Source organism: Azohydromonas caseinilytica (assembly GCF_012927045.1).
Lineage (GTDB): Bacteria > Pseudomonadota > Gammaproteobacteria > Burkholderiales > Burkholderiaceae_C > Azohydromonas > Azohydromonas caseinilytica.
In genome coordinates this window covers 57,213-114,022 of sequence record NZ_JABBFW010000012.1, presented here as the reverse complement: position 1 = coordinate 114,022, position 56,810 = coordinate 57,213, and the positions used below count along the sequence as shown (strand labels likewise).

49 protein-coding genes and 1 pseudogene (1 of these 50 only partly in view) are annotated in these 56,810 nt (G+C 69.2%); 36 read left to right on the top strand and 14 right to left on the bottom strand.

The features are described from left to right. Positions 1–41: 41 nt before the first annotated feature. Positions 42–530 (bottom strand): bacteriohemerythrin, encoded by a 489-nt coding sequence (locus tag HHL10_RS17390; RefSeq protein WP_169161656.1) that lies wholly within the window; start codon positions 528–530, stop codon positions 42–44. Between the two features lie 267 nt (positions 531–797). Between HHL10_RS17390 and HHL10_RS17385 the strand changes: the two genes are divergently transcribed. The 11 genes from HHL10_RS17385 (at position 798) to HHL10_RS17335 (ending at position 12,429) form a co-directional block, all read left to right on the top strand. Beyond that, a complete protein-coding gene (locus HHL10_RS17385; protein ID WP_169161655.1) occupies positions 798–2,117 on the top strand; it encodes a Rieske 2Fe-2S domain-containing protein in 1,320 nt (439 codons plus the stop codon). A gap of 80 nt (positions 2,118–2,197) precedes the next feature. Then, positions 2,198–3,190, top strand: coding sequence for a substrate-binding domain-containing protein (locus HHL10_RS17380; RefSeq protein ID WP_169161654.1), 993 nt, complete (start codon positions 2,198–2,200; stop codon positions 3,188–3,190). A gap of 85 nt (positions 3,191–3,275) precedes the next feature. Further along, entirely contained in the window at positions 3,276–4,256 is a 981-nt protein-coding gene (locus HHL10_RS17375) for a Bug family tripartite tricarboxylate transporter substrate binding protein (RefSeq protein ID WP_169161653.1), read from the top strand. Positions 4,257–4,269: 13 nt separating this feature from the next. Then, positions 4,270–4,998 (top strand): sulfite exporter TauE/SafE family protein, encoded by a 729-nt coding sequence (locus HHL10_RS17370; protein WP_169161652.1) that lies wholly within the window; start codon positions 4,270–4,272, stop codon positions 4,996–4,998. Positions 4,999–5,008: 10 nt separating this feature from the next. Next, positions 5,009–5,872: a carboxylating nicotinate-nucleotide diphosphorylase gene (nadC, locus tag HHL10_RS17365; protein WP_169161651.1), complete on the top strand. Its 864-nt coding sequence runs from the start codon at positions 5,009–5,011 to the stop codon at positions 5,870–5,872. A gap of 18 nt (positions 5,873–5,890) precedes the next feature. Then, positions 5,891–6,865, top strand: coding sequence for a PDR/VanB family oxidoreductase (locus HHL10_RS17360; protein WP_205833085.1), 975 nt, complete (start codon positions 5,891–5,893; stop codon positions 6,863–6,865). Then, on the top strand, positions 6,862–8,064 hold the full coding sequence (locus HHL10_RS17355; protein ID WP_310734622.1) for a Gfo/Idh/MocA family protein: 1,203 nt from the start codon (positions 6,862–6,864) through the stop codon (positions 8,062–8,064). The genes HHL10_RS17360 and HHL10_RS17355 overlap by 4 nt, the downstream gene beginning before the upstream one ends. Next, complete coding sequence (locus HHL10_RS17350) at positions 8,061–8,600, top strand: MarR family winged helix-turn-helix transcriptional regulator (protein ID WP_169161650.1); 540 nt, start codon at positions 8,061–8,063, stop codon at positions 8,598–8,600. The genes HHL10_RS17355 and HHL10_RS17350 overlap by 4 nt, the downstream gene beginning before the upstream one ends. Before the next feature lie 124 nt (positions 8,601–8,724). After that, the gene (locus HHL10_RS17345) at positions 8,725–9,453 is read left to right on the top strand and encodes a GntR family transcriptional regulator (protein WP_169161649.1); all 729 of its coding nucleotides are present in this window, start codon (positions 8,725–8,727) and stop codon (positions 9,451–9,453) included. Positions 9,454–10,191: 738 nt separating this feature from the next. Continuing rightward, positions 10,192–11,229: a Bug family tripartite tricarboxylate transporter substrate binding protein gene (locus HHL10_RS17340; protein WP_310734621.1), complete on the top strand. Its 1,038-nt coding sequence runs from the start codon at positions 10,192–10,194 to the stop codon at positions 11,227–11,229. A gap of 12 nt (positions 11,230–11,241) precedes the next feature. After that, positions 11,242–12,429 (top strand): hypothetical protein, encoded by a 1,188-nt coding sequence (locus tag HHL10_RS17335; RefSeq protein ID WP_235971578.1) that lies wholly within the window; start codon positions 11,242–11,244, stop codon positions 12,427–12,429. A gap of 238 nt (positions 12,430–12,667) precedes the next feature. On the opposite strand, the gene HHL10_RS31375 is transcribed toward HHL10_RS17335, so the two are convergent. The 3 genes and pseudogenes from HHL10_RS31375 to HHL10_RS17325 all read right to left on the bottom strand — a co-directional run bounded on the left by HHL10_RS31375 (position 12,668) and on the right by HHL10_RS17325 (position 15,468). Further along, positions 12,668–13,006 (bottom strand): diguanylate cyclase domain-containing protein, encoded by a 339-nt coding sequence (locus tag HHL10_RS31375; RefSeq protein ID WP_375138961.1) that lies wholly within the window; start codon positions 13,004–13,006, stop codon positions 12,668–12,670. 40 nt (positions 13,007–13,046) lie between these two features. Continuing rightward, positions 13,047–13,259, bottom strand: a pseudogene (locus HHL10_RS31370) (GGDEF domain-containing protein); the annotation flags it as partial. 919 nt (positions 13,260–14,178) lie between these two features. Further along, positions 14,179–15,468, bottom strand: coding sequence for a citrate synthase (locus HHL10_RS17325; RefSeq protein WP_169161647.1), 1,290 nt, complete (start codon positions 15,466–15,468; stop codon positions 14,179–14,181). A gap of 116 nt (positions 15,469–15,584) precedes the next feature. Between HHL10_RS17325 and HHL10_RS17320 the strand changes: the two genes are divergently transcribed. From HHL10_RS17320 to HHL10_RS17295, 6 genes are read left to right on the top strand one after another with little or no spacing between them, the layout of a single operon-like run. Beyond that, complete coding sequence (locus HHL10_RS17320) at positions 15,585–16,358, top strand: SDR family NAD(P)-dependent oxidoreductase (protein ID WP_169161646.1); 774 nt, start codon at positions 15,585–15,587, stop codon at positions 16,356–16,358. A 54-nt stretch (positions 16,359–16,412) separates the two neighbouring features. Then, positions 16,413–17,393, top strand: coding sequence for a TRAP transporter substrate-binding protein DctP (gene dctP, locus HHL10_RS17315; RefSeq protein ID WP_169161645.1), 981 nt, complete (start codon positions 16,413–16,415; stop codon positions 17,391–17,393). A gap of 7 nt (positions 17,394–17,400) precedes the next feature. Continuing rightward, positions 17,401–17,937 carry a TRAP transporter small permease gene (locus HHL10_RS17310; RefSeq protein WP_169161644.1) on the top strand — a complete coding sequence of 179 codons (537 nt, stop codon included), beginning with the start codon at positions 17,401–17,403 and terminating at the stop codon, positions 17,935–17,937. A 40-nt stretch (positions 17,938–17,977) separates the two neighbouring features. Beyond that, positions 17,978–19,294 carry a TRAP transporter large permease gene (locus HHL10_RS17305; protein WP_169161643.1) on the top strand — a complete coding sequence of 439 codons (1,317 nt, stop codon included), beginning with the start codon at positions 17,978–17,980 and terminating at the stop codon, positions 19,292–19,294. A 9-nt stretch (positions 19,295–19,303) separates the two neighbouring features. Continuing rightward, on the top strand, positions 19,304–19,978 hold the full coding sequence (locus HHL10_RS17300; RefSeq protein ID WP_169161642.1) for an isochorismatase family protein: 675 nt from the start codon (positions 19,304–19,306) through the stop codon (positions 19,976–19,978). Beyond that, complete coding sequence (locus HHL10_RS17295) at positions 19,975–21,468, top strand: aldehyde dehydrogenase family protein (protein ID WP_169161641.1); 1,494 nt, start codon at positions 19,975–19,977, stop codon at positions 21,466–21,468. Before HHL10_RS17300 ends, HHL10_RS17295 begins: the two co-directional genes overlap by 4 nt. Positions 21,469–21,621: 153 nt before the next feature. On the opposite strand, the gene HHL10_RS17290 is transcribed toward HHL10_RS17295, so the two are convergent. Beyond that, positions 21,622–22,569 (bottom strand): LysR family transcriptional regulator, encoded by a 948-nt coding sequence (locus HHL10_RS17290; protein WP_169161640.1) that lies wholly within the window; start codon positions 22,567–22,569, stop codon positions 21,622–21,624. Between the two features lie 130 nt (positions 22,570–22,699). Between HHL10_RS17290 and HHL10_RS31205 the strand changes: the two genes are divergently transcribed. Beyond that, a complete protein-coding gene (locus HHL10_RS31205; RefSeq protein WP_310734620.1) occupies positions 22,700–23,083 on the top strand; it encodes a 2-dehydropantoate 2-reductase N-terminal domain-containing protein in 384 nt (127 codons plus the stop codon). A gap of 60 nt (positions 23,084–23,143) precedes the next feature. On the opposite strand, the gene HHL10_RS17280 is transcribed toward HHL10_RS31205, so the two are convergent. The 6 genes from HHL10_RS17280 to HHL10_RS17255 form a co-directional block, all read right to left on the bottom strand. Beyond that, complete coding sequence (locus HHL10_RS17280; protein WP_235971576.1) at positions 23,144–24,535, bottom strand: oxidoreductase; 1,392 nt, start codon at positions 24,533–24,535, stop codon at positions 23,144–23,146. Positions 24,536–24,551: 16 nt separating this feature from the next. After that, positions 24,552–27,518, bottom strand: a complete 2,967-nt coding sequence (locus tag HHL10_RS17275; protein ID WP_169161638.1) for an ATP-binding protein — start codon at positions 27,516–27,518, stop codon at positions 24,552–24,554. 566 nt (positions 27,519–28,084) lie between these two features. After that, positions 28,085–28,168 carry a hypothetical protein gene (locus tag HHL10_RS31365; protein ID WP_375138960.1) on the bottom strand — a complete coding sequence of 28 codons (84 nt, stop codon included), beginning with the start codon at positions 28,166–28,168 and terminating at the stop codon, positions 28,085–28,087. Positions 28,169–28,556: 388 nt separating this feature from the next. Then, on the bottom strand, positions 28,557–29,120 hold the full coding sequence (locus HHL10_RS17265; RefSeq protein WP_169161637.1) for a Mu transposase domain-containing protein: 564 nt from the start codon (positions 29,118–29,120) through the stop codon (positions 28,557–28,559). 1,779 nt (positions 29,121–30,899) lie between these two features. Next, complete coding sequence (locus tag HHL10_RS17260; protein ID WP_169161636.1) at positions 30,900–31,853, bottom strand: ParB/RepB/Spo0J family partition protein; 954 nt, start codon at positions 31,851–31,853, stop codon at positions 30,900–30,902. Position 31,854: 1 nt separating this feature from the next. After that, on the bottom strand, positions 31,855–33,108 hold the full coding sequence (locus HHL10_RS17255) for a ParA family protein (protein WP_169161635.1): 1,254 nt from the start codon (positions 33,106–33,108) through the stop codon (positions 31,855–31,857). A gap of 709 nt (positions 33,109–33,817) precedes the next feature. On the opposite strand from HHL10_RS17255, the gene HHL10_RS17250 reads away from it, so the two are divergent. Both HHL10_RS17250 and HHL10_RS17245 read left to right on the top strand, forming a co-directional pair. Continuing rightward, positions 33,818–35,371 (top strand): replication initiation protein, encoded by a 1,554-nt coding sequence (locus tag HHL10_RS17250; protein WP_169161634.1) that lies wholly within the window; start codon positions 33,818–33,820, stop codon positions 35,369–35,371. Positions 35,372–35,467: 96 nt separating this feature from the next. Continuing rightward, positions 35,468–36,241 (top strand): SDR family oxidoreductase, encoded by a 774-nt coding sequence (locus HHL10_RS17245; RefSeq protein WP_169161633.1) that lies wholly within the window; start codon positions 35,468–35,470, stop codon positions 36,239–36,241. A 47-nt stretch (positions 36,242–36,288) separates the two neighbouring features. Here the strand turns inward: HHL10_RS17245 and HHL10_RS17240 are convergent, their stop codons facing one another. Next, entirely contained in the window at positions 36,289–37,086 is a 798-nt protein-coding gene (locus HHL10_RS17240; protein WP_169161632.1) for an enoyl-CoA hydratase-related protein, read from the bottom strand. A 182-nt stretch (positions 37,087–37,268) separates the two neighbouring features. Between HHL10_RS17240 and HHL10_RS17235 the strand changes: the two genes are divergently transcribed. From HHL10_RS17235 to HHL10_RS17165, 15 genes are all read left to right on the top strand, one after another. After that, complete coding sequence (locus HHL10_RS17235; RefSeq protein ID WP_169161631.1) at positions 37,269–38,111, top strand: alpha/beta fold hydrolase; 843 nt, start codon at positions 37,269–37,271, stop codon at positions 38,109–38,111. A 49-nt stretch (positions 38,112–38,160) separates the two neighbouring features. After that, positions 38,161–38,952, top strand: coding sequence for a fumarylacetoacetate hydrolase family protein (locus HHL10_RS17230; RefSeq protein WP_169161694.1), 792 nt, complete (start codon positions 38,161–38,163; stop codon positions 38,950–38,952). Between the two features lie 12 nt (positions 38,953–38,964). Then, entirely contained in the window at positions 38,965–39,891 is a 927-nt protein-coding gene (locus HHL10_RS17225) for an acetaldehyde dehydrogenase (acetylating) (RefSeq protein WP_169161630.1), read from the top strand. 12 nt (positions 39,892–39,903) lie between these two features. Continuing rightward, entirely contained in the window at positions 39,904–40,956 is a 1,053-nt protein-coding gene (gene dmpG / locus HHL10_RS17220; RefSeq protein ID WP_169161629.1) for a 4-hydroxy-2-oxovalerate aldolase, read from the top strand. Next, positions 40,953–42,026, top strand: coding sequence for an alkene reductase (locus HHL10_RS17215; protein WP_169161628.1), 1,074 nt, complete (start codon positions 40,953–40,955; stop codon positions 42,024–42,026). The genes dmpG and HHL10_RS17215 overlap by 4 nt, the downstream gene beginning before the upstream one ends. 156 nt (positions 42,027–42,182) lie before the next feature. Beyond that, entirely contained in the window at positions 42,183–43,106 is a 924-nt protein-coding gene (locus HHL10_RS17210) for a VOC family protein (RefSeq protein WP_169161627.1), read from the top strand. Positions 43,107–43,170: 64 nt separating this feature from the next. Then, entirely contained in the window at positions 43,171–44,046 is an 876-nt protein-coding gene (locus HHL10_RS17205; protein WP_169161626.1) for an SDR family oxidoreductase, read from the top strand. Positions 44,047–44,056: 10 nt separating this feature from the next. Next, complete coding sequence (locus HHL10_RS17200) at positions 44,057–45,163, top strand: acyl-CoA dehydrogenase family protein (RefSeq protein WP_169161625.1); 1,107 nt, start codon at positions 44,057–44,059, stop codon at positions 45,161–45,163. Continuing rightward, entirely contained in the window at positions 45,160–46,329 is a 1,170-nt protein-coding gene (locus HHL10_RS17195) for an acyl-CoA dehydrogenase family protein (protein WP_169161624.1), read from the top strand. The genes HHL10_RS17200 and HHL10_RS17195 overlap by 4 nt, the downstream gene beginning before the upstream one ends. A gap of 168 nt (positions 46,330–46,497) precedes the next feature. Continuing rightward, positions 46,498–47,289 (top strand): SDR family oxidoreductase, encoded by a 792-nt coding sequence (locus HHL10_RS17190; RefSeq protein ID WP_169161623.1) that lies wholly within the window; start codon positions 46,498–46,500, stop codon positions 47,287–47,289. A 4-nt stretch (positions 47,290–47,293) separates the two neighbouring features. Then, the gene (locus HHL10_RS17185; protein WP_169161622.1) at positions 47,294–47,755 is read left to right on the top strand and encodes a MaoC family dehydratase; all 462 of its coding nucleotides are present in this window, start codon (positions 47,294–47,296) and stop codon (positions 47,753–47,755) included. Between the two features lie 11 nt (positions 47,756–47,766). Continuing rightward, positions 47,767–48,972, top strand: coding sequence for an acetyl-CoA C-acyltransferase (locus tag HHL10_RS17180; RefSeq protein ID WP_169161621.1), 1,206 nt, complete (start codon positions 47,767–47,769; stop codon positions 48,970–48,972). Positions 48,973–48,986: 14 nt separating this feature from the next. Beyond that, the gene (locus HHL10_RS17175) at positions 48,987–50,408 is read left to right on the top strand and encodes a spinster family MFS transporter (RefSeq protein WP_169161620.1); all 1,422 of its coding nucleotides are present in this window, start codon (positions 48,987–48,989) and stop codon (positions 50,406–50,408) included. 38 nt (positions 50,409–50,446) lie between these two features. After that, complete coding sequence (locus tag HHL10_RS17170) at positions 50,447–51,760, top strand: MFS transporter (protein ID WP_205833084.1); 1,314 nt, start codon at positions 50,447–50,449, stop codon at positions 51,758–51,760. A gap of 42 nt (positions 51,761–51,802) precedes the next feature. Beyond that, complete coding sequence (locus HHL10_RS17165; RefSeq protein ID WP_205833083.1) at positions 51,803–52,492, top strand: EthD domain-containing protein; 690 nt, start codon at positions 51,803–51,805, stop codon at positions 52,490–52,492. Positions 52,493–52,748: 256 nt separating this feature from the next. Here the strand turns inward: HHL10_RS17165 and HHL10_RS17160 are convergent, their stop codons facing one another. Further along, positions 52,749–53,858 (bottom strand): aromatic ring-hydroxylating dioxygenase subunit alpha, encoded by a 1,110-nt coding sequence (locus HHL10_RS17160; RefSeq protein WP_169161618.1) that lies wholly within the window; start codon positions 53,856–53,858, stop codon positions 52,749–52,751. A 149-nt stretch (positions 53,859–54,007) separates the two neighbouring features. After that, positions 54,008–56,128 carry an oxidoreductase gene (locus tag HHL10_RS17155; RefSeq protein ID WP_169161617.1) on the bottom strand — a complete coding sequence of 707 codons (2,121 nt, stop codon included), beginning with the start codon at positions 56,126–56,128 and terminating at the stop codon, positions 54,008–54,010. A gap of 214 nt (positions 56,129–56,342) precedes the next feature. Here HHL10_RS17155 and HHL10_RS17150 point away from each other — a divergent pair, with 214 nt between their 5' ends. Beyond that, positions 56,343–56,810, top strand: partial view of an SDR family oxidoreductase gene (locus HHL10_RS17150; RefSeq protein ID WP_169161616.1) — the 5' portion only. The gene runs 321 nt beyond the window's last position; 468 of the gene's 789 nt are visible here — the first part of the coding sequence; the start codon lies at positions 56,343–56,345; its stop codon lies off the right edge, out of view.

The following is a 56,810-nucleotide window of genomic DNA, read 5'->3' as shown; positions in this document are numbered from 1 at the left end:
GCTCGGCCAGAGCCGCACCCGGTCGGTGCCCGGGGCCGCGCTCAGGCTCGCAGGGCAGCGGGCATCTCTTCGCCGCGCAGCGCCGCCGGCTTGAGATCGCGGCGCAGGACCACGGGCTTGCCACCCAGGCGGCGCTTGCACATCCAGTGCGCCAGCGCGGAGTCCAGGTAATCGGCATGGCCGGGGAACCAGGATGCCAGCTCGTCGGCCAGGCGCCGCGCCAGGGCGTAGTCACCCGCGCGCAGGCGCTCGCGCACCTGATGAACGGAGCGCATGACCGCGGCATGCTCGTCGATATGGCATTGGCGGGCCGGGAAATCCGTCTCCACCATCCACGCGTTCTCGGCATCGAAATGCGCCTGCGCATGCTCGGCGAAGGCCTCCAGCAGGGCGGCGAGTTCCTCGTCGCGCGCCTTCTGCATCGCCCCGACCAGGTCCACGAATTCCTCGTGCACCTCGTCCATCGGGCCGAAGCCCAGCACGAAGGCATCGCTCCACACCATCGGGTCGCTGTCTCGTTCGGTTTGCATGGCGGCTCTTCCGTGGCAAGGCAGCAGGCCTCCTGCCGCCGGGGTGCCGATCTTATCTTAGCCACCTAATGTTCTGACTCCCGTAGGGCCGTTGAAAGCCTTCTCAGGGTGCTGCGCGGCAACTCATCCAAGGGTTTGTTCTAGGCAGGCAGGCTTACGAAGGTTCCGTCTTTGATCTAGACTAAATTTAGTCGCCTAAACATTTGCGCTGGAACAAGAGAACTTCACCAGGGCAACCGGCCTTTTTTCTTACTTAGGAGCCTATCCATGTTGACCCGCGAAGAGAACGAACTGCTGTGCCGTGTCGAGGGCGAGGCACCCATGGGCCAGCTGATGCGCCGGCACTGGACGCCGGTGTGCCTGATCGAGGAGGTGGCCGAGGCCGACGGCACGCCGGTGAAGGCGCGCGTGTTCGGCGAGGACCTGGTGGTGTTCCGCGACAGCGACGGCCGCGTGGGTGTGATGGACGAATACTGCCCGCACCGCCGGGCCTCGCTCGTGTACGGCCGCAACGAGGAAGGCGGCCTGCGCTGCCTCTACCACGGCTGGAAGATGGACGTCGAGGGCAACGTGCTGGAGATGGTGTCGGAGCCAGCGGCCAGCGGCATGGCCGAGAAGGTCAAGCACAAGGCCTATCCAGTCAAGGAATGGGGCGGCATGGTCTGGACCTACATGGGTTCGCAGGACGCGGTGCCCGAGTTCGTGCCGCCGCGCTGGGCGCCCACGGCCGAGGCGCGGGTGTCTATCGCCAAGGCCATCCTGCCGTGCAACTGGGCACAGATCCTCGAGGGTGCCATCGACTCGGCGCACAGCTCCAGCCTGCACAGCTCCGACATGGTTCCCGCTCGCGTGGACGGCGCCAAGGCCACGGCCAACGCCTGGCTGCGCCCCTCCACGGACAAGGCGCCGCGGCTGCAGGTGCAGCGTGGCGAGTACGGCTTCCGCTACGCCGCCATCCGCCGTCCCATCAAGGATGCCGCCACGAACGATTACGTGCGCTCCACCGTATTCGTCGCACCGGCCACCGCACTGATCCCGCCCAACAACCTCTACAACGTCGCCAACATCAACGTGCCCTGCGACGACACGAGCACGGCGTTCTACTTCATCGCCTGGGGCCATCCGTCGCAGACGCCCGAGACCGAGACCTGGCGCAAGTTCCTGCGCCAGACGGTGGGCATCGACCTGGACCCGTACTACCGGCCGCTGCGCAACGCCGACAACCGTTTCTGGCAGGACCGCCAGGCGATGAAGGCGGGCAACTTCACCGGCATCACCGGCTTCCCCAACCAGGACATCGCGATGTGGGTCACGATGGGCGCCATCGCCGACCGCACCAACGACCGGCTGGGCGCCAGCGACCTGGCCATCGTCGAGTTCCGCAAGCAAATGCTCGATGCGGTGCGCGCCTTCCAGAGCGGCGAGACCGCCATCGGCACCGGCGACAAGGCCATCCCCAAGGAGGTCTGCGCCTACCAGGCGATCGTGCCCAAGACCACCGACTGGCGCACCTTCGAGGTGAGCTACGTCTGGCCCGACGGCCAGGAGCATCCCGAGCTGGAGCCTTCCTATTCGGTCAAGGCCTGAGCGCCTGGCCTCTGTCCACCGCATCGGGCACGCCTTCTGTCCGTGCCCGGCCAGCACCCATCTCAACGCCCGCTTTTCCCATGTCCAAGCTTCAGCTCTCCGTCGCCATGGGCGACTACGACCGCACGCGCGCCCTGTTCGACGGCCGCGTGCAGATTGACGGGGTGGACCCCGTCTACATGCTGCTGAGCCCGGAGGAGATGTTCTTCCGCGCCATGCGCAGCCAGGACTTCGACATCACGGAGCTGAGCTTTTCCAGCTACCTGGTCAAGCACTCCAAGGGCGAGTGCCCCTACATCGCCGTGCCGGTATTCCTGTCGCGGGCCTTTCGCCACACCTCGATCTACGTGCGCAAGGACCGCATCCAGCGGCCCGAGGACCTCAAGGGCCGGCGCGTGGGCCTGCCCGAGTACCAACTCACGGCCAACGTGTGGGCGCGTTCGATCCTGCAGGACGATTTCGGCGTGGCGCCCGAGGACGTGACCTGGGTGCGCGGCGGCATCGACACGCCCGGCCGCCCGGAGAAGATCAAGCTGCAGCTGCCTCCCGGCGTGCGCATCGAGGAGGCGCCCGCGGGCACCACGATCTCCGAATTGCTGGACCAGGGCGAGATCGACGGCTTCATCGGCCCGCGCCCGCCCAGCGCGCACATCCTCAGGCGCAACCCGAACATCGGCTGGCTCTTCGACGATCCGACCGCGGTGGCCAAGGACTACTACCGGCGCACGGGCGTGTTCCCGATCATGCACGTGGTGGGCATCCGCAAGGAGCTGGCCGCGGCGCATCCCTGGCTGCCCGGTGCGGTGCTCAAGGCTTTCACGCAGTCCAAGGCCGCCGCGCTGGAGCTGCTGTCCGACACCTCCGCCACCAAGGTCACGCTGCCTTTCGTGGAGGAGCAGCTCAAGGCCGCGCGCGAGAGCATGGGCGAAGACTACTGGTCCTATGGCGTGGCAGCGGCGCGCCGGACGCTGGAGACCTTCGTGCGCCATCACCATGCGCAGGGCCTGTCGGCGCGGCTGATGGCCGTGGAAGAGCTCTTCCATCCGGCCACCTACGAGAGCTACAGCATCTGAGCCCGCCCCCCGCCGAGCGCACGGCACGGCGATCCAAGCGGCCGCGCGGCGCCTGGCCCGCGGCAGCCCTTCCAAGGAGTTCCTCATGAGACGCATGTTTTGCCGGAAGCTGGCAGGCACCGCCGTGGCCTTGCTCGCCTGCACGGCGCTGTCGCCGGTGCTGGCACAGCCCTATCCCTCCAAGCCGATCCGGCTGATCGTGCCCTACTCGCCCGGCGGGTTGCCCGACACGGTGGCGCGGGCGCTGTCGCCGCATCTCTCGAAGGCGCTGGGCCAGACGGTGTTCGTGGAGAACAAGCCGGGCGCCGGGGGATCGATCTCGGCCGCCGTCATCACCCAGTCGCCCGCTGACGGCTACAACCTGCTGGTGACGGACGGCCCGCTGCTGACGATCTCGCCGCTGATCAACAAGAGCGTCACCTACAACGTCGACAAGGACTTCGCGCCGGTGTCGCTGGTGGGCAAGGCGCCGCTGTTCCTGGCCGTCAACGCCAGGGTGCCCGCCAAGACGCTGGACGAGTTCATCGCGCTGGCCAAGGCCAGGCCGGGCAAGCTCAACTACGGTTCGTCGGGCATCGGCGGCATCCACCACCTCACGGCCGAGGCCATGAAGGAAGCACTGGGCCTGGAGATCGCTCACATTCCCTTCAAGGGCAGTGCCAACTCGGTGCCCGCCATGATCGGCGGCGAGGTGGACATGGTGTTCGCGTCGCCGCCTTCGCTGATGGGCTTCGTCAAGTCGGACAAGGCGCGGCTGATCGCCATCAACTCGCTCAAGCGTTCGCCCCTGGCGCCCGACGTGCCAGCGCTGGCGGAGAAGTCCCCCGGCTTCGACTTCGCCTTCAACGTGGCGGTGCTGGCCCGCGCCGGCACGCCCAAGGACATCACCGACCGCATCGCGACCGAGATCGCCAAGATCGTGAAGCAGCCGGAGGTGGTCGAGCAGTTGCAGGCCGCGGGCGTCGATCCCGTGGGCGGCTCGGGTGAACAGCTGGCCAGCGCGCTCAAGAGCGAGGGCGAGCGCCTGACGGCGGCGGCCAGGCGCGCCAACCTGAAGTCCGAGTGACTGGCGACGCGGCATGACGGGGCTGGAGATGGCGACGGCTGCAGCGGTGTTCCTGGCCGGCGGCATGGTCAAGGGCACGCTGGGCATCGGGCTGCCGCTGGTCGCGGTGCCGCTGCTGTCGCTGTTCATGCCGGCCACGCAGGCCATCGCGCTGGTGGCGATGCCGGTGCTGGTGTCCAACGCCTGGCAGGCCCTCGACAGCGGCGACGTGCACGGCCTGCGCCGCTTCCTGCCGCTCATCGCCACGCAGCTCGTGGCCACGCTGCTGACGGTGCCGATGACGCTGGCGCTGTCGCCGCGCACGCTCAACGCCGTGCTGGGCGCGGTCGTGCTGCTGGCCGTGGTGCTGCTGTGCCTGCCGCTGCGGCTGCACGTGCCGCCGGCCCGCGAGCGCTGGTGGAGTGCCGGCGTCGGCGCGCTCTCGGGCGCGATGGGCGGCGTGTCCTCGCTCACGGGGCCGCTGATCATCAGCTACCTGGCGAGCCTGCGGCTGCCGCGCGAGGCCTTCATCGGCAGCATCAGCCTGATCTACCTGGGCTCGGCCATTCCGCTGTACGCCTCGATGGCCGCCCATGGACGCCTCGGCGCTGCGGACCTGACGCTGTCCGCGCTGGCGCTGGTGCCCGTGGCCTGCGGCCTGGCGCTGGGCAAGCGGTTGCGCCTGCACCTCAGCGAGGTCTGGTTCCGGCGCGTGCTGCTGGCCTTCCTGGCCGCGGTGGCCGTGGCGCTGGCCCTGAAATAGGAAGACGCTCATGTTTGAAGCCAACGAAACCCTGGAGGCGGCGCTGGCGCGCAACGTGCGCGACGCGCTGATGGAAGACATCGGCCGGTGCGACTGGACCGCGCAGCTCGTGCCCGAGGGGCGCTGCGTGCAGGCGCAGGTGGTGGCCAAGGAGCCGGCGGTGATTGCCGGGCGGCCCTGGTTCGATGCCTGCTTCCACGCCCTGGACCCCGACGCGCGCCTGGCCTGGGCGGTGCAGGAGGGCGACCGCGTCGAGGCCGGCACGGTGCTGGTGCGCATCGAGGCCGATGCGCGCGCACAGCTCTCGGCCGAGCGCCCGGCGCTGAACTTCCTGCAGACGCTCTGCGCCGTGGCCACCGTCACGCGCCAGTACGTGGACGCGATCCAGGGCGTCTCGCCCAACCCGCGCGGCTGCAAGGTGCTGGACACGCGCAAGACGCTGCCCGGGCTGCGCCAGGCGCAGAAGTACGCCGTGCGCGTGGGCGGCGGCCACAACCACCGCATGGCGCTGTGGGACGGCATCCTGATCAAGGAGAACCACATCGCCGCGGCCGGCGGCATCCGGCCGGCGCTGGAGGCGGCCTTCGCCCTGAACGCCGGCGTGGACGTGCAGATCGAGGTCGAGAGCCTGGACGAGCTGCAGCAGGCGCTGGACGCCGGCGCCCGGAACGTGCTGCTCGACGACTTCAGCTTCGAGGACATGGAGCGCGCCTGCGTGCTCAACGCCGGCCGCGCGGTGCTGGAGGTCTCCGGCGGCGTGGACTTGGACTCCATCCGCCGCATCGCCGCCACCGGCGTGGACCGCATCTCCAGCGGCAAGCTCATCAAGGACGTGCGGGCGGTGGACCTGTCCATGCGCGTCCTCACTGTCTGAACACCAGGAAGCCTGACCATGACCCTCATCCAGACGCACGCCGACACGCAGATGCCGCTGCGCATCGCCCGCATCACCGATGCCGCCGAAGGCATCCGCAGCTTCGAGCTGGTGCAGCCCGACGGCTCCGAGCTGCCGCCGTTCACGCCGGGCTCGCACGTCAAGGTGCAGGTGCCCAACGGGCTGCTACGCAAGTACTCGCTGTGCAACGACCCGGCCGAACGCCACCGCTACGTCATCACGGTCAAGCGCGACGCGCAGGGCCAGGGCGGCTCCATGAGCCTGTGCGACGAGGCCAGGGAAGGCGACACGCTGCCCACCTCGCTGCCGGACAACGCCTTCCCGCTGGTCGAGGACGCCAAGCGCTACATCTTCATCGCCGGTGGCATCGGCATCACGCCCATCCTGTCGATGATCCGCAGCTTCGGCGAGCTGCCCCCGGCGCCGTGGAAGCTCTACTACCTCAGCCGCTCGCCCGAGACCACGGCGTTCCTGGAGGAGCTGAGCGCGCCGGAGTACAAGGGCAAGGTCGTGATCCACCACGACCATGGCGATCCGGACAACTCGCTGGACCTGTGGCCGGTGCTGGAGCGCCCCACCCCGGGCACCCACATCTACTGCTGCGGCCCGCGCGGCCTGATGGACGCGGTGCGCGACATGGCCGGGCACTGGTCGGGCAAGAACGTGCATTTCGAGAGCTTCAACGAAGGCGGCGGCGTGCGTCCCGACGACAAGCCCTTCACGGTCAGGGTGGCCAAGACCGGGCAGCAGTTCGAGGTGCCCGTGGGCCAGTCGATCCTGTCCGTGCTGCGCGACCATGGCTGCAACGTGCCTTCCTCCTGTGAAAGCGGCACCTGCGGCACCTGCCGCACCAGGCTGGTCTCCGGCGAGGCCGACCACCGCGACATGGTGCTGATGCCTGAAGAGATGGAGAGCCAGATCATGATTTGCGTCTCCCGCGCCAAGGCCGGTGAACTGGTGATCGACCTGTGAGCACGCAACCGAAGCGCAAGCTGCGCCTGGGGGTGGCTGGGCTGGGGCGCGCCTTCTCGCTGATGCTGCCCACCTTCCTCGCCGACGACCGCATCGAGCTCGCCGCGGCCTGCGACCCGCGCCGGGCCGCGCGCGAGCAGTTCGCGCGCGACTTCCAGGCCCCGGTGTTCGAGGACATCGATGCCTTGGCGGCGCAGTCCGGCCTGGATGCCCTCTACATCGCCAGCCCGCACCAGTTCCACGCGGCGCACACCCGTGTCGCCGCGGCGCACGGCAAGCACGTGCTGGTCGAGAAGCCCATGGCCATCACGCTGCCCGAGTGCGACGACATGGTGCGGGCCTGCGCCACTGCCGGCGTGCACCTGATCGTCGGCCACTGCCACAGCTTCGACACGCCCTATCTCCTGGCCCGCAAGCTGATCGACGCCGGCGGACTGGGCCGCGTGCGCATGATCCAGGCGCTGAACTACACGGACTTCCTGTACCGGCCGCGCCGGCCGGAAGAACTGCAAACCGAGGCCGGCGGCGGCGTGGTCTTCAGCCAGGCGGCCCACCAGGTGGACGTGGTGCGGCTGCTGGCCGGCAGCCGTGCCACCCGGGTGCGCGCCGTGATGGGCCGGTGGGACCCGGCTCGGCCCACCGAAGGCGCCTACACCGCCTTGCTGTGGTTCGAGGACGGCGCCTTCGCCAGCCTGGCCTACAGCGGCTACGGCCGCTTCGACAGCGACGAGTGGTGCGGCTGGACCGGCGAGATGGGCAACCCCAAGGACCCGCAAGCCTATGGCCAGGCCCGCCGCCGGCTCGCCAGCGTGGCGTCCGCCGAGGACGAGGCGCGGCTCAAGGCCGAGGGCACCTACGGTGGCCCGGCCTGGAAGCCTCCCGCGCCCGGCACGGCGGCGCCGGCGCACCAGCACTTCGGGCCGGTGATCGTGAGCTGCGAGCACGGCGACCTGCGCCCCCTGCCCGACGCGCTCTGCATCTACGGCAACAACCGTCGCGAACGCATCGAGCTGCCAGCTCCGGCGGTGCCGCGCTTCGAGGTGATCGATGAGCTGGTGGACGCGGTGCTGCACGGTGCCAAGCCCTTGCACGACGGCCCCTGGGCCCGGGCCACGCTGGAGATATGCCTGGCGCTGCTGACCTCCGCGCAGGAGGGCCGCGACGTGGAACTGCGGCACCAGGTGGCCCTGCGAGAATGAAAGCCTTCTCCACGCCCGCCGTCGCCGCCGTGCCCAAAGCTGCCGCCTCCAGAGACACCGAAGCCGCCAGCCGCATCCTGCGCCATTGGCGCGAAGGCATGCCGCACGACCGCATGGCACATCTGGTCAAGGACGCCACTCGCTCGTTGCTGCGCGCGCTGCAGCAGCGGCTGGCCCGCCATGACGTGGCACTGGGGCACTGGACCTTCCTGCGCATCCTCTGGGAGCGCGACGGCCTGACCAAGCGCGAGCTCAGCATCGAGGCCGGCGTGGCCGAACCGACCACGTTCACGGCACTGCGCGCGATGGAGGCGCTGGGCTACGTGCGGCTGGAGCAGCGGCCCGACAACCGCAAGAATGTCTACGTGTTCCTCACGCCCCAAGGACGCAAGCTCAAGCGGCAGCTCATTCCCTTGGCCGAGGCGGTGAACGCCATCGCCACGCGGGGCGTGCCCGAGGCCGACGTGGCGACCACGCGGCGGGTGTTGCTGGCCATGATCGACAACCTGGCACAGGAAGAAGCGGCGTCCCCGTAGGCCTCGGCCAGAAGCCGCCCAGCCGGTTCCGCACGCCAAAGCCCGGACCGGGCTGGCGTCTCCATTGCATGCACCAGCGTGATCGCGGCCACGAACTCAGCATCTGGAACGCCATAATGCGTGCATGGCATCTCAAATCGAACGGGTCACCGCGGAGTTGCGGCGCCGCATCCTCGGGGGCGCGCTGCAGCCGGGTGAACGGGTGCTGGAAGTCCAGTGTTCGGCCGAGCTGGGTGTGTCGCGCACGCCGCTGCGCTTGGCGCTCGGTGAGCTGGAGAAGGAGGGACTGCTGGAGCGGCTGCCTCGCAGGGGCTTCCGGGTCCGGCAGGTGACGCTGGACGAAGTCGCCATGGCCATCGATGTCCGGGGCACGCTCGAAGGCATGGCGGTACGCCTGTTGGCCGAGCAAGGCGCGTCGCCGCGGACGCTGTCCGAGCTGCACGGTTGCATCGAGCAGGGTCGCCAGATCGTTCAGGCGGCCGTCGATGCCGGGGAGGCGGTGGATACGGTGAGCTGGGCGACGGTGAACGCGCGCTTCCACCGCGTGCTGGCCCAGGCAGCGGGCAACCCGGTGCTGGTGTCCGCGCTGGAGCACGTTGCCAAGACACCGATGGCCGGACCCGGTGCGCTGGGTGCCAGCGGCCAGGCGGCCATCGAACTGTCGTTCGTGCAACGGGCGCAGCTCGACCATGAGGACATCGTGCAGGCCGTCGAGGCCCGCGAGGGCGCGAGGGCCGAGGCCCTGATGCGCGAGCACGCGCGGCGCAGCCGCGACAACAAGCGCATCCTGGTCAATGCCATGAGAGGCGCCCGCTGGGCCGCGGATGCGGTGCCGCAACCCATGCTGGCGTAACTGGAGGCGTGTAGCGGATATCCGCGGGCCGCAACCCCGGCCGCCTCGAAGGCCGCCCGGCCTCGCCACGCCGCCGCGGTGCGGGTCAGATCGACGTGGCCACCGTGGTGCTCCTTGAGGGCGTCGCCCGCACCGTCGATCACAACCGCACGCCGGCGCAGCGACCTGGCGATCTCGGGCCGCGTGACGATGGCGGCGCCGCCGCCATCGCTGACTGCGAGGCCGCCACCGTGATCCAGGCCAGTCGCTCGCTGGTCGTGCCGAACTCGTGCATGTGCCGGGCAACCAGCAACGCGTCGCTCGCCACGGTACCGATGCCAAAGGGCACCTCGCAAGGGCCCTCGGGAAGGCCGGCCCCCAGGGGCTTCGGGCCGATGCCCTGCACGGCGCCAGATCTCCGCCGTCCGGCCAGGGCAACGAGCACGACCTCGCATTGGCCGCATGCGACGTCATCGCGCGCATGCGCGACATGGGCCAGTCCGTGCCCCGCCGGTGCCCGGTCGGTTGCCGGCGACAACGGGCGTGTCAAACGCCTTGCCAAGCCGCGGTCGGTGGAACTGCCCGAGGCCGTCGCTGCCTCTGGCTCAAGGAAGACACTTTCCCGTCAAGCCCAAGTTCTCCTGTTTGACACTCTCAATGCATGCAAACATCGCGATCGTTGTTGATGCAGCGCAAATACTGGTCAACAATGCATGCATTGACGCGTGCCATGAGACTCACAACCACAGGAGACAGCAAGTGAAGGACAACGAACGACGGAGCTGCACCCAAGGACTGGAACTTGGTGCGCGCTCACGCCGGACTTTCGTCAGGAACCTCGCCTTCGCTCTGATGGGCACCGGTGCGGTCGTGCAGGCGGGATGGGCCGGCGAAAGCTACCCGTCGAAGCCGATCAAGCTGATCGTGCCTTTTCCCTCAGGCGGTGGAGGCGACACGCTGGCCAGGCTGGTGATGACCAAGGTGGCCAAGGAACTGGGGCAAACCATCGTCGTCGAGAATATTGCAGGCGCCGGCGGCAATGTGGGCTCCCAGGCCGCGGCCAGGGCACCCAGCGACGGCTATACGTTGCTCTACGGCACGAACGGCACCTTTGCCATCAACCACGCGCTCTATAAGCGCACTGGCTTTGATCCTTTGCGCGATTTTCAGCCGGTTTCCGGCCTCTCCAAGATCGCGGCCCTGGTGACCGTGCGGCCTGAAATGAATGTTTCAACATTTCAGGAATTGCTGGCGCGACTGAAATCAAACCCTGGTAAATACACCTATGCCTCGGCAGGCAACGGCACCACTTCGCACCTGGCGACCGAATTGCTGAAGTCGTCCGCGGGCGTGTCGATGGTGCATGTGCCCTACCGCGGCGGCGCACCGGCCATTTCCGATTTGCTCGGCGGCCAAGTCGACGTGATGATCGACGTGATGCCGAATACCGGCCCCCAGGTCCAATCGGGGCGGTTGCGGGCGCTGGCTGTGACCACGGCACAGCGTCTGCCCAATATGCCCAATGTGCCCACGATTGCCGAATCCGGTGTGCCTGGATTTGACGTCAGTGCCTGGGACGGAATTTTCGTTCCCACGGGTACGCCGGCCGCCGTCGTGGCGAAAATCCAATCGGCCATCCGCAAGGTGCTGGACGATGAGGAAACCCGGCAGCAACTGCAGGAGCGGGGTGCGGTAACGTCTCCCACCACGCCTGAAGAAATGAGCCGTTTCGTCAAGACAGAGATGGACAGGTGGGGAGCGGTGGTCAAACGTTCCGGGGCCACCGTTGAAAGCTGAGCGAATTGACTCATGAAAAACATCACCACCATGCCCCGCTCCCAATCTGACGATTCCATCGCCTACGTCGGAATGCCGACGCCGGTGCGAGCCTCCTTGACGGAAACCAAGCACTGGTTCCAGGCGATGGAACAGTTGACGCGCGTTTTCGCGATTCGTCCGGGTGAAAAGGTCCTGATGCTCACCGATCCGCTGCTGGACCCGCGGGTGGTGGATGCCGTGACCGGCATCGCGCGTGCGCGCGGCGCGACCGTGACGCAGTACATGGCGATGGATACCCGGCTGCCCGGAGTCCCGGAGGAGGTGAAGCCTCTGGTTCAAAGCGCCGACTTCGTCGTTTCGACCTGGTTTTGCTCGATTGAGGACCCGTTCAACGTCGCCATGCGCAAGCGGGGCCAGCGCTGGGTGAAAATCACCTACTTCCGCGACCTGGACCTGCTGCATACCCCGCAAGCGCGTTTTCCCGTCGAGCTGGTGGGTGAAATCATCCGGACCACCGAGCGGCGTTTCCCCAAAGGGCGTGATTTCGAACTTCGATTCACTGATCAGCGCGGCTCGGACCTTGTCATCTACTACACGAAGGAAATGCGCGAGGCGATGTTCAAGGGCAACCGCTGGCGCGGCAAGATGTTTGCCGACGAGCCGGGCTGCTATGTGCATTACCTTCCGACTCATGGCCCCAATTTCTGGGACAGCACCGCCAACGGCAACGATCCCAATGCACCGGTAATGATCGAAGGCGTTCTCTGCCCGCAGTGGGCGGTTGGTTTCGAGAGGCCCTTCGAGGAAGTTATCCGTTTCACGTTCGAAAACAAGTTGGTCACGCAGGTGCAGGGCCACAGCCGTGACGCCGAGGTGCTGCGGGAAATGTGCCTGGGATCGAAGCTGATCGAGGGTGGCGGTTGCGGCTTCAATCCGAAGGCTCCGCGCTACACGGTATATCCCGCGGGCTCCAACGCGCCCGGTGCGCTGCATTTCGGCATCGATCTGGCCAAGCCGAGTGACTATATTCGCAAAGTCTTGCCGGATTGGGAGGAACCGCCCGTCCATCAGGATCTGATCGGCCTGGATATGACGGTCACGGCCGGCGGTGAAACCATCATCGACAACGGATTCCTGGTGGCCCTGCGCGATCCGGCCGTGGTCGAAATGGCAAAGCGCTATGGCGATCCCGTGGAACTGCTGGAGGCAGGTTTTTAAGCCTCGGGCGCTGCCCTGGCTTGCCTTTTCCAGTCTGGTCTTGAAACTCTCTGTCTCCAAAAGGCTTGAAGTTTCAATAATCGTTGCGCACCGTATGCTGACCATACTGTGCCGGGCCGACTGGCTTTGAGGCCAAACCGCCTTGAATAGAGAGGCCATTCCACCTCGATGGCTTCAAGCCGGGCGACCCGCATATTGCCGAAGCGCCGGCATTGGCCTCCCGGCACTTTGATGCCCATCACGGCGAGACGGCGATTTCGTCACAGCTTCTGCTGGCCGCGCTCACGCAGAGCCGATTGCGGCCGGCGCGCTTGGCGGCATAAAGCGCTGCATCGGCACGCCGCACCAGCGCTTGCAGGTCCGCGTCCCCGTCCTGCAACAGCGCCAGCCCGCTGCTGAAGGTGAGCGCGATGCCCAGCTGCGCTGGCGCCACGTGCGCCAAGCCTGCCCTCAACCTCGCGTCCACCTCCGCGGCGTGAGCCCGGTCGCACTGCGGCAGCACCACCAGGAACTCCTCGCCGCCCCAGCGGCAGCTCAGGTCCGTCTGGCGCAGGCACTGGCGCAGCTGCTCGGCCATGAGCCGCAGCGCCGTGTCGCCCCCCCTCGTGGCCCAGCGTGTCGTTGATCTGCTTGAAGTGGTCCAGGTCCAGCAGCAACACCGCCAGCGGCGCCTGCCGGCGCCGCGCCATCGTGAACGCCTCGGCAGAGTGCTCCGTGCAGGCCCGGCGGTTGAGCAGCCCCGTGAGCCCGTCCGTGGACGCCAGCCGCTTGAGCGCCTGTCCCGCCTCGTCGTGCCAGGCCGCCAGGAGCGAGAGCGTGATCAGCGCCATGGCGATGTGCTGCAGCATCGCGCCGGCCAGATTCAGCGGGTGCGGCGTGCGCAGCTGCGGGTACAGCTCGGTGAAGAAGGCGCCCAGGATGCCGCGGCCCAGCGTCACCGCGGCCAGGGCCGCGGCGCTTGCCAGCACCACGCCTCGCCAGCGCCGGCCCACGCCCTGCGCCGGCCAGGCGCAGGCCAGCCCCACGCCGCCCAGCAGCAGCGCCAGCCCGAAGTTGGACCAGCCCACGCGAAAGGCATAGCTGTCGAACCCCAGGCCGTAGCCCAGCGGCGTGAGCAGCGCCACGGCGTGCAGCGCACCCCGCCCGGGGCGCTCGGGCAGCCAGGCGTCGAGCGCGTGCCAGATGCACACCAGGCTCGCGCCCAGCAGCGCGATCCACAGCGTGGAAAAGAGCCGGTCGTGCACCGGGCGCGCCAGCAGCAGCGCGCCCCAGGCCAGGGCCTGCGTCACGGCGCTGGCGTTCATCCAGCGCCCTCCCGCACTGGCGCGCCAGCCCACGAGCACCGGCAGCGCCACGGCGGTGGCCACCACCGTGGCGAGCATCATCACGAAAGTCGTCTGGATATCCAGCACCACCGAACGGCCCTCTGGTTGTTGTGCATTGCGCCCCGGCTCGCGACAAAGAGCCGCGCACACGCTCTCACCCCGGGGGCATCGGCGCCGCGATCCAGGCGAACCCAAGCCGGGACAACCCTCTTCGGCCGCTGCAGGTCTTGATGAAGATCAGTACCGCCTTGGGCGTCGAGCAGGCGTGACAAGTGGCTCGGGTTTCGCCGTGTCCTTGCCGCATTGGCCCAGGGCACGCCTTGCGGAGCGACTGATTGAACACCAGCGCCGGCGTATCGCTGCTGCCAGCAATGGCGGGCACGCCCGGCACACCGCCTGGGCCACGCTCGCCGGCACTGCGGCCTCACCGAAGGGGTGGCTGGAAATGGCTGCGCGGGCGCAGCACGGTGCCCGCCAGACGCTGCTCCAGCACGTGAGCAATCCAGCCCGCGGTGCGCGCAACGCACCAGATGGCGCCGGCGGAGCGCGTGGGCAGGCCCAGGCTCAGCCCCAGCAGCACCAACCCGATCTCGATGTTCGGATGCAGGCCCAGCTGCTGGCGCACCGCCTCGGTGAAGCGGCAGGCCAGTTCGGCCTGCCGCGACGGCAGCCCGACCTTCTTCGCCAGCTCGATGAGGTAAGCGGCGCGCGGATCGCCTTGCGGGTAGAGCGGCAGGCCGAAACCCACGAGCCGCTCGCGCCGGCGCGCCGCCTCGGCGACACGGGCCTTGAGCGCAGACAGCGTCTGTATGCCCGCCACCAGGTCCTCCGCAATGTCGCCGCCGCCTGACAGCGCGCTGCCGCGCTGAGTGGCCAGCGCCGCCACGACGCAGGCATGCAGGCCCGAGCCGACCGAAGCGGCGATGCGCGCGGCGAAGGTGGGCGATGCCAGCTCGTGGTCTGCGCTGACGATGAGCGCGGCGTTCATCGCCTCGACGGCTGCGTCCTCGGGCGGGATACCCAGCGCCTCCAGGACGTGGGCCGCCAGCGGCTGCTCGCCTTGCGGCATGACGAAGCGGCCTTGCGGCCCGAGCAGTCCGCAGCAGCCCGCGAACGCGAACAGCAACTGGCGCGAGTAGCGGGTGATGGAGCCGCTGCGCAGCTCCTCGTCCAGCGACCCGCCGCCCAGGGCCGTCGCGGCGACGGCGCACACGCGCATCATGCGGCTGCCCCTGGGGCCGATGCCGAGCCCATCCAGCGCACGCTGGATGTCGGCGGCCATCGGTTCCACCGACCAGGTGTAGCGGCCCTCGGGCAGCACGCCCGTCCACAACAGTTCCGCCACGTTCTCGAAGGCGCCCGGATGCCGCGCCAGGTCGATGGCCAAGTGTCCGCGGTAGCGCGGTCCCTGCGGCGAGATCTCCGTGATGCTGCTGGTGAGCACCGGCTGGCCCCAGTGCATCGCGCGCGCGGCCACGGCGCCCTGCCCCATGCGCGCTTCGCTGCGCAGGTGAAGCCCTTCAACCTCGTCGCGCCAGTACAGGTTGGCGCGCTGGCCTTCCTGCCGCACCGGCTCAAGGAAGCCGCGGCTGACATAGGTGTAGAGCGTCGCGGGCTTGATGCCGAGCAGCGCGCAGGCCTCGCGCGAAGTCAGCAGGTCTCGCGGCGAAGCGGGCTGCAACGGCTGTTGCGGGCGGCTCGTCCTGGGCGTCAAGGGTTTTCCTTCATCGATTGTCGAATCAAGATTGATTCGACGTCTAAGCATTTCTAGACTTTATCCAACCTCAAACCAGCACGGCAACAAACCGTGCCAAGCCAAGGAAACAACGCATGGCAGCAACGTCAGAAGCGGCCCGCAGCCAAAGGGTGGTCGTCGTCACCGGCGCCGGACAGGGCCTGGGCCGGGCCTACGCACTGCGCTTCGCCACGCAGGGACACCGCGTGGTGGCCATCGACCTCAGGGCCGATGCGCTCGCAACGCTGGCGGAGGCGATCCGGGCGGAAGGGGGTGAATGCCTGCCGCTTGCGCTCGATGTCGGCGATGCCGACGCCGTGGCGAACGCCGCCCGCGACATCGATGCACGCTTCGGCCGCGCCGACGTGCTGGTCAACAACGCCGCCATCTTCTCCACGCTGAAGATGCGGCCGTTCGACGAGATACCGCTGGACGAGTGGGGCCGCGTGCTGCACGTCAACGTTACCGGCACGTTCCTGATGGTGCGCGCCATCGCCCCGCTGATGCGGCGCAACGGCTGGGGCCGCATCGTCAACGTGTCCTCGGCCGCGGTGCTGATGGGGCGGCCGCACTACCTGCACTACACCACGTCGAAGGCCGCCGTGATCGGCATGACGCGCTCGCTGGCCCGCGAGCTCGGTGCCGACGGCATCACGGTCAACGCCGTGCTGCCCGGGGCCGTGGACACCGAGATCCCGCGCGAGACCGTCACGCCGGCCCAGAAGCAGGCGCAGATCGCGATGCGCTGCATCCAGCGCACGCAGACCACCGACGACGTCACGGGCGCGGTGCTGTTCCTGGCCAGCGAGGACAGCCGCTTCATCAGCGGCCAGTCACTGGTGATCGATGGCGGCCTGACCTTCCTCTGAGCCGGCAGCGCCCGCTCGACCGCACACATCCCCACGCACGGAGGCGAACACGCCATGAAGCTGCAGCACACGCTGAAGTCCCTGCTCTGCACGTCGGCCCTGAGCCTGGCCGCACTGGCCGCTGGCGCTCAGGAAGTCACCATCAAGGCCGTGAGCGCCTGGCCCGAAGGCAATTTCTTCTCGCAGAACTTCGAGAAGTTCGTGAAGAAGGTCAACGCCGAGGGTAAAGGTCAGATCCAGATCAACTACCTCGGTGGTGGCGCCAAGGTCATGCCGCCGTTCGAGGTGGGCAATGCCGTCAAGGCCGGCGTGGTGGACATGGCCAACGTGACGGGCAACTTCTACACCAACCTGCTGCCCGAGTCCGACGCGCTGTCGGTGAGCACCGTGCCGGTGCAGGAGTGGCGCAGGAACGGTGCCTACGACTACATCAACAAGCTCTGGGGCGAGAAGCTCAACGCGGTCTACCTGGGCCGCGCCATCGACCAGATGCCCTATCACCTCTTCCTCAAGAAGGGCGTCGCCAAGCCCGACCTCAAGGGCCTGCGCCTGCGCGGCATTCCGATCTACCGGGACTTCTTCCAGAGCATGGGCGCCTCGGTGCTCACCATCGCCCCGGGCGAGCTCTACACCGCGCTGGAGCGTGGCGTCGTGGACGGCTACGGCTGGCCCGTCTCCGGGGTGTTCGACCTGAGCCTGCAGGAGCACACCAAGTACCGCGTGGAGCCGGGCTTCTACAACACGGAGGTGGGCGTGCTGCTCAACCGCAACACCTGGAACAAGCTCAATGACAAGCAGCGCGCGGTACTGACCAGCGCCGCGCGCTGGATGGAAGACCTCAACCTCGACAACACGAAGGCGTGGGAGGAGGAGAAGAAGCGCCAGGCCGCCGCCGGCATCCAGCCCATCAGCTTCGGCGCCGCCGAGGCGGCCGAGTACACCAGGAAGGCCAACGACGCCATCTGGGCCAGCATCAACCAGCGCAGCCCGCAGCACGGCCCGCGGTTGCGCCAGCTGCTGACCAACGGGCACTGACGCCGCCATGACCATGCATAGCGACGCCATCGGCCGCCTGGACCGGCTGTGGGAGCGGCTGCTGCAGGGGCTGGGCCTGGCCGCGTGCGCGCTCATCGGCCTGATGGTGCTGCTGATCTGCGCGGACGTCGGCGCCCGCGCCTTCGCCCTGGGCAACCTGCCCTGGGCGGCCGAGATGGCGGAGTACGCGCTGTACCTGTGCACCTTCCTGGCGGCGCCCTGGCTGCTGCGGCAAGGGCGCCATGTGCGCATGGACATGGTGCTGCGCGCGCTGCCCGCCACGGTGAGCTGGGCGCTGGAGCTGGCGGCCGACGCCCTGGCCGCTGCGACCTGCACCGCGCTGGCCGCGGCCAGCTTCAAGGCTGCCATCGCCAGCGCCGAGCAGGGCTCCCTCGTGCTCAAGATCTTCGTCTTCCCGGAGTGGTGGCTGGTCGCCCCGGCGGCAGCGATGTTCGCTGTGCTCGCGGTGGAGTTCTTGTTCCGCCTGCGACGCCAGTGGCGCGGCCCGCGCGCCGTGCGCGACGAGGCCACGAGCGCCGCCTGAGCCGCGCTGCCTCTTCCAACGTTTACCGGAGCAACGATCCATGGATTGGATGCAGAGCCTGCTGCTGATGATGGGCTCCGTGGTGCTGCTGATGCTGCTGGGGATGCCCGTGGCGGTGGCCTTCCTGAGCGCCAACGTCGCGGGCGCCTGGGTGTTCATGGGCGGCCTGGCGGGGGTGGATCAGCTCGCGCGCAACTCGATCGCCTCGGTGCTGACCTTCGCGCTCACTCCCATCCCGCTGTTCGTGCTGATGGGCGAGGTGCTGTTCCAGACCGGCCTGGCGATCAAGGTGATCGAGGGCTTCGACCGGCTCATCCACCGCGTGCCGGCACGGTTGTCGGTGGTGTCGGTGGTGGCGGGCACGGCGTTCAGCGCCATCTCGGGCTCCACCATCGCCACCACGGCCATGCTCGGGCGCAGCATGTCGCCGGTGATGCTGGAGAAGAAGTACCACCCGAGCCTGGCCATGGGACCGATCATCGCCATTGGCGGCGTGGACATGCTGATCCCGCCCTCGGCGCTGATCGTGCTGCTGGGCAGCCTCTCCAACATCTCGATCACGAAGCTGCTTTTCGCCGGCATCCTGCCCGGGGTGATCCTGGCGGCCAGCTTCGTGGCCTACATCGTGCTCGTGGCATGGCTGCGTCCGGGCATGGCGCCCGCCGACGACGACGCGCCACGCCTGCACGGCTGGCAGAAGTGGAGGCCCTTCGTGCTCTACGTGCTGCCGCTGCTGACCATCTTCGGCGTCGTCGTCGGGGCCATGACCGGCGGCATCGCCACGCCCACCGAAGCCGCGGCGCTGGGCGCGGCCGCCACGGTGCTGCTGGCGGCGGCCTTCCGCGCGTTGACCTGGCGCAACCTGCTGGAGGCGCTCAAGGGCACGGTACACGTCTCGGGCATCATCCTGTTCATCATCGTCGGCGCCACCGCGTTCTCCCAGGTGCTGGGCTTCTCGGGCGCCACCAACGGCTTCCTGTCGGTGGTCTCGTCCTATGAGTTGAGCCCGATGGCGCTGGTGGTGGTGATGATGCTGATCCTGCTGGTGCTGGGCTGCTTCGTGGACCAGATCAGCATGATGCTGCTGACGCTGCCCTTCTTCATGCCGCTGGTCAGCGGCGCGGGTATCGACCAGGTCTGGTTCGGCGTGCTGTTCCTCATCGCCATGCAGCTGGGACTGATGACGCCGCCTTTCGGACTGCTGCTGTTCACCATGAAGGGCGTGGCGCCGGGCTGGATCACCATGCGGCAGGTCTTCGCCTCCGCCATGCCCTACGTGCTGCTCGGCCTGCTGATGCTGGTGGCGGTGTTCTTCATCCCGGCCATCGCCACCTGGCTGCCGGGCCGGCTTGGATAGGAGCCCAACATGACTCTCGACAACCGTGACGCGGCGCTGTTCCGCGAGCGTGGCTTCGGCCTGCGCATCGGCTTCGGCCGCCGTCCCGCCGTGCTGGTGGTGGACCTCATCAACGCCTTCACCCGGCCCGAGGCGATGCTCGGTGCCAACCTGGACGCCGAAGTGGCGGCCACGGCCGCGCTGCTCGACGCCGCGCACGCGGCGGGCGCGCCGGTGATCTTCTCCACCGTGGCCTACGACGACGCCGGGCTGCGCGACGCGGGCATCTGGGCGCTCAAGCAGCGCGGCGTCACGACGCTGCGTGCGGGCACGGCCGAGGTGCGGGTGGACGGGCGGCTGCCGCACCGCGCCGGCGACTCGCTGCTGGTCAAGAAGTACGCCTCCTGCTTCTTCGGCACCGACCTGAGCTCGCGGCTGGTGGCCATGGGCATAGACACCGTGGTGATCGCCGGCTGCACCACCAGCGGCTGCGTGCGTGCCACCGCGGTGGACGCCTGCCAGTACGGCTTCAGGCCGATGGTGGTGCGCGAGTGCGTGGGCGACCGCTCCGCGGCAGCTCACGCGCAGAGCCTGTTCGACCTGGACGCCAAGTACGCCGACGTCGTCGCGCTGGAGACCGCGATCGCGGGCCTGCACGCCGCGGCATCCGACAGCACCCTCACCCACGCCACTCCCGTCGCATGAACGCCTCCCACGAAGAGCACGATCTTTCCTCGCGCGTCGCCCACGCGCTCCCACGCCGGCGCGGACACTACTGGGGCGGCCAGTGGCACGAGGCCGGTGGCGCCCGGCTGCAGACGCACAACCCGTCCACGGGCGAGTTGCTCGCGGAGCTGCCCACGGCCGGTGCGGCCGAAGTGGATGCCGCGGTGGCCGCGGCCGCGCAGGCCTTTCCGGGCTGGGCGCGCACGCCGCCGCTGCAGCGCGCCCGCGCGCTGCGCGAGGCCGCCACGCGCATCCGAGCCCACGCGCAGGAGCTGGCGCTGCTCGACGCGGCCGATTGCGGCAACCCGGTCAAGGCCATGCTCTTCGATGCCGAGATCGCCGCCACGCAGCTGGAGTACTTTGCCGGCCTGGTGCTCGAGATCAAGGGCGAAACCATCCCCACGGGCAATGGCTCGCTCAACTACACGCTGCGCCAACCGCTCGGGGTGGTGGGCCGCATCTTTCCGTTCAACCATCCGTTCATGTTCGCCGCCGGCAAGATCGCCGCGCCGCTGGCCGCAGGCAACACGGTGCTGGTCAAGCCGCCCGAGCAGGCGCCGCTGTCCACGCTGCGGTTGATGGAGCTGCTGGCCGACCTGTTTCCGCCGGGCGTGCTGAACTGTGTCGTTGGCGACCGCGGCACCGGCGCCGCCATCGCGGCCCATCCGCAGGTGGCGGCCGTCGGGCTCATCGGCAGCGTCGGCGCGGGCAAGGCCGTGCTGCGTGCGGCGGCCGACACGCTCAAGCGCCCGCTGCTGGAGCTCGGCGGCAAGAACGCCATGGTCGTGTTCCCCGACGCCGATTTCGAGCGTGCCGTCGATGGCGCCGTGCGGGGCATGAACTTCACCTGGTGCGGCCAGTCCTGCGGCTCCACCAGCCGGCTGTTCTTGCATGCCTCGGTCCACGACCGCTTCGTGCAGGCGCTCGTGGACCGCATCGGCCAGGCCCATGTGCCCGGCATCGCCACCGACCTGCGCACCACCATGGGCGCGCTGATCGACCGCACGCAGTACCAGCGCACCCTGGGCTACATCGAGTCGGCGCGTACCGAGGGCGCGGCACTGGCCTGCGGCGGCCGCCATCCGGCCGACCCGGCGCTGCGCAACGGCTGGTTCATCGAGCCCACCGTGTTCACGGACGTGCGGCCGGACATGCGCGTCGCCCGCGAGGAGATTTTCGGCCCGGTGCTCTCGGTGCTGCGCTGGGACGACGCCGAGTCGATGTTCGAGGCGGTCAACGGCACCGAGCTGGGCCTGACGGCCTCGCTGTGGACCACCGACCTGCTCACGGCGCACCGCGCCGCGGCCCGCGTGCAGGCCGGCTATGTCTGGATCAACGACTGCTCCTCACACTTCATCGGTGCGCCGTTCGGGGGCTGGAAACAGTCGGGGCTGGGTCGCGAGGAGTCCAAGGACGAACTGTTCGAGTTCACGCAGCTCAAGAACGTCAACGTGTCCATGCTGGGCTGAGCCGCGCTGCCGCCAGGCCGGCTGGTGCCGACGAAGACGCGCGTCTTCGTTGACGAAATCGCCGACTCGCTGCAAAGCGCATGGGCCCAGTACGGCCAACGAGGCATGAACCGGGCTGCGGGCGGCACCTGAAGGCCGAACGCACGGCTGGCGTCATCGGCCCGGATGCGCCACGCCCTTGCGTGGCGCGGCGTCCTGCATGAACAGCATCGCGCACACGCCGCGCAGCCAGCGGTTGGCGGGGTCGTGGTGGAAGCGCGCGTGCCAGTGCTGCTTGACCTCGAAACCCGGAATGGGCAGCGGGCACTTGAGCACTGCCAGATCGGCCGTCCGTGCCAGTGTCTCGCCAATGTGGCGCGGCAGCGTGGCCACGAGGTCCGTCGTGGAGACGATGGCGGGCAGGCCCAGGAAACCGGGCAGTTCCAAGTGCACGTCGCGCCTGATGTTGCGCTCCTTCAGCGTCGCAGCCAGCAACTGGTAGCCGGTGCCTGAGGCGATGGCCACATGCGGCTCAGCCTCGTAGCGGCGCAACGTGAGCCGCCCGTCAGCCAAGCGCGGGTGGCGGCGGTTCACGAGGCAGACCCAGTCCTGCGCGAACAGCGTCTGCTGGTAGAAGCCTGCTTCCAGCCCGGGCACCAGGCCGATGGCCAGGTCGGCGTCGCCGGCCTCCAGGGCGCGCGCGGTGTCGGCATCGATGCGCGCCGCTTCCAGCCGCACACCCGGTGCTACGGCGCGCACGTGCGCGAGCATCTGCGGCAGCAGCGTGACGTGGCTGGCGTCCGTCATGCAGATGCGAAAGCGCCGCTGGGCCTGCGCGGGGTCGAACTCCGGCGCGGCCTCGGCCAGCCGGCGCACGCAGGCCAGCGCGTCGCGCACGGTACCGATGAGCGCCTCCGCGCGCGGTGTCGGCTGCATGCCTGCGGGCGTGCGCACGAACAGCGGGTCGTGCAGCAGCTCGCGCAGCTTGCCCAGCCAGATGCTGACCGTCGGCTGGCTCTGTCCCAGCTGCTCAGCCGCACGCGTGACGCTGCGCGTGCCGTAGAGCAGCTCGAACAGGCGCAGCAGCTTCATGTCCGGCAGCGAAGCGTCTTCAGTGCTCATGAGGTGGCGTTCTTGTGCATTGCGATTCGCAATTCAGTGTATTGCGCCCATTGGGTTTCCGGCATCTTCACTGCTGCCTATCGTCGCGGCTATCCGCTGTTTCTGGCCGGCAGCAGCCAACGACGAAGGAATGAACTTGAAGATCTGTGTGCTGGGCGCAGGCGCCCTGGGATGCGCGATCGGCGGCGTGCTGGCCGAGGGCGGCTGCGAGGTCGCGCTGGTGACGCGCAACGCCGCGCACGTGGACGCCATGAACCGCGACGGCCTGCGCCTGGTCGAGGACGGTGTCGAGCGCAGCGTGAAGGTACGCGCCGTCACCGGCTGTACGGGTCTGGCCCTTGTTCTTCATGCGCTGGTCAACGACATACTCGACCGCCGACTCCGCTCCACCGGTGGAAATCGGCCGGTGTTGTCGATACCGCTTCCCGTAATCGATGAGCCAGTCGGCGTAGCTCTGCGGGTAGCTGATGAGGCTGCCCAGCGGGTTGCGAAAACGGCCCAGCCGGTGGCCTGAAACACATGGTGGCGCTGCTATGGCATCAGTGCGATCTGAGTTGAGGCGCCGAAGGGGTGCTCAGGCGTCGGGCTGCTGTTCGTCCTCCTCGCCGGGAACCCGATCGGGTCGGTTCCACTTCATGATCTCGGACAGCATGCGCGAATGCGAGCCGCCGAAGCGCGAGACGTCGTAGCAGCCGAGCGGGCTGGTCGTGGTGCGGCCAACACATCGATTGCAGCGCGTACAGCGCTTCGTTTCAGGCACATCCTTGTCGTGATTGAGATAGGCACTGATCAGATCCGGATTGGCGATCAACGCGCGCGCCATAGAGACCAAGTCGCAGTGCTCAAGCCCTTTGTCAAGTGATTCCAGCGTCTCGTAGCTGCCGTTGGTGATCACCATCATGCTCGGGAGCTGCTTCTTGAGTTCATTGGCAAGGCCCAGGCTTCTGAACGCAGGATTCCAGCCGAGGTTCGTGAACCAGTGGAGTGCGCGCACGGGCAGCGGGAAGTGGGCTAAGGCAGCACGCCACCCGGCCTTGCTGCTCAGATGGCGCACTGAGTCAAAGAAGATGCGGATCTCTTGAAACGGAAATGCTCCTGCCACGTCGTGCGGGTTGGGGAAGCCATACCCGGCCACCACATGCAGGTAGTCGACCCCCTGCATCCGCTTTGCATAGCGTGCCATCTGATCGACATCATTGCCCCGGCGCATTGCTGTGGAAACCAGCGGCGAGGGCCAGCGTCCGAAGCTAAGCAGCAGCGGGCTGGCATTGAAGTCGGCCCCTGACAAGCGCACGCCGACGAGGAAGTCCTTTCCCACCGCTGCCCGAACCGCCTTCAAAACCTCGTCGAGCAAGCGGAAGCGTTTGTCCTCGCTGCCACCCCAGTCGTCTTGCCGCCGGTTGATCGCCGGGTTCAGGAACTGGTGGATCAGATAGCCCTTGCCGGCAGTGATCTCGATGCCGTCGGCACCGGCTTCACGCGCGCGTGAAGCCGCCGCGGCGTGCTCGGTAATCGAGCGCTCGATCTGCTGCGGGCTCATCGCGTGGCGGCGGCTGTTGTAGCCGAACGCAAAGTCTCGCCCGTCCGACGAACTCAGGCCATCCTGGTCCTCCGAAAACAGGCTGCTGTACGTGACGTATCCCGGGTCGCCGATTTGCACGATGTAGCGGCAGCGTCCGCCCTGTTGAATCTCCGGCAGCCGCTGCTTCAGGTGCAGCATGTGCCGCCTTGTCGCGATTGACGGGTACTGCGGCGGCGACAGGCGCTCCTTGTTGACGTGGAAAGTGGTCGAGACGATGCCGCCGACGCCGCCGTCGGCAAATCGCTTCTCGAAGTTCTTCCAGACGTCGGTGACGGTGCCGTCGTAGTTGCAGGTACGGCCTCCGACCGAGGATCGCAGCAGGCGGTTGCCGAAGCTCACGTTGTGGATCGTGATCGGTTCCCTGAATCTCGGTCCAGCTGTCATGCTGCCCTCCTCGTGTTCACTTCTCGAGGCTCGCAAGGCTGGCCAGCGCTCGCGCCCGCAGCGCGCCAGCGCTTTGCTGCGCTGCGACGTCGGCCGCACGCAGCAGGCAGCCGCGCGCTTGCGCGCTGGGCCAGAGCAGCTCGCCTTTGACACGCCAGACTTCGGCCTCCCAGTGTCGCTCGCCGTGCCGCTCAATTGCAGCGAAGGCGGCCGCGATTTTCTGCAGCGCTTCATCGCGCCGGCCCAGACGCGAACAGCCAGACGCCGCAATGGCCAGGGCCCAGGGTTGGCCGATTCCGGCGTGAAGCTCGTCGAATTCGCTCAGCGCGCGTTCGATGGCCAACAACCCATCCTCGCAGCGGTCGGCAGCAATCGAAGCCTGGCCACGCAAGATCCAGGCGCATGCACGCAGGAAGTCCAGGCGGTGCTCGCCGGTGACCGCGAAGAGCTCACGAAGCAGTGGTTCGGCCTGATCGTGCTCGCCGCGACAGGCACGCACGGCGCAGGCAAAGAAGAGTGCCATCGTCAGTGCATAGGGCTGCGCCAGGCTGCGCGCTGCGTGCACCGCGCGCGCGCCGGCTTCCACTGCGCCGTCACTGTCGCCGGCAATCCAGCGCACCCAACTCAGGTGCGCCATCGCGTTGACACCCGGGTCGATCTGGGCCGCCAACGTCTTCAAGCGGTGCTCCTCGGGGCGATAGAGCGAAACCGCCAGCTCGAGTTCGCGGCTTGCAGCGCAGAACTCTCCCTGCCACATCGACATCGAGCCGAGCATCCACTGGCCAAGCATGCACGCGGCGCGGTCGCCGCTGCTGTTGCCGATATCGGCCACACGCTGGCCCTGGGCTCGGGCGAGGCCGAGTTCGCCTCGCGCGTAGTGCCATGAGAAGAGGCCGCGGTGCACATCGACCTGGGTCGCGACATCGCCGAGCTTCTCGCTCAGCTCAAGCGCGCGCGCGAAACAGCGTTCGGCATGGATCGACGCGAAGCCATGTAGGGCTCGGTGGGCGGCACCGCCGAGCATTGCCAGCATCAACTCCAAGCGCTCGCGCTCGGCGCCTTCGGGTACCGCCGGCAAGAGCTCGCCGCCGCGCTCGCTATGGCGCAACGCTTCGATATTGGCCGAGCGCCCGAGGGCGCGCAGCGCTGCCTGTGCCCACCAACGCGTTGCCGGCAGCGGCCGCCCGGCCAGCGCGTAGTGGCGTGCCACCAGCTCCGGCTCGGTGTGGGCGCGCGAAGCATCCAGACGCTCGATCGCCTCGGCGATCGCGCCGTGCAGCTCGAAGCGCCGAGTGCGCAGCAGGCTGCCATAGGCCACGTCCTGGATGAGAGCATGATGAAACGCGAAGACCTGCCCCTGCGGCCGCCGCTGCACGATGGCCGTGTCGACCATCGTTGCAAGCGCTGTGTCAAGTTCGGTTCTGGGCAATGGCAGCAGCGCTTCCAGGAACTCGCGCGAGAACTCGCGCCCGATCACCGCCGCGACCTGCGCCGTTTCCTTTGCGCTGCCCAACTGGTCCAGGCGCGCCATCAGCAGGTCGTGCAGCGACCCCGGAATCTCCGAGGTGGGCAGCCCCCCGCCGATCGCCTTCGCGAGTTCCTCGATGAACAGCGGCACACCATCAGCGCGCTCGACCACTTGCGCCAACTGCTCAGCCGCTGCAGGCGTCGGCATAGCGACGTGGCTGGCCAGTTCCGCTGCTTGTTGCGGCGTCAGCCGCTGCAGGTTCAGCACGCTCGCGTGCGGTCCTTGCAGCCAGGCCTGGCCGGTGTCTGCGACTCGCGAGGTCACGACCAGCAGCACGGGCAGCCTGGGCAACGCCGCGGCCAGTAGGCCGAGCAACTCCAGCGTCGAGGGATCAACCCAGTGTGCGTCCTCCAGAACCAGCAATACAGGACGCTGCAAAGCCAGCTCACGCAGGCGCCCAAGAATGGCCGCCATCGTCTCTCGCCGGCGCCGCTCGGGAGGCCAGGACTGCGCGGGCCCTTCCATTGGCAAGGAAAGCAGTTCCGCGAAGAGTGGCGTGGCGCCGGCAAGCGCCGGCGAGGCAGCGTCGAGCAACCGGCGCAACTTGTCGAGGCGGCTGGACACCGCCTCACCGGGAGCGAACCCGGCCGCTTTCTCCAGTTGGTGGATGAACGGATGCAATGCGCTGTCGACGTGGTACGGCGAGCATTGATAGCAAATGCGATAGAACGGCGCGCCCACGATGCGCTCGCCCAGCGTCTGCACGAGGCGCGACTTTCCAACTCCCGCCTCGCCGACCACCAGCACGAGCCGGCCGACGCCGTGCGTCGCGTTGCGCCACAGATCGAGCAGCCGCGAGAGTTCGTCGGCGCGGCCAACCCACGGGGTGAGGGCCACAGGATGGGTTTGATCGAAGCGGCTGCGCTTGGGGTTGGGGCGCACCACGGCCCAGGCACGCACCGGCTGCAAATAGCCGTTGAGCGCCAGCTCGCGCGGCGGCGCGTACACGAAGCGCGATCCGGCAAGTTGCTGCGTTCGATCAGCAACCAGCACGGTCTGCGGCTCAGCCCACGACTGCAGCCGCGAAGCCAAATTTGGCGCCTCGCCTACGGCTGCCGCCTCCTCCGCGGCACCCGCCCCGATACGGTCGCCGACCACGACCACGCCGGTCGCGATGCCGACGCGCAGCTGCGTCGGCTGCACGGAAGAGTCGAGCGGCGGGCGCAGCAGCTGCGCGGCGTGGACGAGGTCGAGTCCGGCGTGGATGGCGCGCGCGGCGTCGTCTTCGTGGGCCACCGGGTAACCGAAGTAGACCAGCACCCCGTCGCCCATGTAGCGAGCAACAAAGCCTTCATAGCGCGCGACCCGGTCGCGCACCAGCTGTTGGAAGCGCAGGATCAAGGCGCGCAAGTCCTCGGGGTCGAGCCGCTGCGCCATTGCGGTCGAGCCGACCAAATCGCAGAACATCACCGTCAACTGGCGGCGCTCCGGGGCAGCAGCGGCTCGAGAAGTCATAACTGATCTCCGCAGGACTGCTGACGATTCGGCGAGTATGCGATGTCCGAGTCGTTTCAAAGCCAAGGCGCCCTTCCCAACGCCGTTTTTGGTATCCGCAGATAGTTGCCATGGCTGATAAGGCAGATAACTGTTAATAATCTCCTATAATTTAATTTATAAACAAGTAGACAACTTGGTGATGTGGCGTCCGCAACTTCAAGCTCGACAAGCACTTGCAGTTGCCATCACTACTGCGTTTCGCTCTGCTGGTCGCGATCCGGTCCGGCCACAGACTGGCTCGGGCGAGGCACGACAACATGCCCCGTTGGCGTAGGAAATGCACAGCGCCGTCGCCACAGCCTGCGGCAGCCGCAGTGGCAGGAAATCGGGCGGCAGTTGGCGCACCGCCTTCACGGCGGCTGGTCCTACGCCCAGCACCGCTGCCACCGTTCCAATGGACAGGCGCGCGCGCCGCGGCCAGTACGCCCAGCACGGCGCGCGCGTAGCAGCAGTCGAAGGCGTCGAACTACCAGGCATCCATTGATGGCCGGATCGTCGAGCACAAGCAGGTCAAGCCGTGCCAGTTATGCCAGACGACGGGTGTAGCTGCCGTCGCCGTGGTCCACCTGCAGCTCCTGCAGCAGCCTCGTGGCCCGGGTGTAGAGCACCGTGAAGCCCTGGCGTGCGGCCTACTGCGCCAAGGCGCCACGTTTTGCCGCAACCGGTGGCTCCTGTGGGGATCAGGTTGTGGCCATGGCGGCTCCTCGGCAGCGGCCTGGGTGGCGTTGTCGTTGAGCGCGGCAGTCATGCCGTCCAGGCGCAGGCTGCGCAGTTGGCCCAGGGTGTGTTGGTGAAGCAGGGGGAGGAAAGTCTTGTTGATAGTCAGCGTCGATCCGGCGCATCAGTGGTGGCCGTAGTAGCCAGGCCCGCTCACGTTGTCGTGCACGGGCATCGGCGCCGTGGCACCGCCCAGCGCGGTCGAACCCTGGCGTTCCAGGCCGCATTCCAGGATGGACTGCGCGCGGGCGCAAGCCGCCTCCAGCCGCCCGCGCTGTACTACCGCGCCAGGCGCATGAGCCCCAGGCAGGCGCGGCAGCCTTGCTCGGAGTGCGGGCGGTGCTCCATCTGCCAGCGCACCACGGTGGCGGTGGCTGCGCCGATGCGCCCGCCCCAGCCGATGAGCGTGGCCGGCGTCCACTGCCGGTGCGCCCGGTGCGAGGCAGGCATGTGCTCGGCCACCGTGGTGAAGCCGCCCGCGCGGGCGCTGCGGGCGTGTGCGGCGATGCGCTGGCGGCGCAGCAGCACCTCCAGCGTCGTGGCCGTGATGCGCAACTCCACCGCGGCGCCTACGTGCTGGTGCGGTACCGAGTAGGAGCGACCCTCGGAGGCCACGTGGTAGCCGATGTTCACGCGCGCCGGCTTGAACTGCGCCAGCACCATGGGCTGCAGCGGTAGCGCCTTGAGCACCGTCTCGTCCAGCGCCGTGAAGGCCGGTGCTGGGTGCAGGGCAGCTTCTTGACGGGGCGCTGGTGCAACTCGGCCAGCAGCCCGGCCGCCCATATTGAGCTCGCACAAGCCGAAGAAGCGGCGGTGGCGCAGCCGCGCCGTAGTGCTCTTCAAGCTCCTGCACCAGCCGGGCGGTCACGGGCTCGTAGGCGTCGGGGTTGGCGATCAGCGCGCGCGGCCGGTCGGGCACCAGCAGCCGCGGCACGCCGCCGATGAACTCCAGCGCCACGATGATGGCGCCCACCCAATCGGCCGCCGTCTGCTGCGGCGTGGCACAGGCGTAGGTGTAGTTCGACGCGCCCAGCACCGCCACGAACACCTGGGCGCGCCGGATCTCGCCCGTCAGCGCATCGACCAGCGCAACCGTCTGCCCGGCTCCAGGACTCAAACATCCGCTCGCCAGCCGGGTGCACCTGGCGCATGGAGCGCTTGAGCGTCCTGGCCCAGGCGCGGTCCTTCTCGCAGTAGGCACTGCAGCGGTAGGCCTGCTCGCCGCACCGCTACTCCTTCCACAACAGCTGCCGCGTCACGGCCGGGCGCTTGAGCTCCTGGTGCAGTTGCGCGTAGTCAGGCTCCTGCCGGTGCAAACGCGGTGCCGAACTGCTGATTGAAGAAGCTTCCGCCTCCCCGACTGACATCTTGGCTCTGCACAAAAGCTCTCACAGATCGGCGCTGACACAGCGCCGTGAACGCGGCGCCGCACTGCATTGATCTGCACAAAACTTCTCACGGTTGTAGCAGCGCCAACCTCCGTACAACCGATCAAGGACGCCCGTCCAGTGCTTTAGGCTAGACAACCTCTGCCCAAGCTCGAATCTAAGTTGTTGATTTATAAGGTTGTTATTCTATAGCAACACGTGTTTTGGCCTGAGCGGCAATGGCGATGGACACTGCTTGGCGACACGAACGGCTCTTCCTTTGCTGTCCAGGAATCGAAGGTCGCGGGCTTGCTGCCGCGGACAGTTCATGAGCATTACCCGACGTTCTACGGCACCCGCACAGCACGACGCGTGCTGAGTTCAGGTCACGCGGGGCGCAGGATGCGCGCATGCCTGCAGTCCGATGGCTTCTGGTTCGGCAACGCCGGAGAGGATGAGCGGGAGCGGTGCCTCGACGCCAGTGACCTCGCTGCCCCGGCGAGCCTGCTCGTGATTTTCGACGCCGCCAGTGACGGCCTGCCTGCAGCGAACGCCCCTTTCCCTTGAAAGACGGGGTTTACCCTACCGTAACCGCATGCCCGGACGGCTCCACCAACTGGAAGCTGCCACGCCTTCGCGTGGAGGCAGCACCGCTACGCTGGAGAAGCAGGTCGTATCAAAGTGGAGCTGTACGCATTGAACGGCAAACCGATTTGCGGCTGCGGGACCTGTGACAGGGCCTGCTGGATCTGCCAGTCCAGCCTGGTCGGGATTCCCAGAGCGCTACCCCGCCGTTCAGTACGGGCCGGGCTGTACGGCGCACCGGCTCGAGCCGGAAAGTGCTTTCGAGCAGCCGCTGCCTGAGCACGGGCCACGCGCTTCTGCGATGCCCTTGGCCGTGCCCTGTACCGAGCGTCCAATTGGCGCCACCACCGCTCTTGCGGACCTTCGCGCACTTCCGCGCCAGGGCCATGTTCTTCCGGAACCCTACCTACTGCGGCAGGTCGTCGGCGGCCAGGGTGTCTGTGCATGCTGCGCCGGCGCCGCCTGACCCATGCTCTCAGCGCGGTCCAGCGGGCTGCGCAGCGGTAGCATGGACCTCCGATCGCTTGCCACGCCGCGCGTCAGGCTTCGTGTCGGCCCGCCTCGCATGCCCTGCAGTGGCCATTTCGGCAAGGGACTTGCACGACGCTGCCCAGGCAGGACACAAAAAAAGAGGGCCGTACGGCCCTCCTGGTCTTGTCTGGCCGATGCTTCACTCGTCCCTGGCGAGAGTGCGCAAGAGGTCTTCGATGGCCTGAGCAGCCCGAGCCTGATCCTCAGCGGACTTGAAGCGCACCACCACGCGGTTGCCGCTGGCCAGCACATCGCAGAAGGTCTTGCGTCCGCTGCGGATGACCACCGGCGTCGCAGGAGTGGCCCGCGGCTTCGGTGTTCCTTCGCGGAACATCGCGACGGCCTTGGACTGGTCGAGCTTCTTCTCGATGACCAACCGGATGGCTTCCGTGACCCGCTCCGGCTGATCGGCAGCGTATTGCGCCAGGCCCTGGGCCAAGTTGGCGCCCACGGCCCTGGGGCTGGCCGCGATAAGCTCCAGCGCCGATGCAGGCAGCCGCTCGAAGCTGAAGAGCTGGGTCACGAGCGAGCGGCTGACGCCCGCCTTCTTCGCCAGGGCCTCCTGCGACATCCCGCTGGCACGGCGGATCTGCTCGAACCCCAGGTACTTGTGGAAGTCCGGGATCTCCGGCGCCAGGAAGTTGTCGAAGAACACCAGGGCCATCGCCTCGTCATCGGCGTAGTCCTTGATGACCGCATCGATTTCCTGGCGGTTCAGGCGGCGGAACGCCTCGACGCGATGGTGTCCGGCAACGATCTCGTAGACGCCCTCGCCAGCCGTGCGCACCACCACCGGTGATGCCAGCGCGTTGTGTTCAAGGTTGGCGCGCAGGTTTTCAATCCGCGCCTCGTCCAGGCCCGCGGTCTGGAAACGGCTGGGCTGCAAGGCATCAATCGGCAGCACGACCGGTCTGCCTGCCCTGCTTTCCAGTTCCTGGACCTTGGTCTGCAGCTGCTGGTAGCCGGCGGAAAGCTGCGCCAGCTGCACCGGCGCGCCGATGGCGCCGCTGCCACGCGGGCGCAGCGTCACCGGCGCGGCATCCTGCAGCATCGCCGTGATGCCGCTGAGATGGGACTTCACACCCTTGGACATGTCATTCCTCCGAAACCGGCTCGTTCCAGACATGGCGGCGCGTCATCAAGTCCACCTCGTCGACGAACTTGTCGAACGCCACGCGCGCGCGCTCATAGGTCTTGGCCGAACCGACATACTTCTCGACGTCGTACACGGTGGCCAGCTCCGTGCCGCTGGTCTTGATCGCCTCGGTCAGCGGCAGCTCGCTGCTCATCACGTACTGGCCGTAGAACATCCGGATCCACTTGAGCATCTCCTGCACGCGGCCCTTGTGCGACTCGACCATGCTGGGCACCACGCCCAGCCAGGCGAAGAGCCGCTCGCGGTCCGACACCCGGCGCATCGTCTCGGCCAAGTCGGTGAACATGTTCCAGAACTGCACCGAGCTTTGCAGGCTCAGGCCCTCGGGCACCACCGGCAGGACCAGTGCATCGGAGGCCCAGTACGCATTCATGGTCAGGTACGACAGCGCCGGCGGCAGGTCGAGGACGATGTAGTCGTACTCGCTGCGCAGCGGCTCCAGCGCGTGGCTGAGCACCTCCAGGAAGTTGAACTGCTTGCCTTCGCGCTGGGCCTCCATCGAGCGCAGCGGTAGATAGAACTCGGACGCGAAGAGGCTGGTGGAGCCCGCAATGAGGTCTACCCCGCTCCAGTACGTGGGCCGGATCGACTCGGCCAGCGAGGCCCGGTAGCCGTCGGTTCCGGGTGCCCGCGTCACGGGCTCCACCGTCTCTTCCGCGCTGACGTCGCCCGGGTTGGAGCCCATCACTGCCGTGGCGCTGCCTTGCGGGTCCAGGTCGACGAGCAGCACGGAGTACGACTTGAGTGACAGACCCTGCGCCAGCGACGTGGCCAGCGTCGTCTTGCCGATCCCACCCTTGAACAGGCCCACGGAGATCACGGTCCCGGGTTGCCCCTCCTGGCGCACGTAGCGGCGGCCGCCGACATGCCGGACCCAGTCGATCGTCTCCTCCAGCGTGAAGGAGCGGTGCTGCGCGATCTTGTTGCCCGACTGGTCGGTCACCAGGCCGTTGGCCAGGCCGAACTCCGCGGACTTCTCCAGCAGGCGCAGCATCGCCGCGTGCGATTTGCCGCACAGGGCGGCGAGCTGCGTCGCGTTGAACTTCGGCGCGCGCTTCTCGCCGGTGGGACGGTAGATCGCCGAGCGGATGCGCTCCATCATCGAGCTGATCTGGAAATCCAGCTGGTTGAGATCGTCCAGCGTCACGCCGCGGGTGAGGGAGGGTGTCTCGGACACCGGATCAGCTGCCATTCATTTTTCCTTTGCGAAGATGAATCTTTGATGCGCAACCGTTTTTGTCTTCGGAAGATTTTTGATTGCGTCCAGCACTATACGTTCACGCAAGACCAGTAAGCCACCACGCAAGCACAACAGCGCGCGATCGCAACGCTTATCGGGGGAAATCGACGCTCAGGACCTTCGAGTGCGTGCAATGGTCCGAATGAAGGATGCCGCGACGCGCTTCAGCCGATAGGCGTGCACAAGGTGCAACCCGACCTGCACAAAATGGCTCACACATCGCTCCGGCCCCTCCGTTGCAGCAGGCATGACGGTATTGAAGTCGGGATGTAGGGGTAAACACTGAGGACAGCATGGACGCAGCGCGAGCACAAAAGTTCTCACGTGAGCCTTGCGCCAGCAGCATGTTTCCACTCACGGCACGGCACAAATCCACTCACGCGATGCCGCCGAATTGCACGTTTCCACTCACCGAGATGCACAACGGCGCTCACGTCAACGCACAAAACTTCTCACCAGATCGACGCTAAGTCGTTGCCAGTGTTTAGGTTTTTGAACTCTCAATTAGTGTTTCAATCTGTCTGAATTCTGTTGTTCTCAATTGCCATCAACCCAAGTGCACCAGAAGAGGAATAAAAGTGCACATCACACTGGAGCACTTGGAGGTTGCTGCACGCTACCTATGCTGTGAGAATCCGGAGCCCTTCTGATCTCACGTTCCATGCCGCGTCGTTCAACGCCCCAGGTCCAGCCCACACTGTTCGAGGGGCAGGATGCGAGCCGCGAGCCACGGGAACTTCCCGCTGCGCCAGCTTCTCTCGAACTCGACAGCCATGCGGAAGTGGCTCCCGGGACACTGCGCCGCGCCGACGGGGAGTTGCGCACCGTGCGCAAGCCGGTCGAGATGGCGGTACTGGAACCCAAGACGCGGCGCATCACGCTGTGGAGCCGCAAGGCCTGGCTGCTGCTGGTGAGCTACTCCCTGACCACCGACCCGGCCAAGATCGCGGACGGGATGGTCTGGCGAGTTCCGGTCAAGACGCTGATGCGTGACGCCTGCTTCTCCAGCCGCGATCACGCGCACATCAAGGACAGCATCCGCGAATGCCAGCGCACGCTCGTCGAGTGGTCCGAGTCGGTGCGCAATTCGCAGACGGGCGAGATCCGCACCTGGGCTTCCAGCCAGTTGCTTGGCAGCGTCGAATTCGTCACCAACGCCGCCGGCCGCGAGTGCATCGAGTGGTCGCTGCCGCCGACCTTGCTCAAGGAGCTGCGGGCTTACCAGCACTACTACATGCTCTCGTTGGGCGTCGTGGCGCAGATCGGCCTGAACTCGACCTTGAGCCTGTACGAGATCGTCTGCCGCTACCGCACCAATCCCAGCGGGCTCACCATGCGGCGCCCGTGGCAGGAATGGGTTTCCATCCTCACCGGCGAGTCCGACGAGAGCGCCAGGATCCGTTCGCAGATCCGCTACGGACGCCACAAGGCCGAGGCCAGGGAGCGCTACGGCGAGTTCCGGTATTTCAACCGTGACGTCGTGCAAAAGGCGGTGAAGGAGCTCAACGCCGTGCAGGACGAGTTCCTGGTGGAACCCATCCTCATCAAGGAGGGCAGGGCCGTTCGGGAGTTGCAGTTTCGCATCCAGCCCCGCAAGCCTTCTGCGGTGTCCCGCCGCGAGACGCTCTCCGAGCAGGAACAGTCCGCCGTTGACAGCGCCGTGAGCGTCGGCGTGAGCGAGAAAGTGGCCCGCGGCCTCGTGCGGCAGTACGGCAGCGAAGGCGTGCGTGCCGGCGTCGAGGACGCCGAGCGGTCCTCGGGCCTGCAGAACCCGGCGGGGTATGTGGTCGCCCAGGTCCGAGCCGGCGGCCAGGCCAAGGCCCTACCGCGCGGCAGCGGGCCGGCCACCAGGCGGCCACCCACGCCGGAAGAGGGCATGCGGCTGGCGCTGGAGGGCTTTAGGGCCAGCCGCGTCGAGAGTGCCAAGGCGCACTGGCCGGAACTGCCCGTGGAGGTCCAGGACGACTACCTGCAGCGGTTCGAGGCATTCGCCCGGGAACGCTATCCCTATCTGCTCAGGGACTTCGCCGCCACGAAGCTGAAGAAACCCATAGTGCGCGCCAACTTCTTCCAGTGGCTGGCCGAGACCGTGGCCAACGAGTCCGGGCCGGGATGGACCCCGTCGGCCGAACAGCTCGTCGCCCACCTCGTGGCGCAAGTCGACACCGCGGCACTCCCGCCTGCTCCAACCGGAGCCGCGAAGCCACGCCGTTGAAGCGTGGAGCGGCCACCGGCCGCGTCTAGTCCGTTTGAGCGAGGCCGGCGCGGCGTCCTCCCGACAGACTGCGTGCATTTGCCAATGGAGGATTCCATGCCACTGACCGTCATCACGGGTGCCGCATCCGGCATCGGCGCCGCGACGCGGCTTGCGCTGCATGCCGCGGGCCACGCGGTGATCGGCGTGGACCTCCGCGACGCCGAGGTGAGCGCGGACCTCTCCACGGCGCAGGGCCGAGCCGCGGCAGCTGACGCATTGCTCACGCGCTGCGGTGGCAGGCTGGACCATCTGGTGTTGTGCGCGGGACTCGGCCCGCACGTGGAACCCGCATCGCGTGTCCTGGCCGTCAACTACTTCGGCGCCGTGCAACTGCTCGACGCGCTGCTGCCGGCGCTGCGAGGCGGCAACCAGCCCTCGGCCGTGGTGGTGTCCTCCGTGGCATCGACCCAGCTCGACTGGGACCGCAACCCGCTGGCCACGGTGCTGGACGCGGGCGACGAGGCTGCCGCGCAGGCCGTGCTGCAAGCCGCCGGCGAGCGCGCGGGGCAGTTGGCGTACGCGGCATCCAAGAACGCGCTGACGGTGGCGGTGCGTCGCCGTGCGGCTGCCTGGGGGGCCGCCGGCGTGCGGCTCAACTCCGTGGCACCCGGTGCGGTGGAAACGCCGCTGCTGCAGGCCGGGCTGGCCGATCCCCGCTATGGTCCGGCCATCGAGAGCTTCAAGGCGCCCATTCCGCGCCGTGCCCGCTCCGCGGAGATCGCCGCCGTGATCGCGTTCCTGCTCGGACCGCAGGCGAGCTACGTCCACGGCGCGCAGCTCCTGGTCGACGGCGGCGTGGATGCCGCCGCACGCCCCACGCGCTTCTGACGCCGGTGGCCTGCACGCCCTCGTGGCAGGCGTGCAGCGCCACCGGCCTAGCGGCCCTCGAAGTTCGGCTTGCGCTTCTCCACGAAGGCCTGCATGCCCTCCTTCTGGTCGCGTGTGGCGAACAGCAGCTGGTTGGCCTTGCGCTCCAGCATCAGCGCCGCCTCCAGCGATGCATCGAGGCCCGCGAGCACCACCTCCTTGATCTGCATGGCCGCCAGCGGAGGCATGGCCGCGATCGCTGCCGCCATGGCCAACGCTTCGCCAACGACCTGGTCGTCGTCCACGACCACGCTGACCAGGCCCATGAGCCGGGCCTCCTCGGCGCCGACGGGCCGCCCCGTGAGCAGCATGCGCATGGCGTTGAACTTGCCCACCGCGCGCACCAGGCGCTGGGTGCCGCCGATGCCCGGCATGATGCCGATGCGGATCTCGGGCTGGGCGAAGCTGGCACCACGGCCCGCGACGATGATGTCGCAGTGCATGGCCAGCTCCGCGCCGCCGCCGAAGGCATAGCCGCACACGGCGGCGACGATGGGCTTGGGGCAACGCTCGATCGGTGCCCACACCCGCTCGGTATGGCGCTTGAGGATGTCGATCGGTCCCGCGTCGATGAGGCCCTTGATGTCGCCTCCCGCGGCGAACACCTGCTCGCCACCGGTCAGCACTATCGCGCGCACGCCGTCGTCGCGCGACAGTTCCTCGAATACCGAAGACAGTTGAGATTGCAACGGCAGGCTCAGTGCGTTCGTCGCCTCCGGGCGGTTGAGCCGCACCATCGCGACGCCCTCCGACGGACGCGTGACCAGCACCTCGGCAGCCTGGTCGGGGTTGGATTGCTCGTTCATGAGCTCGTGGTCCTGGTGTGAAGACACGGCGTCCATGCTGATGCCCGTCCCGCCCCGGGACATCGTCCTTTCGGACGGCGGCCCGGCCCAGCGCTGCCCTAGTCCGTGCAGACGATGCCCGCGGACGACGTCATCTAAATCATCCGGGCACATCGCAATTCCGCGCCCAGCGCCGAGCCGACATGAACTCCACCGCGACGCCCATTCCCGTTGGCCATTACGCCGACATCGCACCTGTGGCGGGCGAAATTCAGCGCATCCACTACCACGACATGGGCGAAGGCGAGGCTGTCGTGTTCCTGCACGGCGCTGGCGCCGGCGCCAGCGGCTACAGCAACTTCAAGGGCAACTTCCCCGCCGTTGCGGCAGCGGGCTTTCGCGCGATCGTGCCCGACCTGCTGGGCTTCGGGCTTTCGAGCAAGCCTGACATCCCGCAGTACGACCTCGATTTCTTCGTGGCCGGGGTCAAGGGCCTGCTCGACGCACTGCGCCTCGACCGCGTGACGCTGCTGGGCAACTCGCTCGGTGGAGCCGTCGCGCTGGGACTGGCGCTGGCGTGCCCCGAGCGCGTGAGCCGCCTGATCCTGATGGCCCCGGGCGGCGTGGAGGATCTTGACACCTACCTGGCGATGCCGGGCATCGCCAACATGTTCAGCGTCTACCAGTCGGGCCGCTCCGGCCCCGACGCGATGCGCGAGGTGATGCGGCTGCAACTGTTCGATCCCGCGCTGCTGACCGACGAGATCATCGCCGAGCGCGCGCCGATCGCTGCGCTGCAGACACAGGCTGCCCGCAGCGTGCTCAAGGTCCCCGACATGACCGAGCGGCTGGGCCAGATCGGCTGCCCGGTGCTGGGATTCTGGGGCGTGAACGACCAGTTCAATCCGGTGCAGGGCGCCATGAAGCTCGCCACGGGCGTGCCTGATGCCAGGGTCGTGCTCGTGAACCGCTGCGGCCACTGGGTGCAGGTCGAGCACCGCGAGTGGTTCAACCAGCAGTGCATAGACTTTCTGCACCATGGTTGACGAATGCAACCACATATTTTTCGATCCTGAAGGCCACGGCACTGCCATGATGGAATCTCACCTCATCGACCGGCTCGGCGACGAGCTGTACGCGGCGCTGCGCGAGCGCCGCACGCTTGCTCCATTGAGCGACCGCCACCCCGGCGTGACCGTGGAGGACGCCTACCGCGTCTCGCTGCGGCTGCTGCAGCGCCGCGAAGCCGACGGCGAGCGCGTCATCGGCAAGAAGATCGGTGTCACCTCCAAGCCGGTGCAGGACATGCTCGGCGTGTTCCAGCCGGACTTCGGCTTCCTCACGGACGCGATGCAGGTGGGCGATGGCGCCTGTGTCAGCCTGGGCAAGAGCGGGCTGATCCAGCCACGGGCCGAGGGCGAGATTGCGTTCATGCTCGATGCGGACCTGCAAGGGCCCGGCGTCACGCGCGAGGACGTGCTCGGCGCGACGGCCTGGGTGGCGCCGTGCTTCGAGATCGTGGACTCGCGCATTGCCGACTGGCGCATCCGCATCCAGGACACGGTGGCCGACAACGCCAGTTGCGGCGTCTTCGTCATCGGTGCCCAGCGGACGAGCCCACGGGCGCTGGACCTGGCCGCCGTGCGCATGACGATGTCGCGCAACGGGCAGACCTGCGGCAGCGGCACGGGCGCTGCCGTCCAGGGGCACCCGGCCGAGGCGGTGGCGTGGCTCGCCAACACGCTGGGCGCCTACGGCATTCCCTTCCGCCGCGGCGAGCTGATCCTGTCGGGCTCGCTGGCGCCGCTGGTGCCGGTGGTTGCCGGCGACCGCTTCGACATGCAGGTCGAAGGCCTGGGCGGCTGCTGCATTTCCTTCACCGACTGAGGATCGCCTTACATGAGCCAGAAAATCAAGTGTGCGCTCATCGGCCCGGGCAACATCGGGACCGACTTGCTGATGAAGCTGCAACGCAGCCCGGTGCTGGAGCCGGTGTGGATGGTGGGCATCGACCCGGCTTCCGACGGCCTGCAGCGCGCGCGCGAGATGGGCCTCAAGACCACGGCTGAAGGCGTGGACGGGCTGCTGCCGCATGTCCGCGCCGATGGCGTGCAGATCGCCTTCGACGCCACGAGCGCCTATGTGCATGCCCAGAACAGCCGCAAGCTCAACGAGCTCGGCGTGCTCATGATCGACCTGACGCCCGCGGCGATCGGGCCGTTCTGCGTGCCCAGCGTGAACCTGCGCGAGCACCTGGGCCGCCGCGAGATGAACGTCAACATGGTCACCTGCGGCGGCCAGGCCACCATCCCGATGGTGGCCGCCGTGAGCCGCGTGCAGCCGGTCGCCTACGGCGAGATCGTGGCCACCGTCTCCAGCCGCTCGGTGGGCCCGGGCACGCGCAAGAACATCGACGAGTTCACGCGCACCACGGCCGGCGCGGTGGAGAAGGTCGGCGGCGCCAGGAAGGGCAAGGCCATCATCGTCATCAACCCGGCCGAGCCGCCGCTGATCATGCGCGACACGGTGCACTGCCTCACCGAGGGCGAGCCCGACCGCGAGGCCATCACCGAGTCCATCCACCGCATGGTGGCCGAGGTGCAGCAGTACGTGCCCGGCTACCGGCTGGTCAACGGCCCGGTGTTCGACGGCCAGCGGGTGTCGGTGTTCCTGGAGGTGGAAGGCCTGGGCGACTACCTGCCCAGGTACGCCGGCAACCTGGACATCATGACCGCCGCCGCGGCGCGCACTGCCGAGATGTTCGCCCACGAGATGCTGCGCGGCGAGCTGGTCCTGCAACCCGCCGCCACGGCCACCGCTGCCTGAAGGAGAGAGACCATGAGCACTGTCCTGCAAGGCCAGCGCGTGACGCTGCACGACATGACGCTGCGCGACGGCATGCATCCCAAGCGGCACCGCATCACGCTGGAGCAGATGAAGACCATCGCCTGCGGGCTCGACGCCGCGGGCGTGCCGCTGATCGAGGTCACGCACGGCGACGGCCTGGGTGGGGCCTCGGTGAACTACGGCTTCCCCGCGCACAGCGACGAGGAGTACCTGGGCGCCGTGGTCCCGCTGATGAAGCAGGCCAAGGTGTCGGCGCTGCTGCTGCCGGGCATCGGCACGGTGGACCACCTCAAGATGGCCCACGAGCTGGGCGTGCACACCATCCGCGTGGCCACGCACTGCACCGAGGCCGATGTCAGCGAGCAGCACATCGCGCGTGCCCGTTCGCTGGGCATGGACACGGTGGGCTTCCTGATGATGGCGCACATGAGCAGCCCCGAGGCTCTGGCTCGGCAGGCCAGGCTGATGGAGAGCTACGGCGCCAACTGCGTCTACGTCACCGACTCCGCCGGCTACATGCTGCCGCAGGATGTGAAGGCGCGGCTGCAGGTGGTGCGCGATGCGCTCCAGCCCGAGACCGAGCTGGGTTTCCACGGCCACCACAACCTGGCCATGGGCGTGGCGAACTCGCTGGCGGCCATCGAGAGCGGCGCCACGCGCGTCGATGCGGCGGCGGCCGGCCTGGGCGCCGGCGCGGGCAACACGCCGCTGGAGGTGCTGGTGGCGGTGTGCGAGCGGCTGGGCGTGGCGACCGGCGTGGACCTGTGGAAGATCCAGGACGTGGCCGAGGAGCAGGTGGTGCCCATCATGGACTTCCCCGTGCGCATCGACCGCGATGCGCTGACGCTGGGCTACGCCGGCGTCTACGGTTCCTTCCTCCTGTTCGCCAAGCGGGCCGGCGAGCGCTACGGCGTGCCCGCGCGCGAGCTGCTGGTGGAGCTGGGCCGGCGCGGCATGGTCGGCGGCCAGGAAGACTTGATCGAGGACACCGCGCTGACCATGGCGCGCGAACGACGTGCCGCCGCGGCCGGAGGCGGCGCATGACGCGCCGGCACCTGCTGCAGCCGCTGGTCCTGGGCGAGCTGCGCCTGGCCAACCGCATCGTGATGGCGCCGATGACGCGCAACCGCGCCGATCCCGACGGCACGCCGGGGCCGCTGATGGCGCAGCACTACGCCCAGCGCGCCGAGGCCGGGCTGATCGTGGCCGAGGGTACCTGGCCCAGTGTCACGGGGCAGGCCTACTGCCGGCAGCCGGGCATCAAGACCGCGGCCCACATCGCCGGCTGGAAGCGCGTGACCGATGCCGTGCATGCCCGCGGCGGCCTGATCGTGCTGCAGATCATGCACGGCGGGCGCATCGGCAGCCGCCACATCAAGCCCGCGGGCATCCCGACCGTCGCGCCCTCGGCGCTGCGCGCGGCCGGCGAGGTGTGGACCGACGCCGCCGGCATGCAGCCCTTCGACGAGCCGCAGGCGCTGACCACGCAGGAGGTGCGGGCCGTGGTGCGCGAGCATGCACAGGCGGCGCTCAACGCCCGCGAGGCGGGTTTCGACGGCGTGGAGCTGCACGGCACCAGCGGCTACCTGCCGATGCAGTTTCTCAGCAGCGGCAGCAACCGGCGCGAGGACGAGTACGGCGGCACGGTGGCGCGCCGCGCGCGCTTCGCCTTCGAGTGCCTGCAGGCCATGGCCGAGGCGATCGGCCCGGGGCGCGTGGGCCTGCGGCTGCGCCCGGGCAACACCTACAACGACATCCGCGACGACGACCCGGCCGCGTCGCATGCCGAGCTGATGCGCCAGGCCGCGACGCTGGACCTGGCCTACCTGCACGTGATGCGCGCGCCGGAGACCAGGATCGATGCCTTCACGCTGGCACGCGAGCATTTCGGCCACCGGCTCATCCTCAACGACGGCTTCGATGCCGCCGGCGCGGAGGACGCGCTGGCACGGCATGAGGGCGCGGCGGTCTCCTTCGCGCGCCACTTCATTGCCAATCCGGACCTGGTGCAGCGCCTGCGCGACGGCCTGCCGCTGGCCGGCTTCGACCGGCGCACGCTCTACACGCCGGGCCCCGCCGGCTACACCGACTACCCGGCCTGGTCGCCGGCCTGACCGAGCCGCAGCCCGGCTGCGGCGCCGGCCGGTGCGCGGGCAACCGGCCAGCGCCGGCGGCCGTAGTCCCATCGGACGATGAACCCGCCGCGCCGCCTTCCAAGAATGCATCCACTCCCGGCCCCCGGGCCGCAATCCCTGGACGAGACAACCACCATGAGCCTCATCAGCGCCCTGGCCTACGTCGTGGCCGAGACCACCGACATCGCGCGTTGGAAGACCTACGCGGAGGGCGTGCTCGGCATGATGACCGCGCCGACCCTGGAGGGCGGCCTGCACGTCAAGATGGACGAGCGGCAGTTCCGCTTCCTGGTCCAGCCGGGCGCGCACGACCGCTACGTGGCCTCGGGGTGGGAAACGCGCACGCAGGCCGACTTCGAGGCGGTGCTGGCGGCGCTGCGCGCGGCCGGCGTGGCCGTGGAGCTCGATGACGGCGCCCTGGCGCGCGGCCGTTGCGCCCGGCAGCTCGCCACCTTTGCCGACCCGTCGGGCAACCGCCACGAGCTGGTGTGGGGCTTCAAGTCGGACTTCATCCGCTTCGCCTCGCCGGCGGGCGTGCCGCGCTTCGTCACCGGCGACATCGGCATGGGCCACACGGTGCTGCCCGCGCCCGACTTCGAGGCCACCGTGCGCTTCTTCCGCGAGGTGCTGGGCTTCGGGCTGTCGGATATCTACAACTTCGAGCCGCCCGGCACCACCGGCGTGGTGCTGCCCATCCACTTCCTGCACTGCGGCAACGGCCGCCACCACAGCCTGGCACTGGCGGGCTTCCCGGCGCAGAGCGGCTGCGTGCACGTGATGGTGGAGGTGGACGACGTGGCCGAGGTGGGCCGGGCCATCGACCGCATGCAGGCGCACCAGGCGCTGCAGACGGCCACTCTGGGCCAGCACACCAACGACCGGATGATCTCCTTCTACATGCGCACGCCCTCGGGCTTCGACATCGAGTTCGGCTGCGGCGGCGCCGTCGTCGATTGGGCCGAGCACGTCGTGCACGAGTTCACCCGGGTCAGCCTGTGGGGCCACGATTTCAGCGTGTCCCAGAAGGCGCTGCTCGACAAGGACGCGGCTCAGGCCTGACCGCAGCCGCCGCGGCGTGCCTGCCGGGCGCGCCATGCATCAACCGCCAGGAAGGACACATCACATGGGGATCTGCGACGGGCGTACCGTCATCATCACCGGCGCCGGTGGCGGGCTGGGCCGCGCGTACGCGCTGGCCTTTGCCGCCGAGGGCGCCAATGTCGTGGTCAACGACATCCGCGAGGACGGCGTGCGCGCCGTGGCCGAGGAGGTGCGCCGCGCCGGAGGCCGCGCGCTGGCCAACACAGGCGACATCACCACCGTGGCCGGTGCGCAGCGCATCGCCGATGCCGCGCTGACCGAGTTCGGCGATGTGCAGGTGCTGGTCAACAACGCCGGCGTGCTGCGCGACCGCATGTTCCTCAGCCTCTCCGAAGACGACTGGGACACGGTGATGCGCGTGCACCTCAAGGGCCACTTCTGCCTGGCGAGCGTGCTGGGCCGCCGTTGGCGCGACCAGAAGAAGGCTGGCCAGCCCGTGGATGCCCGCATCATCAACACCAGCTCCGGCGCGGGCCTGCAGGGCTCCGTCGGCCAGAGCAACTACAGCGCAGCCAAGGCCGGCGTGGCGGGTCTGACCCTGGTGCAGGCGGCGGAGCTGGCCCGCTACGGCGTCACCGTCAACTGCCTGGCGCCCGCGGCGCGCACGGCCATGACGGAGAGCGCCATGCCGGAGATGGTGAAGAAGCCCGAGAGCGGCTTCGACGCCTGGGACCCGATGAACGTGGCCGGCATCGTCGTGTGGCTGGGCAGCGTGCAGTCCGCCCACGTCACGGGCCGCTGCTTCGAAGCCAAGGGCGGCGAGCTCTCGGTGGCCGACGGCTGGCGTACCGGCCGCATCATCGACAAGGGCGCGCGCTGGCAGCCCGCGGAGCTGGGGCCGGTGGTGGATCGGCTCCTCGCCGAGAGCGTGCCGCCGCAGCGCGTGTACGGCAGCTGAGGATGCCGGCATGGACCTGGCATTGAGCGAGGACCAGCGGCTGATCGCCGCGGCCGCGGCCGATTTCCTGGCCGAGGCCTGCGACTCGGCCGCCATGCGGCGCGCTGCCGCCAGCGAGGACGGCTTCGACCGCGCGCTGTGGCAGTGCATCACCGAGCAGGGCTGGTGCGGCGTGCAAGCGCCGCCCGAGGAGGACGGGCTTGGCCTGGGCTGGGTCGGCCTGGCGCTGCTGCAGGAGCAGCTGGGCCGGCGCCTGGCCTGCGTGCCGTTCTTCGACAGCGTCGTGCTGTCCGCGGCGCTGCTGCGCGGGCTGGCGGACGCCGGGCGGCCGCAGCTGGCCGAAGTGGAGCGCGGCACCGAGGTGGTTGCCTGCGCGCTGGAAGCCGGTGCGGCACGTGCGCTGCCCGACGGCAGCGGCTGGCGCCTGGAGGGTACGTGGGCACAAGTGGGTTCGGCCGCCTGGGCCGACACGCTGCTGCTGGCGGCCACCGACCCGGCCGGCGCCACCGTGCTGCTGGCCGTGAGCAGCGGCAGCCCGGCGCTGCGCATCGAGCCGCTGCGCAGCATCGACACCACGCGCCGCAGCGCCCGGGTGCAGGCGCAGGGCATCGTGTTGCCGGCCGGCGCCTGCCTGGGGCGCGGCGACACGCTGGATGAGGCACTGCGGCGCGCGCGTGACCTGGCCGCCATCGGGCTCGCGGCCGAGCAGCTAGGCACGGCGCAGCAGTGCCTGGAGCTCAGCACCGCCTATACCGTGCAGCGGCTGCAGTTCGGCCAGCCGGTGGCCCGCTTCCAGGCCGTGAAGCACCGCTGCGCGCAGATGCTGGTGGCCATCGAAAGCGCCCGCTCCGCTGTCTACGGCGCGGCGGCCGTGGCCGACCTGGAGCCCGACGCCGCGACGCTGGCCTTCCACGCCGCGCAGGCTCGCTGCGAGGCCACCGAGGCCGCGCAGTTCTGCGCCCAGGAAGCGATCCAGCTGCACGGCGGCGTGGGCTACACCTGGGAATACGACCCGCAGCTGTACTTCAAGCGCGCGCAGGCCGACAGCCAGCGGCTGCAGCCGCTGTCCTGGTGGCGCGAGCGCGTCGCCGCTCAACTCCTGGAGCGCGCCCCGTGAACCTGATCGAGACCGATGACGAGCGAGCCTTCCGCGCCGATGTCCAAGGCTGGATGCGCTCGCACCTGCAAGGCGAATTCGAGCCGCTGCGCGGCTGTCACGGCCCCGGCGCACCGGGCTTCGACGGGGCCCTGGCCAAGCGCTGGGAGCAGACCCTGGCGCGGGCCGGGTGGGTGGGGATCGGCTGGCCGCGCGAAGCCGGCGGTGCGGCGATGCCGCTGGCGCAGCAGATGATCTTCCACGAGGAGTACGTGCGCGGTGGCGGCCCGGGTCGCCTGGGCCACATCGGCGAGCAGCTGCTCGCCCCCACGCTCATCGCCTACGGCACCGACGAGCAGAAGGCCCGCTTCCTGCCGGGCATCCGCGCCGGCACCGCGTACTGGGCCCAGGGCTACTCGGAGCCGGGCGCCGGCTCCGACCTGGCCAACGTGCGCACCCGCGCGCGGCGCGACGCCGCCAGCGGCGACTGGGTCATCGACGGCCAGAAGGTCTGGACCTCGTGGGCGCATGAAAGCGACTGGATCTTCGTGCTGGCGCGCACCGAGCCCGGCTCCGAGCGGCACCAGGGGCTCACGCTGCTGCTGGTGCCGCTGCACCAGGACGGCATCACGATCCGGCCGATCCGGCAGATGACGGGCAGCGCCGAGTTCAACGAGGTGTTCTTCGACGGCGCCCGCACCGAGGGCGCGCTGCACCTGGGCGCACCGGGCCAGGGCTGGAAGGTGGCGATGGCGCTGCTGGGCTTCGAGCGTGGGGTGTCCACGCTCGGACAGCAGGCGCATTTCAGGCACGAGCTCGACCTCGTGATCGAGACCGCCCGCGCCAATGGCGCGGCGCGCGATGCGCTGCTGCGCCAGCGCATCGCGCAGGCGGCCCTGGGGCTGGCCACGCTGCGCTTCCATGCCTTGCGGCTGCTGGGCGCGCAGGACGGCGCCCTGCCGGGCGCGGCCTATACCTCGAAGTACGCCTGGTCGAACTGGCGCCGTGACCTGGGTCGGCTGGCGATGGACGTGCTGGGCGCCGCGGGCGACGTGGTGGACGACGACACCACGCGACAGCGCCTGCAGCTGCTGTGGCTGGGCAGCCGCGCCGACACCATTTACGCCGGCACCAACGAGATCCAGCTCAACCAGATCGCCGAGCGGGCACTGGGCATGCCGCGCTGAGGCCGGCTGCCGCCACCCATGGCGTCGCCGGCTGCTCCAGCCGGCGGCGCCAGCACCCGTGCCCAAAAGCGCCGGGCCTGCTCCCGCCTCTTCGTCCATTGGGACGATGCCGCAGCGCTCACCGCGCCACACGATGGGCGCATTCCCTGCACCCGACAAGAGGTTTTGATGGCAACGATTCCCGCGCCTTCCTACGTGCCCCCGCACGGCCTGCTGGCCGGCAAGAGCGTCCTGGTCACCGCCGCGGCCGGCGCCGGCATCGGCTTCGCCGCGGCGCGCCGCGCGGCCGAGGAGGGCGCGCGCGCTGTGCTGGTGAGCGACGTCCACGAACGGCGCCTGACCGAAGCGGTGGCCGAGCTGCGGCGCACGACCGGGCTGCAGGCGGTCCATGGGCTGCTTTGCGACGTCAGCCGGCAGGAGCAGGTGGACGCGCTGTTCGCAGAGGCCGCCGAGCGGCTGGGCGCCATCGACGTGCTCATCAACAACGCGGGCCTGGGCACCTCGTGCCGCCTCGTGGACATGCCCGACGAGGAGTGGCAGCGCGTCGTGGACGTGACGCTGACCGGCACCTTCCGCATGACGCGCGCGGCCCTGCGCGCCATGCAGCCCCACGGGCGCGGCGTCATCGTCAACAACGCCTCGGTGCTGGGCTGGCGCGCGCAGGCCGAGCAAGCGCACTACGCCGCGGCCAAGGCCGGGGTGATGGCGCTCACGCGCTGCGCGGCGCTGGAGGCCGCCGAGTTCGGCGTGCGCGTCAATGCCGTGGCGCCCTCCATCGCGATCCATGCCTTCCTGAAGAAGTCGGCCAGCGACGCGCTGCTCGACGAGCTGGCTGCGAAGGAGGCCTTCGGCCGCGCGGCCGAGCCCTGGGAGGTCGCCAACGTGATGGTCTTCCTCGCCAGCGACTATTCGAGCTACATGACCGGCGAGGTGGTCTCGGTCAGCTCGCAGCGGGCCTGAAACCATGGCGGCGCTCTACGACAGCACCGAGGCGGTGCTCCGCAGCGTGGACCGGGACCTCGGCGCGACCGACTGGATGGTGCTCGCACAGGAGCGTATCGACCTGTTCGCGCAGGCCACCGGCGACCACCAGTGGATTCACGTGGACCCGGTGCGCGCCGCGCAGGGCCCCTTCGGCGCCTGCGTGGCGCACGGCTACCTCACCCTGGCCCTGGCCAACCTGTTCCTGCCGCAGCTCGTGCGCTACGAGCGCCTGCGGATGGGCGTGAACTACGGCTGCGACCGGGTGCGTTTCCCGGCACCGGTGAAGGCCGGATCGCGCGTGCGCGGCAGCGGGCGCGTGGTGGCCGCCGAGCCCGTGGCGGGGGGCGGCGTGCAGGTCACGATCCGCATCACCGTCGAGGTCGAGGGCAGCGAGCGGCCCGGCTGCGTCGTGGACACGATCAGCCGTTTGTATTTCGAGTAAAGGAAAGTCACATGCTCAACGAAGCCGTCATCGTTTCCACGGCCCGCACGCCCATCGCGCGGGCCTTCCGTGGCGCCTACAACGACACCGAGGCGCCGGTGCTGGGTGGCCACGTGATCCGGGCCGCGCTGGCGCGCGCCGGCGTGGACGGCGCCGACGTCGACGACGTGATCCTGGGCGTGGCGGCGCAGCAGGGCACGCAGGGCTACAACCTCGGGCGCTTGTGCGGCTACACCGCGGGGCTGCCGCAGGAGGTGGGCGGCATGGCCATCGACCGCATGTGCGCCTCCGGGCTGGTGAGCATCGCCACCGCGGCCAAGGGCATCATGGCCGGCGAGTACGGGATCGCGGTGGCCGGCGGCCTGGAGTCCATCTCGCTGGTGCAGAACCGCCACAAGAACAGCTACCGCGCGCAGTCGCAGGCCGTGCTGCAGGCCGCCCCGGCGGCGTACATCCAGATGATCGAGACGGCCGAGATCGTGAGCCGCCGCTACGGCATCAGCCGCGCCGCGCAGGACGAGTACGCGCTGCGCAGCCAGATGCGCACCGCCGCCGCGCAGCAGGCCGGGCTGTTCGCCGACGAGATCGTGCCGCTGTCCACCGTCAAGCAGCTCCTCGACAAGGAAGGCAACGTCACCGGCACGCAGGAGGTGCTGCTGACCCAGGACGAGGGCAACCGCGCCGACACCACGGCGCAGAGCCTGGCCGGGCTCAAGCCCGTGTGGAAGGGCGGACAGTGGGTCGCGCAGGGCGAGTTCATCACCGCCGGCAATGCGTCGCAGCTCTCGGACGGCGCCTCGGCCTCGGTGCTGATGAGCCGTGCCGAGGCCGGGCGCCGCGGCCTCAAGCCGCTGGGGGCCTACCGTGGCTTGGCGGTGGCGGGTTGCGGGCCCGAGGAAATGGGCATCGGCCCGGTGTTCGCCATCCCGAAGCTGCTGCAGCGCCACGGCCTGACCGTGAGCGACATCGGCCTGTGGGAGCTCAACGAGGCCTTCGCCTGCCAGGTGCTGCACTGCCGGGACCGCCTGGGCATCCCCGACGAGCGCCTCAACGTCAACGGCGGGGCGATCTCCATCGGGCACCCGTTCGGCATGTCCGGCGCGCGGCTGGTGGGCCATGCGCTGCTCGAAGGGCGCCGGCGTGGCGTGCGGCTGGTCGTGGTGAGCATGTGCATCGGCGGCGGCATGGGCGCGGCGGCGCTGTTCGAGGTGCTCTGACCGGAGCGCTGAACATGGCCCGCCTGAACCCGACCCTGCGCGTGGAGGCCGCCGCCGTGGCGCCACGCACCACGCCGGCACCCGACGACGGCGCGGCGAGCGCCGCGCTGCCCGGTGCCGCCTACGGCACGCGCAGCCACTGGACGCTGTTCGTGCTGCTGCTGGTCTACACCATGGCCTTCATCGACCGGCAGATCCTGGGACTGCTGGTGCAGCCCATCAAGCAGGAGCTTGGCGTCTCCGACACGGCCATGGGGCTCCTGGGCGGGCTGAGCTTTGCGCTGTTCTACAGCCTGCTGGGCATTCCGTTCGGGCGCCATGCCGACCATGCCAACCGCCGCAACTTCGTCGCCTGGTGCTGCGCCGCCTGGAGCGGCATGACGGCGCTGTGCGGCCTGGCCACGGGCTACTGGACGCTGTTCCTGGCCCGCGTCGGCGTGGCCGTGGGCGAGGCCGGCTGCACGGCGCCGTCGGCGTCGATGGTGGCCGACCACTACCCGCCCCGCCTGCGCGGGCGGGCCATGGGCGTGTACTGGCTCGGCCCGCAGCTGGGCATCCTGCTGGGGCTGACCATCGGGGGCTGGATCGCGCATCACCACGGCTGGCGGGCCGCCTTCCTGTGGATGTCCATTCCGGGCGTGCTCGCGGCGCTGCTGCTGCGGCTGACGACGGTGGAGCCCCTGCGCGGACGCTGGGAGCAGCCGGCTGCAGTCGCGGGCGCGGGTGACGCGGCGACGCCGCCGCGCGAGCCGATGGCCGTGCTGGTGCGCAGCCTCTGGGCGTCCCGGGCCTTCCGCTGGACGACGCTGGCGGGGCTGACGATGGGGTTTGCCGGCTACGGCATCGGGCTGTGGATGCCGGCGTTCCTGGTGCGCTCGCACGGCATGACGCTGCAGGGCGCGGGCATCGTGATGGGGCTGTTGGGCGGTGTCGCGGCGATGCTGGGTTCGCTCACGGGCGGCTGGCTCAGCGACCGGCTGGGCCAGCGCGATGCGCGCTGGCGCCTGGGGGTGCCGCTCATCGGCTGCGTGCTGTCGGTGCCGGCGGCGCTGGCCTTCTTCGCCTGGCCGGCGGGCACGGGCTGGACCCTCGGCGACGTGGCCGTGCCCCGGGCCGTTGCCGCCTACCTGCTGTTCGGCGTGTTCGCGGTGTGGTGGACCGCGCCGGTGTACGCGGTGCTGGCGGAGCTCATCGCGCCGCACCGCCGCGTCACCGCCCTGGCGTTCTTCAACCTCGGGATGACGATGGTCGGCGGCGGGCTGGGCCCGTTGTTCACGGGAGCGCTCAGCGACGCGCTGGTGCCCGCGCTGGGCCAGGAGGCGCTGCGCTGGGCGCTGGCTGCCAGCTCGGGCGGCTGCTACGCGCTGGGTGCCGTGGCGTTCGTGCTGGCGCTGCGGGCGTATGCGCGCGAGCGCGCCGCACCGTCCCCGGCCTGAAGGGGCGGCCGATGCTCCCCAGGACCGATCAGCCGCCGGTGCCTGCGTCCACCGGCTCGCGCTACACGCTGGTGCTGCTGACGCTGCTGTCGGCGCTGGCGTTCATGGACCGCCAGGTGCTGGCGGTGCTCATCACGCCGGTCAAGGCCGAGTTCGGGCTCAGCGACCTGCAGGTCGGGCTGGTCACGGGCCTGGGCTATGCACTGGCCTTTGCGGTGCTGGGCGTGCCCATGGGCCGGCTGGCCGATCGGCTGGAGCGGCGCAGCGTCGTGGCCTGGTGCCGCGGCCTGGGCGGCGCGCTCGGGGCGCTGGGGGCCATGACGACAGGCGCCTGGTCGCTGATGGCCACGCGCGCGGGCGGCGCGCTCAGCGATGCCGGTGCCGGCCCGGCGTCCATGGCGCTGCTGGCCGAGCTGTACCCGCCGGAGCAGCGCTCCCGGGTGATGAGCGTGTTCAGCGCCGGCGCCAGCCTCGGCGCGCTGCTGGCGCTGCTGGTGGGCGCCTGGCTCGCGCAGCGCTACGGCTGGCGCACCACGGTGGCGCTGGTGGGCGCGGCGTCCCTGGTGATGGCGCTGGTGCTGCGCCTGACCGTCAGGGCCTTGCCCAAGGCCGTGCATGCCGGTGCCGCCGCTGCCGCGGCACGGGGCGGCGTGGCCGAGATCTGGAGCATGCCCGTGGCGCGCAGCCTGATCCTGGCCACCGCGTTCGCGCTGGTGGCCGGCTACGGCTTCGGTGCCTGGAACCTGTCGCTGCTGGTGCGGCGCCACGGCCTGGACCTGCAGGCCGCGGGCATGGTTTCGACCGTGGCCGCGCTGAGCTCCGTCGTGGGCAGCCTCTGGGCCGGCGCGCTGGCCGACCGGCTCACGCGCCGCGACCTGCGCTGGCAGCTGGGCGTGCCCCTGCTCGGCATGGGGCTGGCATTGCCTTGCGGCGTGGGCTACCTGCTGCTGCCTGCCGGCGCGCTGGTGCCGGCGGTGGCGCTGGTGGCCGGGTTCTCGCTGTTCGTCTCCTGGTGGGCTGCGCCCGTGTACGCGGCCTTGAGCCTGGTCGTGCCGCCGCGGCGCCGGGCCACCGCCAACGCCATGATGCTGATGGCCGGCGCGGTGGTGGGCACCGGCCTGGGGCCGGTAGGCGTGGGCTGGCTCAGCGACCACCTCGCGCGCCTGGGCCTGGACGCGACCCCGGGCGAGAGCCTGCGCTGGGCCCTGCTGGGCGCCATGGCGATGCTGTTGCCCTGCCTGCTGATGCTGCTGCGCGGGCTGCGGGCCTATCCGGCCGCCCGGCAAGCCTCGTCGATGCCCCAGACCGTCCAGGCCGTGGCGCTACCTGAAAAGGGCCTGCCCGCGCGCTGACGCCGACGGGCCCGGCCGTTGTCTGTCGAGCGGAGAAGCCCCTTGAGTTGGAAGATGATCTACCTGGCCCGCCGCAACCCGGCGCTGGCCCCGCAAGCGTTCGCGCAAGCCTGGCGCGAGCACTCGGCGCTTGGCCGCGCCTGCCGCAACGTGCAGGACCGCGTGCTGGCCGTGGCGCAATGTTCGAGGGTGCTGGACCTGGCGCTGCCCGGCGCCAGCGCCGACCACGACGGTGTGGCGCTGCTGGCGCTGCGCGACGGCGAGTCCGCCCGCGACATCTGGAACGATTCCGAGACGCTGGCCGTGATGCGGCCCGACGAGCCGCGGGTGTTCGCCGGCTACGTGCGGGACTTCGCGCTGGTGGGCCGGGAGCGCGTGCTGCGCGATGGCGCGCGCGGCGGCAGCGCCGTCATCGCCTTCGTGCGGCGGCCCACGGCGCTGTCGAAGGCCGGGTTCGACGCGGCCTGGTGCGCCGGCGAGCCCGAGCCCTGGCTCGATGCGCCGGCATTGCGGCACGCCACGCGGGTCGTCCACAACCGCGTGGAGCACACGCCGCCGCCGGGCTACGACTTCGACGGCATCGCCGAGTGGTGGTTCGACACGCCGGCCGCCGCCGTGGCGGCCTTCGGGCCCGGTGGCCTCCAGGCCAGGCTGCCCGCCGCGCTGGCCGGCATGTGCGACCCGGCGCGCTCGGTGTTCATGTTCACCCACGTCACGCACAGCCGCCCATAGATGCCGCGCGCAACGGCCTGCCAGATGGCAGGCCGTTGTCGTTTCGCGCTGCGGGTTCAGCCGCTCATTCCGAATTCAGTTTGGTCATGAAATGACCCGTTCGTACTGACCCTTCGGTACCTCAGGGCAGGGTGCGCCTTACGGCGCATCGAAGTACGAATCCGACAGGCTGCGATGGCAGCACCACGGCGGAGGCCGTTCATCCTTCGATACCTCAGGACGAACGGAATACTTCATCAACAAGCGCGAGTCGGCATCAGGCCGGTTCCGCCGTTCGCTGCGTGTAGGGCACCGCGCCCTTGGGCACGTACAGGCCTTCGCACTGGTCCAGGAACTCGCGCTGCATGGCGCGCGGGTTGTAGAACTGCCGGTACCAGATGCGGGCCTTCATGAACGGGCCGTCGCTGGGCAGAAACAGGCCGTTGAGGCAGGGCGCCTTGTTGACCCAGACCTCGAAGTCCTGCGCAAAGGCCAGGCGGCTGGCTTCCTGGTACTGCTTGGCCGTCACCCTGTCGGCCACCGTGGTGCGCGCGCTGCCCGACGGCGACTTGACGATGAGCGAGTGCCAAACCTTGACGCTGCCGTCGTCCACCGGCGTGTGCATGATCAGCAGCAGCGAGTCGAACAGGCCGGTCATCTTCGACACCAGCACGCCGGGGCCGTGGTAGGTCGTGATCGTGTGCAGGATGGCGCTCACGCCGTCCGGGCCCACCAGGGTGCGGTGGCCGCCGCACTGGCGCTGCGTCGCCTGGTGGCCTTCGAACTCGCACTCGAAGCGCTCGACGGTGGAGCCGTGGATCGGGCCCAGGTGCCCGTAGTCGCAGATGTTGTCCACCACCTCCTGCGCATGCTGGTTCAGCAGACCCAGGTGGTCCCAGTGGCCCGGGACCCAGGCCGGGTCCTCGTACTCCGGGAAGCTGGGGTGTTCCCACTGCGGCTCGCCGCCCTCGGGGTCGTGCCACAACCAGATGGCGCCCAGGCTCTCGCGCACGGTCCAGCTCTTGACGCACGCCGCGGCCGGGATCGGGCCCTGGTGGTACGGGATGTCGTCGCACTTGCCGTCGGGGCCGAAGCGCCACGCGTGGTACGGACAGCGGATGCCGTCGCCCTCGACGTTGCTGCCGCCACCATCGACGATGACGTAGCTCGTGTTGTTGGGCGCGGCCAGGTGCGTCTTCATGTGCGGGCAGTACGCGTCGAGCAGCACCACCTTGCCGGTGGCGCGTCCGCGGTACAGCGCGAAGTCCTTGCCGAAGAAGCGCACGGCCAGCGGCTTGTGCGTGTCGAGCTCCCGGGCGTCGGCGATCATGAACCAGCCGCGCGGGAAGGTGTATTCACCGAGCCGGTAATCCTTGGTGGTGGCCATCAGGGTCCTCAAAGGTGGTGGTAGGGGGCGAAGCGCCGTGACGATGTTCGACGCCCGCCCGCGCGCCCGCATACCCCGTTCGGACGAGGGCCGGCGGCGCCCTCATGGATGCGCCGGCAACCTCCAGGCCCGTGATGTCCGGCCGCCGCTCACACCTCGCGGCCGGCGCGGTGGCCGTCGCGCATCGCGCCCTCGATGTAGCCCAGGCCGGCACAGTCGCCGATGCGCTGCAGCGGCACGCCGCAGCCCTCCAGCGCGCGGGCCACGCCGTCGTCGGCTTCGGCACCCAGGGCGAGCACCACGGAGTCGGCTGCGGTGCGCTGCGCGGCGCCGGCCGCATCGGTCCAGCGCACCGCGTCGCGCTCGATGCCTTGCACCGAGGCGCGCAGGTGCAGCCGGCCGTGCGACTGCACCGCGTCCAGCACGCGCCAGCGCCGCACGATGGAGAGCTCGCGCCCGGCATGCGTGCCCGGCTCCAGCACCGTGACCTCGCGCCCGCGCGCCAGCAGGAACTCCGCCAGCTCCAGCCCCACCAGGCCGCCGCCGACGACCACCACCCGCCTGCCCAGCGGCATCCACAGCTTGCTCAGGCTCTGGATGGCCTGCGTGCTGTCCGTCACGCGCAGCATGCCGCCGGCCTTGAACAGCGCCCGCTCGGCCAGGCTCAGCTTGGCCCGCGCGATCGCGTCCGCGCCGTCGCCCGTCATCAGCCGGCGCAACTCGTCGCCGCTCCAGACGTGGTTCTGGGTCGCGCCGGGAATGGCCGGCGCGGCGCGGCGGGCGCCACTGGCCACGACGATCGCGTCGGGCCGCAGCCGCTGCACCAGCGCGGCGTCGGCCTCGGTGTTGAGCATCAGCTCGATGGGCAGCTGGCGCACCTGGGCCACGAGGTGGTCCAGCAGCCGGCCGTTCTCCGGGTAGGCCAGCGCCGCGAAGAAGAGCGTGCCGCCCAGGCGGTCGCTGCGCTCCACCAGCGTCACGCGGTGGCCGCGCAGCGCCGCCACGCGCGCGGTCTCCATGCCGGCCGGGCCGCCGCCGACCACCAGCACGTGCTTCGGCTCCGCGGCGGGCACAAGGGCGGCCTCGTGCTCGTGGCCGGTCTGGGGATTCACCGCGCACTTGACGCGGCGGTTGACGAAGATCTCGCTGACGCAGGCGTAGCAGTAGATGCAGGGCCGGATGTCCTGCGGCCGGTTTTCGGCCAGCTTGATCGGGATCTCCGGGTCGGCAAGCATCTTGCGCGCCATGGCCACGAAGTCGATCTGTCCGGCCTCGACGGCCCGGGCCGCGGCCTCGGGTTCGAGCCGGCCGCTGGTGATGACGGGCACGTTCACCGCGCGGCGGATGGCGGCCGCGTTGTCCAGGAATGCGCCGGGCTGCTGGGGAATGGGCGCATCGGTGAACGCGCTGCCGCTGACCATCAGCGCGTAGGCGGAGACGCTGATCGCGTCCGCCCCCGCCTGCGCGCACAGCCGGGCCGTGGCGATGGCGTCGTCGAGCGTGATGCCGCCGGGCGTGTGCAGCTCCGCGGCGTCGAGCCGCACCCAGACCGGGAAGTCCCGGCCGACGCGGGCGCGCACCGCGGCCAGCGTCTGCAGCAGCAGCCGGGCGCGGTTTTCCAGCGGGCCGCCGTACTCGTCGTCACGCTGGTTGGCGTAAGGCGAGAGGAAGTTGGCCAGGATGTAGTTGTGCGCCCCGTGGATTTCCAGGGCGTCGAAGCCGGCCTGGCGTGCGCGTACCGCGGCCGCGGCGAACCATTCGACCAGCTGCTCGATGTCGGCGCGGTCCATGACGCGCATGCGCGGCTTGTGCGGACCGATGCCCACGAAGGTGGCCAGCTCCTCGGGCGTCACCGCCTCCATGCCGGACGGCACATGCGCCTTGGGCATCGACGGCACCCACACCTCCCGGCCCAGGGCGCGGTCCTGCGCGGCGTTCTTGCCGCCGTGGTGCAGCTGCATCGCGATCTTCGCGCCGTGGCGGTGCGCCCGCTCGGCCACGCCGGCCAGCCCGGGGATGAACTCGTCTCGCGACACGCCGACCTGGAACGGCTCGCCGGTGCCGTGCGGGTACGCCACGCCGCACACGCCCATGGTCAGCAGCCCGGCGCCGCCCTTGGCACGCGCCTCGTAGTAGGCCTGGATGCGCTCGCCGCAATGGCCGTCGCTCTCGGCGAAGTTGGAGCCCATGGGCGCCATGACGATGCGGTTGCGCAGTTCGAGGCTGCCGATGCGGCCAGGCTGCAGCAGGGCGGAATAGGGGTTGGACATGCGGTTTCCCTCCGGGGCAATGGCTCCGCGCGGATTGTGGAAGCCGCCCGCCGCCCGGCATCGTCCGTTCGGACGCTGCGCACCGGCGGCTCATGCGCCGGCCATCCGCGGCGCATCGACGCTGCCCCGCCGGTAGTCCTTTTGGACGTGTCTGCCGCAAGGCCGGCTGCCTAGATTGGACGCCGTGACGACTTCCCAGGACGCAACGCAGATCATGAGCAATTGCACCGACCACGAGGGCCGCGTGGTGCTGGTCACCGGCGGCACCAAGGGCATCGGCCGCGGCATCGCCCAGGCCTTCCTCGACGCCGGCGCCCGGGTCGTCGTCTGCGCCCGCCACGCCCCCGAGGAGCTGCCCTCGGCCCGCGGCTGCAGCGCCGAGTTCATGGCCTGCGACGTGCGCGAGGCCGAGGCCGTGCGCGCCTTGGTCAACGCGGTCGTGCAGCGCCACGGCCGGCTGGACGTGCTGGTGCACAACGCCGGCGGCAGCCCCATGGCCGACGCGGCCACCGCCTCGCCGCGCTTCCACGAGGGCGTGCTGCGGCTGAACCTGTTCTCGACGCTGCATGCCGCGCAGGCGGCCAACGCGCAGATGCAGCAGCAGCCCGAGGGCGGCGTGATCGTGTGCATCGGCAGCGTCAGCGCGCTGCGCCCCTCGCCTGGCACCGCCGCGTACGGGGCG

Excerpts from the sequence above, each read along its gene's own strand:
- nadC (WP_169161651.1), top strand. The coding sequence starts at position 5,009 with ATGTTTGAAGCCAACGAAACCCTGGAGGCGGCGCTGGCGCGCAACGTG.
- HHL10_RS17180 (WP_169161621.1), top strand. The coding sequence starts at position 47,767 with ATGCTCAACGAAGCCGTCATCGTTTCCACGGCCCGCACGCCCATCGCG.
- HHL10_RS17205 (WP_169161626.1), top strand. The coding sequence starts at position 43,171 with ATGGGGATCTGCGACGGGCGTACCGTCATCATCACCGGCGCCGGTGGC.
- HHL10_RS17370 (WP_169161652.1), top strand. The coding sequence starts at position 4,270 with ATGACGGGGCTGGAGATGGCGACGGCTGCAGCGGTGTTCCTGGCCGGC.
- HHL10_RS17310 (WP_169161644.1), top strand. The coding sequence starts at position 17,401 with ATGACCATGCATAGCGACGCCATCGGCCGCCTGGACCGGCTGTGGGAG.
- HHL10_RS17380 (WP_169161654.1), top strand. The coding sequence starts at position 2,198 with ATGTCCAAGCTTCAGCTCTCCGTCGCCATGGGCGACTACGACCGCACG.
- HHL10_RS17185 (WP_169161622.1), top strand. The coding sequence starts at position 47,294 with ATGGCGGCGCTCTACGACAGCACCGAGGCGGTGCTCCGCAGCGTGGAC.
- HHL10_RS17240 (WP_169161632.1), bottom strand. The coding sequence starts at position 37,086 with ATGAACGAGCAATCCAACCCCGACCAGGCTGCCGAGGTGCTGGTCACG.
- dmpG (WP_169161629.1), top strand. The coding sequence starts at position 39,904 with ATGAGCACTGTCCTGCAAGGCCAGCGCGTGACGCTGCACGACATGACG.
- HHL10_RS17210 (WP_169161627.1), top strand. The coding sequence starts at position 42,183 with ATGAGCCTCATCAGCGCCCTGGCCTACGTCGTGGCCGAGACCACCGAC.
- HHL10_RS17155 (WP_169161617.1), bottom strand. The coding sequence starts at position 56,128 with ATGTCCAACCCCTATTCCGCCCTGCTGCAGCCTGGCCGCATCGGCAGC.
- HHL10_RS17275 (WP_169161638.1), bottom strand. The coding sequence starts at position 27,518 with ATGACTTCTCGAGCCGCTGCTGCCCCGGAGCGCCGCCAGTTGACGGTG.
- HHL10_RS17375 (WP_169161653.1), top strand. The coding sequence starts at position 3,276 with ATGAGACGCATGTTTTGCCGGAAGCTGGCAGGCACCGCCGTGGCCTTG.
- HHL10_RS17235 (WP_169161631.1), top strand. The coding sequence starts at position 37,269 with ATGAACTCCACCGCGACGCCCATTCCCGTTGGCCATTACGCCGACATC.
- HHL10_RS17250 (WP_169161634.1), top strand. The coding sequence starts at position 33,818 with ATGCCGCGTCGTTCAACGCCCCAGGTCCAGCCCACACTGTTCGAGGGG.
- HHL10_RS17225 (WP_169161630.1), top strand. The coding sequence starts at position 38,965 with ATGAGCCAGAAAATCAAGTGTGCGCTCATCGGCCCGGGCAACATCGGG.
- HHL10_RS17300 (WP_169161642.1), top strand. The coding sequence starts at position 19,304 with ATGACTCTCGACAACCGTGACGCGGCGCTGTTCCGCGAGCGTGGCTTC.
- HHL10_RS17245 (WP_169161633.1), top strand. The coding sequence starts at position 35,468 with ATGCCACTGACCGTCATCACGGGTGCCGCATCCGGCATCGGCGCCGCG.
- HHL10_RS17335 (WP_235971578.1), top strand. The coding sequence starts at position 11,242 with ATGAAAAACATCACCACCATGCCCCGCTCCCAATCTGACGATTCCATC.
- HHL10_RS17350 (WP_169161650.1), top strand. The coding sequence starts at position 8,061 with ATGAAAGCCTTCTCCACGCCCGCCGTCGCCGCCGTGCCCAAAGCTGCC.
- HHL10_RS31205 (WP_310734620.1), top strand. The coding sequence starts at position 22,700 with ATGAACTTGAAGATCTGTGTGCTGGGCGCAGGCGCCCTGGGATGCGCG.
- HHL10_RS17385 (WP_169161655.1), top strand. The coding sequence starts at position 798 with ATGTTGACCCGCGAAGAGAACGAACTGCTGTGCCGTGTCGAGGGCGAG.
- HHL10_RS17190 (WP_169161623.1), top strand. The coding sequence starts at position 46,498 with ATGGCAACGATTCCCGCGCCTTCCTACGTGCCCCCGCACGGCCTGCTG.
- HHL10_RS17200 (WP_169161625.1), top strand. The coding sequence starts at position 44,057 with ATGGACCTGGCATTGAGCGAGGACCAGCGGCTGATCGCCGCGGCCGCG.
- HHL10_RS17215 (WP_169161628.1), top strand. The coding sequence starts at position 40,953 with ATGACGCGCCGGCACCTGCTGCAGCCGCTGGTCCTGGGCGAGCTGCGC.
- HHL10_RS17295 (WP_169161641.1), top strand. The coding sequence starts at position 19,975 with ATGAACGCCTCCCACGAAGAGCACGATCTTTCCTCGCGCGTCGCCCAC.
- HHL10_RS17345 (WP_169161649.1), top strand. The coding sequence starts at position 8,725 with ATGGCATCTCAAATCGAACGGGTCACCGCGGAGTTGCGGCGCCGCATC.
- HHL10_RS17230 (WP_169161694.1), top strand. The coding sequence starts at position 38,161 with ATGGAATCTCACCTCATCGACCGGCTCGGCGACGAGCTGTACGCGGCG.
- HHL10_RS17320 (WP_169161646.1), top strand. The coding sequence starts at position 15,585 with ATGGCAGCAACGTCAGAAGCGGCCCGCAGCCAAAGGGTGGTCGTCGTC.
- HHL10_RS17280 (WP_235971576.1), bottom strand. The coding sequence starts at position 24,535 with ATGACAGCTGGACCGAGATTCAGGGAACCGATCACGATCCACAACGTG.
- HHL10_RS17255 (WP_169161635.1), bottom strand. The coding sequence starts at position 33,108 with ATGGCAGCTGATCCGGTGTCCGAGACACCCTCCCTCACCCGCGGCGTG.
- HHL10_RS31375 (WP_375138961.1), bottom strand. The coding sequence starts at position 13,006 with ATGGCCGAGCAGCTGCGCCAGTGCCTGCGCCAGACGGACCTGAGCTGC.
- HHL10_RS17360 (WP_205833085.1), top strand. The coding sequence starts at position 5,891 with ATGACCCTCATCCAGACGCACGCCGACACGCAGATGCCGCTGCGCATC.
- HHL10_RS17175 (WP_169161620.1), top strand. The coding sequence starts at position 48,987 with ATGGCCCGCCTGAACCCGACCCTGCGCGTGGAGGCCGCCGCCGTGGCG.
- HHL10_RS17160 (WP_169161618.1), bottom strand. The coding sequence starts at position 53,858 with ATGGCCACCACCAAGGATTACCGGCTCGGTGAATACACCTTCCCGCGC.
- HHL10_RS17260 (WP_169161636.1), bottom strand. The coding sequence starts at position 31,853 with ATGTCCAAGGGTGTGAAGTCCCATCTCAGCGGCATCACGGCGATGCTG.
- dctP (WP_169161645.1), top strand. The coding sequence starts at position 16,413 with ATGAAGCTGCAGCACACGCTGAAGTCCCTGCTCTGCACGTCGGCCCTG.
- HHL10_RS17305 (WP_169161643.1), top strand. The coding sequence starts at position 17,978 with ATGGATTGGATGCAGAGCCTGCTGCTGATGATGGGCTCCGTGGTGCTG.
- HHL10_RS17290 (WP_169161640.1), bottom strand. The coding sequence starts at position 22,569 with ATGAGCACTGAAGACGCTTCGCTGCCGGACATGAAGCTGCTGCGCCTG.
- HHL10_RS17390 (WP_169161656.1), bottom strand. The coding sequence starts at position 530 with ATGCAAACCGAACGAGACAGCGACCCGATGGTGTGGAGCGATGCCTTC.